This is a genomic window from Mesorhizobium sp. WSM4850, from assembly GCF_055811735.1.
The window spans coordinates 132,907-183,050 of record NZ_JBVVPV010000006.1; the positions used below are offsets into that span (position 1 = coordinate 132,907).

General features: G+C 63.2%; 52 protein-coding genes. 14 read left to right on the top strand and 38 right to left on the bottom strand.

What is annotated here, in order from left to right; translation table 11 throughout:
- Positions 1-404: 404 nt before the first annotated feature.
- Entirely contained in the window at positions 405-1,220 is an 816-nt protein-coding gene (locus AC0L2Z_RS09675) for a CDP-alcohol phosphatidyltransferase family protein (RefSeq protein WP_128188130.1), read from the bottom strand.
- Positions 1,221-1,223: 3 nt separating this feature from the next.
- Positions 1,224-1,922, bottom strand: a complete 699-nt coding sequence (locus AC0L2Z_RS09680) for a phosphatidylserine decarboxylase (RefSeq protein ID WP_236371635.1) — start codon at positions 1,920-1,922, stop codon at positions 1,224-1,226.
- Between the two features lie 245 nt (positions 1,923-2,167).
- On the opposite strand from AC0L2Z_RS09680, the gene AC0L2Z_RS09685 reads away from it, so the two are divergent.
- The gene (locus AC0L2Z_RS09685) at positions 2,168-3,040 is read left to right on the top strand and encodes an SMP-30/gluconolactonase/LRE family protein (protein ID WP_473627702.1); all 873 of its coding nucleotides are present in this window, start codon (positions 2,168-2,170) and stop codon (positions 3,038-3,040) included.
- A gap of 3 nt (positions 3,041-3,043) precedes the next feature.
- Here the strand turns inward: AC0L2Z_RS09685 and AC0L2Z_RS09690 are convergent, their stop codons facing one another.
- The 3 genes from AC0L2Z_RS09690 to AC0L2Z_RS09700 form a co-directional block, all read right to left on the bottom strand.
- Complete coding sequence (locus tag AC0L2Z_RS09690) at positions 3,044-4,930, bottom strand: ABCB family ABC transporter ATP-binding protein/permease (RefSeq protein WP_473627703.1); 1,887 nt, start codon at positions 4,928-4,930, stop codon at positions 3,044-3,046.
- 102 nt (positions 4,931-5,032) lie between these two features.
- On the bottom strand, positions 5,033-5,359 hold the full coding sequence (locus AC0L2Z_RS09695) for an ArsR/SmtB family transcription factor (RefSeq protein WP_473627704.1): 327 nt from the start codon (positions 5,357-5,359) through the stop codon (positions 5,033-5,035).
- 63 nt (positions 5,360-5,422) lie between these two features.
- Complete coding sequence (locus AC0L2Z_RS09700; protein ID WP_473627705.1) at positions 5,423-6,829, bottom strand: Ig-like domain-containing protein; 1,407 nt, start codon at positions 6,827-6,829, stop codon at positions 5,423-5,425.
- 164 nt (positions 6,830-6,993) lie between these two features.
- Here AC0L2Z_RS09700 and AC0L2Z_RS09705 point away from each other — a divergent pair, with 164 nt between their 5' ends.
- Complete coding sequence (locus tag AC0L2Z_RS09705; RefSeq protein WP_027152697.1) at positions 6,994-7,605, top strand: LOG family protein; 612 nt, start codon at positions 6,994-6,996, stop codon at positions 7,603-7,605.
- An 86-nt stretch (positions 7,606-7,691) separates the two neighbouring features.
- On the opposite strand, the gene AC0L2Z_RS09710 is transcribed toward AC0L2Z_RS09705, so the two are convergent.
- Complete coding sequence (locus AC0L2Z_RS09710; RefSeq protein ID WP_287316982.1) at positions 7,692-9,023, bottom strand: PQQ-dependent sugar dehydrogenase; 1,332 nt, start codon at positions 9,021-9,023, stop codon at positions 7,692-7,694.
- Between the two features lie 205 nt (positions 9,024-9,228).
- Between AC0L2Z_RS09710 and AC0L2Z_RS09715 the strand changes: the two genes are divergently transcribed.
- A complete protein-coding gene (locus AC0L2Z_RS09715) occupies positions 9,229-10,230 on the top strand; it encodes a transporter (protein ID WP_473627707.1) in 1,002 nt (333 codons plus the stop codon).
- Between the two features lie 9 nt (positions 10,231-10,239).
- Here AC0L2Z_RS09715 and AC0L2Z_RS09720 read toward each other — a convergent pair whose 3' ends face one another.
- The 9 genes from AC0L2Z_RS09720 to cysS form a co-directional block, all read right to left on the bottom strand.
- A complete protein-coding gene (locus tag AC0L2Z_RS09720) occupies positions 10,240-10,926 on the bottom strand; it encodes a glutathione S-transferase family protein (RefSeq protein WP_473627708.1) in 687 nt (228 codons plus the stop codon).
- 14 nt (positions 10,927-10,940) lie between these two features.
- Positions 10,941-11,861: an EamA family transporter RarD gene (gene rarD / locus AC0L2Z_RS09725; RefSeq protein ID WP_128170805.1), complete on the bottom strand. Its 921-nt coding sequence runs from the start codon at positions 11,859-11,861 to the stop codon at positions 10,941-10,943.
- Positions 11,862-11,944: 83 nt separating this feature from the next.
- Positions 11,945-13,561 carry a citramalate synthase gene (gene cimA, locus AC0L2Z_RS09730; RefSeq protein ID WP_473627709.1) on the bottom strand — a complete coding sequence of 539 codons (1,617 nt, stop codon included), beginning with the start codon at positions 13,559-13,561 and terminating at the stop codon, positions 11,945-11,947.
- Positions 13,562-13,563: 2 nt separating this feature from the next.
- Positions 13,564-14,520 (bottom strand): prolyl aminopeptidase, encoded by a 957-nt coding sequence (gene pip, locus AC0L2Z_RS09735; RefSeq protein ID WP_473627711.1) that lies wholly within the window; start codon positions 14,518-14,520, stop codon positions 13,564-13,566.
- A complete protein-coding gene (locus AC0L2Z_RS09740; protein WP_023800738.1) occupies positions 14,517-14,993 on the bottom strand; it encodes a GFA family protein in 477 nt (158 codons plus the stop codon). The genes pip and AC0L2Z_RS09740 overlap by 4 nt, the downstream gene beginning before the upstream one ends.
- A complete protein-coding gene (locus AC0L2Z_RS09745) occupies positions 14,990-15,481 on the bottom strand; it encodes a GFA family protein (RefSeq protein WP_128170808.1) in 492 nt (163 codons plus the stop codon). Before AC0L2Z_RS09745 ends, AC0L2Z_RS09740 begins: the two co-directional genes overlap by 4 nt.
- Positions 15,482-15,485: 4 nt before the next feature.
- The gene (locus AC0L2Z_RS09750; RefSeq protein WP_473627712.1) at positions 15,486-15,872 is read right to left on the bottom strand and encodes a VOC family protein; all 387 of its coding nucleotides are present in this window, start codon (positions 15,870-15,872) and stop codon (positions 15,486-15,488) included.
- Positions 15,869-16,276, bottom strand: a complete 408-nt coding sequence (locus AC0L2Z_RS09755) for an endonuclease domain-containing protein (RefSeq protein WP_419696593.1) — start codon at positions 16,274-16,276, stop codon at positions 15,869-15,871. The genes AC0L2Z_RS09750 and AC0L2Z_RS09755 overlap by 4 nt, the downstream gene beginning before the upstream one ends.
- 178 nt (positions 16,277-16,454) lie before the next feature.
- Positions 16,455-17,927, bottom strand: a complete 1,473-nt coding sequence (gene cysS, locus AC0L2Z_RS09760) for a cysteine--tRNA ligase (RefSeq protein ID WP_473627714.1) — start codon at positions 17,925-17,927, stop codon at positions 16,455-16,457.
- 389 nt (positions 17,928-18,316) lie between these two features.
- Here cysS and AC0L2Z_RS09765 point away from each other — a divergent pair, with 389 nt between their 5' ends.
- Positions 18,317-18,472: a hypothetical protein gene (locus tag AC0L2Z_RS09765; RefSeq protein WP_473627715.1), complete on the top strand. Its 156-nt coding sequence runs from the start codon at positions 18,317-18,319 to the stop codon at positions 18,470-18,472.
- Positions 18,473-18,551: 79 nt separating this feature from the next.
- Here the strand turns inward: AC0L2Z_RS09765 and AC0L2Z_RS09770 are convergent, their stop codons facing one another.
- Positions 18,552-19,325 carry an SOS response-associated peptidase gene (locus tag AC0L2Z_RS09770; protein WP_473627716.1) on the bottom strand — a complete coding sequence of 258 codons (774 nt, stop codon included), beginning with the start codon at positions 19,323-19,325 and terminating at the stop codon, positions 18,552-18,554.
- A gap of 125 nt (positions 19,326-19,450) precedes the next feature.
- On the opposite strand from AC0L2Z_RS09770, the gene AC0L2Z_RS09775 reads away from it, so the two are divergent.
- From AC0L2Z_RS09775 to AC0L2Z_RS09790, 4 genes are all read left to right on the top strand, one after another.
- Positions 19,451-19,870: an NUDIX hydrolase gene (locus tag AC0L2Z_RS09775; protein WP_473627718.1), complete on the top strand. Its 420-nt coding sequence runs from the start codon at positions 19,451-19,453 to the stop codon at positions 19,868-19,870.
- A gap of 48 nt (positions 19,871-19,918) precedes the next feature.
- On the top strand, positions 19,919-20,296 hold the full coding sequence (locus tag AC0L2Z_RS09780) for a TIGR02301 family protein (protein ID WP_027152710.1): 378 nt from the start codon (positions 19,919-19,921) through the stop codon (positions 20,294-20,296).
- A 330-nt stretch (positions 20,297-20,626) separates the two neighbouring features.
- Positions 20,627-20,884 carry a hypothetical protein gene (locus tag AC0L2Z_RS09785; RefSeq protein ID WP_023800747.1) on the top strand — a complete coding sequence of 86 codons (258 nt, stop codon included), beginning with the start codon at positions 20,627-20,629 and terminating at the stop codon, positions 20,882-20,884.
- Between the two features lie 118 nt (positions 20,885-21,002).
- Positions 21,003-21,806, top strand: a complete 804-nt coding sequence (locus AC0L2Z_RS09790) for a hypothetical protein (protein ID WP_473627741.1) — start codon at positions 21,003-21,005, stop codon at positions 21,804-21,806.
- A gap of 123 nt (positions 21,807-21,929) precedes the next feature.
- Here the strand turns inward: AC0L2Z_RS09790 and AC0L2Z_RS09795 are convergent, their stop codons facing one another.
- Entirely contained in the window at positions 21,930-23,261 is a 1,332-nt protein-coding gene (locus AC0L2Z_RS09795; protein ID WP_473627720.1) for a dihydroorotase, read from the bottom strand.
- Between the two features lie 82 nt (positions 23,262-23,343).
- Between AC0L2Z_RS09795 and ygfZ the strand changes: the two genes are divergently transcribed.
- Positions 23,344-24,246, top strand: coding sequence for a CAF17-like 4Fe-4S cluster assembly/insertion protein YgfZ (gene ygfZ, locus AC0L2Z_RS09800; protein WP_473627721.1), 903 nt, complete (start codon positions 23,344-23,346; stop codon positions 24,244-24,246).
- A complete protein-coding gene (locus AC0L2Z_RS09805) occupies positions 24,246-24,878 on the top strand; it encodes an HD domain-containing protein (RefSeq protein ID WP_128170814.1) in 633 nt (210 codons plus the stop codon). The genes ygfZ and AC0L2Z_RS09805 overlap by 1 nt, the downstream gene beginning before the upstream one ends.
- A gap of 102 nt (positions 24,879-24,980) precedes the next feature.
- Here AC0L2Z_RS09805 and AC0L2Z_RS09810 read toward each other — a convergent pair whose 3' ends face one another.
- From AC0L2Z_RS09810 to AC0L2Z_RS09875, 14 genes are all read right to left on the bottom strand, one after another.
- A complete protein-coding gene (locus AC0L2Z_RS09810; protein WP_128170815.1) occupies positions 24,981-26,444 on the bottom strand; it encodes a RimK family protein in 1,464 nt (487 codons plus the stop codon).
- Between the two features lie 5 nt (positions 26,445-26,449).
- Positions 26,450-27,547: a peptidase C39 family protein gene (locus AC0L2Z_RS09815; protein WP_128170816.1), complete on the bottom strand. Its 1,098-nt coding sequence runs from the start codon at positions 27,545-27,547 to the stop codon at positions 26,450-26,452.
- Positions 27,548-27,804: 257 nt separating this feature from the next.
- Positions 27,805-28,596: an anti-sigma factor family protein gene (locus AC0L2Z_RS09820; protein ID WP_128170817.1), complete on the bottom strand. Its 792-nt coding sequence runs from the start codon at positions 28,594-28,596 to the stop codon at positions 27,805-27,807.
- Entirely contained in the window at positions 28,593-29,111 is a 519-nt protein-coding gene (locus AC0L2Z_RS09825; RefSeq protein ID WP_023800756.1) for a sigma-70 family RNA polymerase sigma factor, read from the bottom strand. Before AC0L2Z_RS09825 ends, AC0L2Z_RS09820 begins: the two co-directional genes overlap by 4 nt.
- A gap of 295 nt (positions 29,112-29,406) precedes the next feature.
- Positions 29,407-29,649, bottom strand: a complete 243-nt coding sequence (locus AC0L2Z_RS09830; protein ID WP_473627722.1) for a type II toxin-antitoxin system VapB family antitoxin — start codon at positions 29,647-29,649, stop codon at positions 29,407-29,409.
- 65 nt (positions 29,650-29,714) lie between these two features.
- Positions 29,715-32,456, bottom strand: coding sequence for a DUF2339 domain-containing protein (locus AC0L2Z_RS09835; protein ID WP_473627724.1), 2,742 nt, complete (start codon positions 32,454-32,456; stop codon positions 29,715-29,717).
- A 253-nt stretch (positions 32,457-32,709) separates the two neighbouring features.
- Positions 32,710-33,486 carry a DNA repair protein RecO gene (gene recO, locus AC0L2Z_RS09840; RefSeq protein ID WP_473627726.1) on the bottom strand — a complete coding sequence of 259 codons (777 nt, stop codon included), beginning with the start codon at positions 33,484-33,486 and terminating at the stop codon, positions 32,710-32,712.
- A gap of 41 nt (positions 33,487-33,527) precedes the next feature.
- Positions 33,528-34,445 carry an aminoglycoside phosphotransferase family protein gene (locus AC0L2Z_RS09845; RefSeq protein ID WP_473627728.1) on the bottom strand — a complete coding sequence of 306 codons (918 nt, stop codon included), beginning with the start codon at positions 34,443-34,445 and terminating at the stop codon, positions 33,528-33,530.
- A 41-nt stretch (positions 34,446-34,486) separates the two neighbouring features.
- A complete protein-coding gene (era, locus tag AC0L2Z_RS09850) occupies positions 34,487-35,419 on the bottom strand; it encodes a GTPase Era (protein ID WP_473477340.1) in 933 nt (310 codons plus the stop codon).
- On the bottom strand, positions 35,416-36,141 hold the full coding sequence (gene rnc, locus AC0L2Z_RS09855) for a ribonuclease III (protein WP_473627729.1): 726 nt from the start codon (positions 36,139-36,141) through the stop codon (positions 35,416-35,418). The genes era and rnc overlap by 4 nt, the downstream gene beginning before the upstream one ends.
- A gap of 3 nt (positions 36,142-36,144) precedes the next feature.
- Positions 36,145-36,894 (bottom strand): signal peptidase I, encoded by a 750-nt coding sequence (gene lepB, locus AC0L2Z_RS09860; RefSeq protein ID WP_473627731.1) that lies wholly within the window; start codon positions 36,892-36,894, stop codon positions 36,145-36,147.
- A gap of 89 nt (positions 36,895-36,983) precedes the next feature.
- Positions 36,984-37,385: a holo-ACP synthase gene (gene acpS, locus AC0L2Z_RS09865; RefSeq protein ID WP_473477504.1), complete on the bottom strand. Its 402-nt coding sequence runs from the start codon at positions 37,383-37,385 to the stop codon at positions 36,984-36,986.
- A gap of 381 nt (positions 37,386-37,766) precedes the next feature.
- Positions 37,767-38,417, bottom strand: coding sequence for a putative glycolipid-binding domain-containing protein (locus AC0L2Z_RS09870; RefSeq protein WP_473627732.1), 651 nt, complete (start codon positions 38,415-38,417; stop codon positions 37,767-37,769).
- A complete protein-coding gene (locus AC0L2Z_RS09875; protein WP_473627733.1) occupies positions 38,395-38,940 on the bottom strand; it encodes a DUF417 family protein in 546 nt (181 codons plus the stop codon). The genes AC0L2Z_RS09870 and AC0L2Z_RS09875 overlap by 23 nt, the downstream gene beginning before the upstream one ends.
- A gap of 82 nt (positions 38,941-39,022) precedes the next feature.
- Here AC0L2Z_RS09875 and AC0L2Z_RS09880 point away from each other — a divergent pair, with 82 nt between their 5' ends.
- A complete protein-coding gene (locus AC0L2Z_RS09880) occupies positions 39,023-39,526 on the top strand; it encodes a MarR family winged helix-turn-helix transcriptional regulator (protein ID WP_473477502.1) in 504 nt (167 codons plus the stop codon).
- Between the two features lie 117 nt (positions 39,527-39,643).
- On the opposite strand, the gene AC0L2Z_RS09885 is transcribed toward AC0L2Z_RS09880, so the two are convergent.
- The 4 genes from AC0L2Z_RS09885 to rpoZ form a co-directional block, all read right to left on the bottom strand.
- On the bottom strand, positions 39,644-40,024 hold the full coding sequence (locus AC0L2Z_RS09885) for a VOC family protein (RefSeq protein WP_027152729.1): 381 nt from the start codon (positions 40,022-40,024) through the stop codon (positions 39,644-39,646).
- A 113-nt stretch (positions 40,025-40,137) separates the two neighbouring features.
- Positions 40,138-40,716 (bottom strand): orotate phosphoribosyltransferase, encoded by a 579-nt coding sequence (gene pyrE / locus AC0L2Z_RS09890; protein ID WP_023800770.1) that lies wholly within the window; start codon positions 40,714-40,716, stop codon positions 40,138-40,140.
- A 141-nt stretch (positions 40,717-40,857) separates the two neighbouring features.
- Entirely contained in the window at positions 40,858-43,086 is a 2,229-nt protein-coding gene (locus AC0L2Z_RS09895) for a RelA/SpoT family protein (RefSeq protein WP_023800771.1), read from the bottom strand.
- Between the two features lie 111 nt (positions 43,087-43,197).
- Positions 43,198-43,599, bottom strand: a complete 402-nt coding sequence (gene rpoZ, locus AC0L2Z_RS09900; protein WP_023800772.1) for a DNA-directed RNA polymerase subunit omega — start codon at positions 43,597-43,599, stop codon at positions 43,198-43,200.
- A gap of 319 nt (positions 43,600-43,918) precedes the next feature.
- Here rpoZ and AC0L2Z_RS09905 point away from each other — a divergent pair, with 319 nt between their 5' ends.
- Positions 43,919-44,500 (top strand): LabA-like NYN domain-containing protein, encoded by a 582-nt coding sequence (locus tag AC0L2Z_RS09905; RefSeq protein WP_023800773.1) that lies wholly within the window; start codon positions 43,919-43,921, stop codon positions 44,498-44,500.
- The gene (locus tag AC0L2Z_RS09910) at positions 44,497-45,174 is read left to right on the top strand and encodes a uracil-DNA glycosylase (RefSeq protein WP_373420431.1); all 678 of its coding nucleotides are present in this window, start codon (positions 44,497-44,499) and stop codon (positions 45,172-45,174) included. The genes AC0L2Z_RS09905 and AC0L2Z_RS09910 overlap by 4 nt, the downstream gene beginning before the upstream one ends.
- On the opposite strand, the gene AC0L2Z_RS09915 is transcribed toward AC0L2Z_RS09910, so the two are convergent.
- The 3 genes from AC0L2Z_RS09915 to dapA all read right to left on the bottom strand — a co-directional run bounded on the left by AC0L2Z_RS09915 (position 45,143) and on the right by dapA (position 47,522).
- Positions 45,143-45,886: a glycoside hydrolase family 25 protein gene (locus tag AC0L2Z_RS09915; RefSeq protein ID WP_473477326.1), complete on the bottom strand. Its 744-nt coding sequence runs from the start codon at positions 45,884-45,886 to the stop codon at positions 45,143-45,145. The two genes, AC0L2Z_RS09910 and AC0L2Z_RS09915, sit on opposite strands and share 32 nt — an antisense overlap.
- Positions 45,887-45,914: 28 nt before the next feature.
- Entirely contained in the window at positions 45,915-46,394 is a 480-nt protein-coding gene (smpB, locus tag AC0L2Z_RS09920) for an SsrA-binding protein SmpB (protein WP_023800776.1), read from the bottom strand.
- A gap of 246 nt (positions 46,395-46,640) precedes the next feature.
- Entirely contained in the window at positions 46,641-47,522 is an 882-nt protein-coding gene (dapA, locus tag AC0L2Z_RS09925) for a 4-hydroxy-tetrahydrodipicolinate synthase (protein WP_023800777.1), read from the bottom strand.
- Positions 47,523-47,856: 334 nt separating this feature from the next.
- On the opposite strand from dapA, the gene AC0L2Z_RS09930 reads away from it, so the two are divergent.
- The gene (locus tag AC0L2Z_RS09930; protein WP_473627735.1) at positions 47,857-49,911 is read left to right on the top strand and encodes a lytic transglycosylase domain-containing protein; all 2,055 of its coding nucleotides are present in this window, start codon (positions 47,857-47,859) and stop codon (positions 49,909-49,911) included.
- Positions 49,912-50,144 lie beyond the last annotated feature (233 nt).

Sequence of the window (50,144 nt, forward strand, 5' to 3'; positions counted from 1 at the left end):
CCCCCCCCCCCCCCCGTCCCCCCCCCCCCCCCCAACCCCCCCCCCCCCCCCCCCCCCCCCCCGGGGCGGCCGGGGGTTTCAAACATTTGGCGCCGCCCCACCCGCCGCCGCGCCCCCCGGCGCGGTACCGCTGAGCCGCCCACGCCAAAGGGCTGCGCCGGCCATATACACAACGCCAGCGACAATGAGCAACGCGCCAATGAGGACGACAGCCAATTTCTCCTCACTCTTCTTTAAGCTCCTGCGCCTGGGACAGCAGCTTTAAGGGCTGATAGCGAGGCGTTCGCGACGTCGCTCGCCTCGCCCGCTGAGACAGAACGGTCAAGACGCCGGCAGGTTCCCGCTAGAGCGGGATGCGTGCGACTTGAACTAATTGAACCATCAGCGAATTGGCGACAGATCTGTCAGCCGAAGTCCGAAGGCGGCACCTTCTCGCCTTCGCGCTTGGCGCGCCTGGAATAGGCGCGGATGCTGAGCGGCAGGAAGAGCAGATAGCCGGCAACCGACGCGGTCAGCGTGTACCAGGGATAGGTCATCAACAGCAGGATGTAGAGGACGACTCCGAGGATGATCGGCAGCACCTTGTCGCCCGGGACTTTCAGGCTTTTTCCGGAATAGACCGGCAGCCGGCTGACCAGCAGGAAGGCTATCAGAACGGTGAAACCGGCGGCGATGAAGGCGGCAGGGCGTGACGGCTCCACACCAAGCCGCAGGAAGTACAGGTAAAGCGGCAGCATCACCAGCACGGCGCCTGCCGGCGCCGGCACGCCGACGAAATACTCGGTCTGCCACTGCGGGCGATCAGTATCTTCGTCGAGCACGTTGTAGCGAGCGAGTCTCAGGCCGCAGGCGATGGTGAACAGGAGCGCGGCAATCCAGCCCGGCGAGCCGGCCTGGTCGAGCAGGAAGGCATAGAGCACCAGCGCGGGCGCTACGCCGAAATTGACGATGTCGGCCAGCGAATCCATCTGCGCGCCGAATTTGGACGTCGCCTTCAGCATGCGTGCCAGGCGGCCGTCGATGCCGTCGAGGAAGGCGGCCAGCAGCACCATCACCACTGCCGGCTCGAAACGGCCTTCGAAGCCGAAGCGGATGCCCGAGAGGCCGGCGCAGATGGCGAGCACTGTGACGAGATTGGGCAGCACCATGCGCATCGGAATTTCACGGATGCGCGGGCCGCCGCTGCCATGCGCCTCGAATTTTTTGAACGGCGCGCCCACGGTTCAGGACACCCGCACGAGCGGCGTTGCGGCAACGCCGCCGAATTCGGCCAGTATGGTTTCACCACCGACCGCGGTCTGGCCGACGGCGACACGCGGTGTTGCGGTCGACGGCAGGAACACATCGACGCGCGAGCCGAAGCGGATCAGCCCGAAGCGCTCGCCGATGCCGATCGTGCCGCCGGTCTCGGCCCAGCAGACGATGCGCCGCGCCACCAGACCGGCGATCTGCACCGCGGCCACCGTGCCGTTGGGGCTGTCGATGACCAGGCCGTTGCGCTCGTTGTCGGCACTCGCCTTGTCAAGTGCGGCGTTGAGGAACTGGCCGGGCCGATGCTCTATCCTTGTGATGCGGCCGCGCACCGGAGCCCGGTTCACGTGGCAGGAAAAGACGTCCATGAACACCGAGATGCGGGTCATCTCGCCGCCCCCGAGGCCAAGTTCGCGCGGTGGCACGGCCGGACCGACCGCCGTGATGATGCCGTCGGCCGGGCTCACCACCAGCCGGTCGTCGACCGGCGTGACGCGCTCGGGATCGCGGAAGAAATAGACGCACCATGCCGTCGCGATGAGGCAGACCCAGAACAGGATCGAAGAGAAATAGCCGAGGAAAAGCGTCACCGCTGCGAAGGCGGCGATAAACGGATAGCCTTCGCGATGGATCGGAACCAAGGTTTTCTTGATCGTGTCGACGAGGTCCATGGAATGGAAACAGCCTAGTTTCAGGTCCGGCCTCAATAGCGGAAACACCCTGTGGCCGCAACGCGACAATGAGGGAACGCCGGATCCGGCGTTCTCGTCCGCATTAGCCGATCGCGGGCGTTGCAAGGGGTCCAATGCGCCTGTCCAAAAAAGGCATGACTGGTGTCGGGGCGAACCGGCCTCATGCGTCCTTGGAGATACGGGCCCTGTCAAAGCGCCCGCCGAACGAAAGCTGGAGGCAACAAATGCTGTCACGGAAATCAGCAGCAAAGGAAGCGCGGGTCGTGATGAACGGTCTGGCGTTCGGCGAATCGCCGCGCTGGCATGATGGCAGGCTTTGGTTCTGCAACTGGGGAACCGGCCAGATCATCGCCGTCGATGCCGACGGCAACAGTGAGGTCATGCTCACCGTGCCGGCCACCCTGCCCTATTCGATCGACTGGCTGCCGGACGGTCGCCTGGTCGTCGTCTGCGGGCGTGAGGGGTTGGTGCTGCGGCAGGAAGCAGACGGGACGCTGGTCACCCACGCCGATCTGCGACACCTCTCAGGGAACGCTTGGAACGAGATCGTCGTCGACGGGCGCGGCAACATCTACGTCAATGGCGGTGGGCCAGCGCCGGTTCCGGGCCAGCATTTCGGCCCCGGCACCATCGTGCTGATTGCACCGGACGGGTCGGTGCGGCAGGTGGCGGACAGGATCGCCTTCGCCAATGGGATGGCGGTGTCGCCTGACAACAAGACGTTGATCGTCGCCGAGTCCCACGCCAACAGGCTGACTGCCTTCGACATCGCCGCCGATGGCAGCCTCGACAACCGGCGGCGATGGGCCGACCTCGGCAACGGCTTTCCCGACGGCATCTGCCTCGATGCCGAAGGCGCCATCTGGTATGCCGACGTCCCCAACCGGCACTGCGTGCGGGTGCGCGAGGGCGGGGCGTTGCTCGACAGCGTCGATGCCGATCGCGGCTGCTTTGCCTGCATGCTCGGCGGCGCCAACGGCAAGACGCTGTTCATCGTCGCCGCCGAATGGCGCGGCTTCGAGCACATGATCAGTGATGCGCGCACCGGCCAGGTGCTCAGCATCGAGGCTTCCGCGCCGGGCGCTGGCTGGCCGTAAGGGCTACGACACCTCGGAGGGGCGGCGGCGGACGACAACGCCGAACTCGTCGCGCTCGCGAGCAATGCGCAACCGCTCCTCGGCCTCGGTTGCCTCACGCTGGCGGTCCCACATCGACGCGTACAGGCCGGCCTTGCGCATCAAGGCGGCATGCCTGCCGCGCTCGGCGATCTGGCCGTCCTGCAGCACGATGATCTCGTCGGCCGAAATCACCGTCGACAGCCGGTGGGCGATGACGATAGTGGTGCGACCCTTGCTGACGAGGTCGAGCGCCGCCTGGATCTCCTGTTCGGTATGGCTGTCGAGAGCCGAGGTCGCCTCGTCGAGCATCAGGATCGGCGGCGCCTTCAAAATGGTGCGGGCGATTGCCACGCGCTGCTTCTCACCGCCGGACAGTTTCAGTCCGCGCTCTCCGACCATCGAACGGTAGCCGTCGGGCAGCCGCTCGATGAACGGCCCGATCTGGGCGAGTTCTGCCGCCTTGCGCACATCCTCCTCGCTGGCATCGACGCGGCCGTAGCGGATGTTGTAGGCGATGGTGTCGTTGAACAGCACGGTGTCCTGCGGCACCATACCGATCGCCGCGCGCAAGCTCTGCTGAGTCACGTCGCGAATGTCCTGGCCGTCGATCAGAATCTTGCCGCCCTGGATGTCGTAAAAGCGGAACAGCAGCCGCGAAATGGTCGACTTGCCGGCGCCCGATGGCCCGACAATGGCAACCGTCTTGCCGGCCGGCACTTCGAAGCTGATGCCTTTCAGGATCTTGCGGTTGGGATCGTAGGAAAACTGCACGTCGCGGAACTCGACCTTGCCGGAGCCGACGACCAGCGGCTTGGCCCCCGGCTTGTCGACGATCTCCTGCGGCACATCGAGCAGATCGAACATCTGCTCGATGTCGGTCAGGCCCTGGCGGATTTCGCGATAGATGAAGCCGATGAAGTTTAGTGGCACCGAGAGCTGGATCAGCATGGCGTTGATGAAGACGAAGTCGCCAACCGTCTGCGTGCCGGCCTGCACCTCCAGCGCCGAAAGGCACATGACGATAATCGTGCCGAGACCGAAGATGACGCCCTGGCCGAAGTTCAGCCAGCCGAGCGAGGTCCATATCCGGGTGGCGGCGGTTTCGTAGCGCGCCATCGAACGGTCGAAGCGCTCGGCTTCCATGCCCTCGTTGTTGAAATACTTGACCGTTTCGAAATTGAGCAGCGAGTCGATCGCCTTGGTGCTGGCATCGGTGTCGCTGTCGTTCATGTCGCGGCGAATGACGATGCGCCAGTCGCTCGCCCTGATGGTGAACCAGATATAGAGGCAGACCGTCACCGCCACCACAGCCACGTACTTCCAGCCGTAGGTGACCGCGAAGATGCCGGCTGTCAGCGCGAATTCGAGGATGGTCGGCAAGGTGTTGAGCACGGTGAAGCGGACGATCGTCTCGATGCCCTTGGTGCCGCGCTCGATGATGCGCGACAGGCCGCCGGTGCGGCGCTCGAGATGGAAGCGCAGCGACAATTGATGCATGTGGATGAAAGTGCGGAAGGCGAGCTGGCGCACCGCATATTGTCCGACGCGGGCAAACAGCGCGTCGCGCAGCTGGTTGAAACCGAGCTGCACCAGCCGCACGACATTGTAGGCGATGACCAGCATGACTGGCGCCAGCAGGAAGGCCGGCAGCGGCGGCGCCGACTTGGCGTCACCAGCCAGCGCATCGGTCGCCCATTTGAAGAAGTAGGGACCGGCAACCAGTGTCAGCTTGGCGACGACCAGAAGCACGGTCGCCCACACCACCCGCGCCCGCAGGTCGGCACGGTCGGCCGGCCACATATAGGGCCAAAGATTGCGCAATGTCTTGAAAGTCGAGCCAGAATCGGCGGAGACGGTTTTTTCGGCCATTTTATCGCCTTTTCGTATTTCTTATTAGCTTGACCATGATCTCTTTTCCGAGAACCGGCTTCCGCTTTTCGCTGACGCGGTTCTTCGGTTCGGGATGATGGTCTAGCGGCCGGAGCAGCACGAACTGACCAGCGCGGCCAGCGATGCGCAAACATCTTCGAGCGCATCGCTGTCGACTTCATAGCGCGAGCGTTGCCGATCCGGCTGGTAGCGGACGAGCCCGGCATCGACCAATATCTTCAGGTGCTGCGAAACGGTGGACTGCGCCAGGTCGAGATGGTCGACGACCTCGCGGCAGCAGCAGGAGTGGCTGGCCGAAAGGTGCCGGAGAATTTCGATCCGGGCCGGATGCGAAAGCGCGGCGAGCTTTGCGGCGACGGCCTGGCTGTCGGCGAAGCCGCAGGTCTTCTCGGTCAAGGAAGCGTTCATCGTCTATCGGCGATAGACGATGAATGAACTTTCCGCAAGAGCCCGCTAGAGAAGAAAGGATTTCTAGTTGGCCTTTGTCGGGGCTGTCGTCATCTGGTCGCCCATCGCCTTGAGGTTGGCGGCTTCGCCTTCCTGCGATTTTCCGGGGACCTTGAACACCTGCCCCGGCCAGATACGGTCGGGATTCCTGATCTGATCCTGATTGGCGAGGTAGATGGTCGAGTAGCGAACGCCTTGGCCGTAGACGCGCCGCGAAATCCGCCACAGCGTATCGCGGCGGCGGATGATAACGGCGCTGTCGGCGTGTTCGAGTTTCGGCGCCGCGGTCTCGGGCACTCCAGCCGGAGGCGTCGCAGCCGCCACATCGGCTGGCGCCTCGGTCGCGGGCGCCGCAGGCGTGGTTGCCGGCGCGGCCGGCCTTGCCTCGGCAGGCGCCACGGCGGCGATCGACTCGCCCGGCTCGCGCTCGAACGGCACGGCGGCACGGGCCACCACCTTGACCCCGTCGGCATCGAGCGCATCGACGTGGATCGTATAGGTGCCGACCGGAATGTTGCGCGTCGCCTCGACCAGGAAATGACCGTCGGGCGAAGTCTTCGCGTCGCCGAGCAAGATATCGTTGGCATAGGCGCGCACCTTGCGGCCGGGGTCGGCGAGCCCGGCGACGAAGATCTTGTTGCCGTCGATCTCGATCGCTTCGACGACGACCTTTGGCCCTGCAGCTAGTGTCGCCGGTGCGGCCGGCCCGCCCGGAGCGGGCGCGGGGACGGCGTCGACGGTGGCCGGCGCCGTGGCAGCCGGTGCGGCTGGTGCTGCGGCAGCGGGGTCCCCGGCAGCGGAGTCCTCGGAAGCCGGGGCGGCCGCCTTGTCGCCGGCAGGCAGCGATTCAGGCTTTGTCTCGGGTGAAGGAACGGTGAGCAATTCGGAGGCCTTGCCCGGCTCCTCGATCATCGCCAGCACCTGGCCAGCAGGACTCTTGGGAATCGAGACGATAGCCGTCTGCGCCGAGGGGGTCACGACATTGCCGGTCATCGAGCGCAGCGCGATCGTGTAATCGCCGGGTTTCAGCGCATCGTCGAGAACGATGGCAAAAGCGCCATCGGCACCGGCGACCGTCGAGCCGAGAACCGTCGAACCGTTGAGAATCTCGACCTTGGCGTTGGGTGCGGCTTTGCCGGCGACGACAATAGAGCCCTTGATCTCGACCCGAACGATGTCGAAAGTCGGCGCAATCGCATCGGCCGCCGCCGGCGCTGCCGGTGCCATCGCACCAGCGGCAGGCGCTGGCGGCGGCGGTGCATCGGTCACTGGTTCGGCCGGCGTCTCCACCGGCGGCGTCAGCGATGCCACTTCCGCCGGCGGCGTGCGAGTGAGATACGGATCGAGCGCGCCCGACACATAGGCGGTTCCCGCCGCGGCGACGGAGCCGCCGACGACGAACAAAAACGCCTTCAAAGGATTAATTGCCATATTTCCCTGCCCTTAGCCACCTAATGCGGTCTAGCCTGTTTTGCCCAAGGCGACAAGAACAAGGGGGACCGACAAGAAAAAGGGCCGACACGAATAAACCGGGCCGACAAGAAAAAACCCGCCCGGGCTTGACCGCGAATAAAGACCCAATCACCAATCATCTCATGAACACGATTCGATCCATCTGCGTCTATTGCGGCTCGTCTCCGGGCCGCGATGTAACCTATGCCAAGGCCGGACACCTGCTTGGGCGTTCGATCGCCAAGTCCGGCCTGCGTCTGATCTATGGCGGCGGCACCAGGGGCATCATGGGAGCCGTCGCCGAGGGCGCAATGCGGGCCGGCGGCAAGGTGACGGGGATCATTCCGCGCTTCCTGATCAACAGGGAGGCCACCGAAACCGCGCTTGACCGACTTGACGAGCTCGTCATCACCGAAAACATGCACGAGCGCAAACATACGATGTTCGAGAAATCCGACGCGTTTGTGGCGCTTCCGGGCGGCATCGGCACGGTCGAGGAAATCATCGAGATCATGACCTGGGGCCAGCTCGGCCATCATCGCAAGCCGATCGTCTTCGGCAACGTTGGAGGATTCTGGGACCCGATGCTGGCGCTGCTCGACCATATGATGGCCGAAGGCTTCATCCACACCGCGCAGCGGGTCAGGCCGCTGGTGGTCGACGATCCGGAAGCGATCGTCGCTGCCATCATGGTCGCGGGATCGTCGGTCGACGCACCGACCGAAGGCGTGCAGTCGGTGATCGACAAGCTTTAGGGTATAGGGGAGTATGTAGTGCATGCCGCGCTCATGAGGCGCTGCCCTACTGCCCTACTGCCCTACTGCCCTACTGCCCTACTGCCCTACTGCCCTACTGCCCTACTGACCCGCCAGATGACATTGCCGACATCGTCGGCGACGAGCAGTGCGCCGCTCTGATCGATAGCAACGCCGACCGGACGGCCCATCGCCCTGCCGTCACGCCCGACGAAGCCAGCGAGCACATCTTTCGGGGGACCGCTCGGTTTACCACCGCGGAACGGCACGAAGATCACCTTGTAACCGCTGAGCACACTTCTGTTCCACGAGCCGTGCTGACCAACGAACGCGCCGTTGCCGTAGGCTGGGCCGAGCGACGCCCCTTTGGAGAAGGTCAGTCCCAGCGAGGCGGTATGGGAACCCAGCGCGTAGTCGGGCTTGACCGCCCTAGCCACGAGACCGGGGCGCTGCGGCTTGACGCGTTCGTCGACGTTCTGTCCGAAATAGCTGTAGGGCCAGCCGTAAAAAGCGCCGTCACGAACCGAGGTCATATAGTCCGGCACAAGATCATCGCCGATCTCGTCACGCTCGTTCACGGCGACCCAAAGCTTGCCGGTTTCAGGGTTCCAGGAGAGCCCGTTCGGGTTGCGCAGCCCTGACGCGAAGACCCGGGTACGGCGGGTCGACCGGTCCACTTCAAGGACGGCGGCGCGGTTCTTCTCCGCGGCCATGCCGTTTTCTCCAACGTTACTGTTGGAGCCGACGGTGACATAGAGCTTGCGTCCATCCGGACTTGCGATCACATCCTTGGTCCAATGATGGTTGAGATCTCCGGCCGGTAAGTCGACGATCTTTTCCGGCGGCGTTGTGGCTCGGGTCTGGCCATTGGAGTAGGGGAAAGCGACAAGCGCGTCGGTGTTCGCTACATAGAGAATGCCTTTGGACAGCGTCATACCAAAGGGAGAATTGAGGCCTTCTGCGAACGTCCTGCGCACATCCGCAATGCCGTCGCCATTGGTGTCGCGCAGGAGCGTGATGCGGTTGGCGCTTTTGGTCGCGGCCCCGGCGCGCTTCATAGCCAGGTCCATAAAGACCTTTCTAAGGCTGAAGCCTTCGTCATGCTTGGCAGGGGCATTGGTTTCGGCAACCAGCACGTCCCCGTTCGGAAGCACGTGCAGCCAGCGCGGATGGTCGAGGCCGGTGGCGTAGGGGTTCACCGTCAGCCCGTTCGCCGGGGTCGGCATATCACCTTTCTGCCAGCCTTTCGCCTCGGCGATGTTGACGGTCGGGATCAGCGTCGGTCTTGGTTTCGGTAAGGTTGGGTTGGGGCCATAGCCGGTTATTGCCCCCGTTTTCTGCGCCGAAAAGCCAGCGCAGCCCGCAATGACGGCTCCCAATACCGCTATGAGTAGGCTTCGTGGGAAGCCGGCATGCATCGGACGTCCTCCGCATGGATTGCGTCGTGCCCTTTACGCAAACGCGAGTCAACGACGTATTATTCCAAACTGGCTCCAAACAACGGCGTTGGTACGCCGCCTCGGATGACCGTCAAAACAGTCACACGAAAACGGTTCGCCCGTGCTAATAATCACAGTCTAGGTCGCCACCACGCGGCGTATTCGAGAGACTGGCGACGCGATCATGAACATCCCTCTCAATCCAGACGGCAGCGATCTGTCGCCTTACCTGCCGGACGAGCACGGGCTGTTCTTCGTCTATCACTTCACCGCCGAAGGCACGAGAACCAAAGACGCGACCACCACACACTGGATATGGCGCAGCTACCAGGTTTCCGACATGCGCGCCCGCCACGAGATCGCCACCGAGCCGGCTTTGCCGCCGCCGGTGCGCGATGCCTTCCTGTCGGCCGGCCATGGCTGCCATATCGACCTCGAGGGCGACTGGCTCTACGGCGATTTGCCGGACCTGCGCCACGACTATTCGGCGGAGGCGCGCGGGCTTGGCCATTTCCGCTTCGCCTTCAACGACACGATGCTGATCGGCGGCCGCAAGCAACCGCTGCAATCGGTCGACAAGATCCGCAAGGCGATCGACAACGGATCGCGAAAGTTCCGCTCTCCGGCCGAACTGATCGAGGCTGTCATGGGCCAGTCGCTCGACGGCATGACGACGGAACTCGCTGGCCTTGGCGACACGCTCGATGGCATCGAGGACCGCATCGTCTGCGATGCATGGCACAATGAGCGGCAGGCGCTGGTCGATGCGCGCCGGCAACTGGTGGTGATCCATCGGCAGATGGCGACGCTGACCAGCCTGTTCCGCCATCTCGACCATTCGCATCGCAATGACCTGCCGGACGCGATCAACGACATGGCGGCACGGCTTTCGCATCGCGCCCATACCTTGCATCATGACGGCGAGCAATTGCAGGCCCGCGCCCGGCTCTTGCAGGACGAGCTGATGGCCAAGCTGACGACGCAGTCGAACCAGTTGCTTTACATGCTGTCGGTGATGACCGCGGTGCTGTTGCCGATGACGATCGTCTCAGGCCTGTTCGGCATGAATGTCGGCGGGCTGCCGCTGGTCGACACGCCGGTGGGCTTTTGGGTGGCGTCGGCGATATCGCTCGCCGTCGCGGTGGTCGTCTATCTGTTCGTCAGGCGGCTGGGGCGCGGGATGTAGCGGCAACCGTTACAAGGTCGCGCGAAAATCCTCGATGACAGTGCCGGCAGCGCGCGCCTCCGCTTCGTGGTTCGGCTCGCGCCACTCCTCTGCAAGGGCTGCCGTGTACCATTCGCGCATCGCCGGCAGAGCCAGCAATCGCGCCGGATAGGTGGCAGCTGCGCCCTCGAAGGACAGTCCGTAGGACTGAACCCTAAACGCCACCGGGGCAAAGAAGGCGTCAGCGGCAGTGAAGCGATCGCCAGCCAGGAACGGTCCGCCGAAGCGGCGAAGCCCATCGCCCCAGAGATCGCCGAGACGAAAGAGGTCGTGCTTCAGCGCATCCGACATCGGCACCGGCGCGACGCGGACACCGCAGTTCATCGGACAGGAGCCGCGCAAGGCGGTGAAGCTCGAATGCATTTCGGCCGCTGCCGACCGCGCCCAGGCTCGCGCCTTCGCGTCGGCGGGCCAGACGCCAGCGTGGCGCTCGGCCAGATATTCGGTGATGGCGAGCGAATCCCAAACTGCCCAGCCGTCGTCAATCAGGCACGGTACGAGGCCGCTGGGCGAGAACGGCCGGTAGAGGCTCCAGCTCGATCCGGTCGGAAACGGTGTCAGCCGCTCCTCAAAGGAGACGCCCAATGTCCGCATCAGCACCCATGGCCGCAGCGACCACGAGGAATAATTCTTGTTTGCTATGTGCAGCACGTACATCGAAAATCCTCGCTCTAACGCATTGCCGGCCGGATCTCGCGGCCGCGGAACATCGACCAGGAATAGATCGCCAGCGCCGCCCAGATCAGGCCGAAGGCGATGGCCTGGGTGCTGCCGAAGGGTTCGCCGAAAATCAGCACGGCGATCAGGAACACAATGGTCGGCGCGATATACTGCATGATGCCGATGGTGGAGAGACGCAGCAGCTTGGCCCCGAAGCCAAACAGCAGCAGCGGTATGGCGGTGACCGGGCCGCAGCCGATCAGCAGTGCGGTATCGTTCAGGGAACTGGAGACGAAATGGTCCTGCCCGGTGACGATGAGGAAGATGATGTAGCCGAGCGCCGGCACCGACAGCAAAAGCACTTCAAGCAAGAAACCCTGGCTGGGACCGATCGGCAGCGTCTTGCGGAAGAAGGCGTAGGCGGCGAAGGAAAACGCCAGCACCAGCGACACCCAGGGCAGCTTGCCGGCGTCGATCGTCAGCACCGCGACCGCGATGGCCGCCAGCACCACCGCCGCGATTTGCAGCCGGTCGAGCCGCTCGCTGAGCAGCAGCGCGCCGACGACGACGCTGACAAGCGGGTTGATGTAGTAGCCAAGCGCGGTCTCGATGGTACGGTCGACCGCGATGGCCCAGACATAGATGCCCCAGTTGACCGAAATCAGCGCCGCCGTCAGCGCCGCCATGGAAATGATGCGCGGCGAACGCAACGCCGCTTTGAAATCCGCCGTGCGGCCCGCCCAGATCAAAACGGCCGCCGCGATCGGCACCGACCAGACGATGCGGTGCGCGATGACTTCGGCCAGCGGCAGATGTGCGACCGCCTTCATATAGAAGGGCAGCAACCCCCACAGGAGATAGGCGCCCAGCGCCAGCAGGAATCCACGCCGGGCCTTTGAGTCTGCTTCGAGCTGAATTGCGTCCGTGGCCATGGCCCAACGCTATGCGCCAGCCGCCGGGCCAAGACCATCGCAAAGTTCTGATGGATCAATGGACTTTCGCTGATGGTTCAATCCTACTCCGCCGCGACCAGCCCGGCCATCTCGCGGTTCTTCATCAGCTTGTAGACGATCGAATCCATCAGCGCCTGGAATGAAGCGTCGATGATGTTTTCTGAGACGCCGACCGTCCACCAGCGGGCGCCGGTTGCATCGTGCGATTCGATCAGCACGCGAGTGATCGCCTCGGTACCGCCATTGAGGATACGCACCTTGAAGTCGGCGAGCTCGAGGTCGGCGATCTCGTTCTGAAATTTTCCAAGATCCTTGCGCAGCGCGATGTCGAGCGCGTTGACCGGGCCGTGCCCTTCCGCCACCGACATCTTCTCCTCGCCATCGACCAGCACCTTGACGATCGCCTCTGAGACCGTCTTCAGCTGGCCATTGGCGTCGAAGCGGCGCTCGACCATGCAGCGGAACGAGGTGACGCTGAAGAATTCCGGCAGGCCATGCAGCATCTTGCGCGCCAGCAGCTCGAAGCTGGCATCGGCGCCTTCATAGGCATAGCCCTCGGCCTCGCGCTCCTTGACCACTGATATCAGCGCGTCCAGCCGGTGGTCGTCTTTCGGCATTTCGATGCCGCGCCGTTTCAACTCGGCGAGGAAATTGGCCTTGCCGCCTTGGTCCGAGACCATGACCCGGCGGCGGTTGCCGACCGCTTCCGGCGGCACATGCTCGTAAGTGGCCGGCTCCTTGGCCAGCGCCGAGGCATGGATGCCGGCCTTGGTGGCGAAGGCGGAAGCGCCGACATAGGGCGCCTGCGCTTCCGGCGCGCGGTTCAGCAATTCGTCGAAGGCGCGGGACAGGCGCGATATGCCGGCCAACGCTTCGGCCGAGATGCCTGTCTCGAAGCGGCTGGAAAAGGCCGGCTTCAGCGCCAGCGTCGGCACGATCGAGATCAGATTGGCGTTGCCGCAGCGCTCGCCGATGCCGTTCAGCGTGCCCTGGACCTGGCGCGCGCCGGCCTCGACGGCGGCCAGCGAATTTGCCACCGCCTGGCCGGTGTCGTCATGGGCATGGATGCCGAGATGGTCCCCCGGTATGCCTGCCTCGATGATCTTTTCGACGATGGCGCGCACTTCCGACGGCTGCGTGCCGCCATTGGTGTCGCACAGCACCACCCAGCGCGCGCCGGCGTCGTAAGCGGTCCTGGCGCAAGCCAGCGCATAATCGGGATTGGCCTTGAAGCCGTCGAAGAAATGCTCGCAGTCGACCAATGCTTCCTTGGCCGAGCCAATCGCCGCTTCGACTGACGCCTTGATCGCCTCGAGGTTTTCCTCGTGGGTGCAGCCCAGCGCAACGCGGACCTGGTAGTCCCAGCTCTTGGCGACAAAGCAGATGGCGTCCGACTTCGACTGGACCAATGCGGCAAGGCCTGGATCGTTCGAAGCCGACACCCCTGCCCGCTTGGTCATGCCGAAGGCGACGAATTTGGCGGTTGCCGTGCGGTGCTTGGCAAAGAAGGCGGTGTCGGTCGGGTTGGCACCGGGATAGCCGCCTTCGATATAGTCGACGCCGAACGCGTCAAGCAGCCCGGCGATGGCGATCTTGTCCTCGACCGAAAAGTCGATGCCCGGCGTCTGCTGGCCATCGCGCAGTGTGGTGTCGAAGAGATAGAGGCGCTTGCGGCCCATGATCATTTCCCCGCAAACTTATCCGTCGCCCGGATCAGCCGGTCGAGGATGCCCGGCTCCGAATAGGCATGGCCGGCGCCCTCGACCAGATGGAAGTCCGCCTTCGGCCACGCCTTGTACAGCGCCCAGGCATAGCGCGCCGGGCACGGCATGTCGTAGCGGCCATGGACGATGGTGCCGGGGATGTCCTTCAACTTGAAGGCATCACGCAGCAGCTGCCCTTCCTCAAGCCAGCCAGCATGGACGAAATAATGGTTCTCGATGCGGGCGAAGGCCACGGCGTAATCGTCTTCGCCAAACCGGCTGCTGGTTTCCGGATCGGGCAACAGCGTGATCGTCTCGCCTTCCCACAGGCTCCAGGCGCGGGCGGCCTCGACCTGCGCCTTGCGGTCGCTGCCGACCAGCCGCTTGCGATAGGCGGCCATCATGTCGCCGCGCTCGCCCTCGGGGATCGGCGCCAGGAAGCGCTCCCATTTGTCGGGGAACATTTCCGAGACGCCGAACTGGTAATACCAGTCGAGCTCCGCGCGCGTCAGCGTGTAGATGCCGCGCACGACCAGTTCGCTGACCCGCTCGGGGTGCGTCTCGGCATAGGCCAGCGCCAGCGTCGACCCCCACGAGCCGCCGAACACCAGCCATTTGTCGAAGCCGCACATGTCGCGCAGGCGCTCGATGTCGGCGATCAGATGCCAGGTGGTGTTGGCCTCGAGCGAGGCGTTGGGCGTCGACTTCCCGCAGCCGCGCTGGTCGAACAGGATGACATCGTAAAGCTTCGGATCGAACAGCCGTCGGTGCTTTGGCGAAATGGTGCCGCCCGGTCCGCCATGCAGGAACACGGCCGGCTTGGCGCCCCTGGTGCCGGAACGCTCCCAATAGACCTGATGGCCATCGCCGACATCGAGCATGCCTGAGTCGAAGGCCTCGATCTCCGGATAGAGGGTGTGCAGGTCATTGCTCATAATTTCAGGCCCTGTTGCGGCCAATTGGCCGTCTCGTGATCCGGATGCTGGAAGGAGATGATCGATTCCTGCCTTGTGTAGTAGTCAGGATCGTCATGGACCGGCGCGTCGAAGATCTTCTCCACCCAAGGCAGCCGGGCGGCATAGTTGATCTGGATCTGCGGTGCGAGGTCGGAGCGATCGTCAAAGGCGCCGATGGCGATCTCAAGCCCGCCAGGCTGCCTGTAGGTCAACGGCGTGCCGCAGCGGCTGCAAAAGCCGCGATCGATGTTGACCGACGACTGGAAATAGCTCGGCTCCTCGCGCACCCATTCGACACCGTCCTTCGGCACAGTCACCAGCGCGCCGAAGAAGGAACCGAACTGTTTCTGGCACATGCGGCAATGGCAGATGGAAGGGCGTCCAAGCGCCCCACGAATGCGGAAACGCACGGCGCCGCACTGGCAGCCGCCGGTTCGAACGGTTTCGGTCATGATCTTTCCTCCGGCGGCCATTGTTCGGTGTCGTGGTCGGGGTGCTGGTAAGAAACGAGATCGGCGAGATAGGAGGACGACGAAACATCGGCCATCGTCTCCTCGCCAGGCAATTCGTGGATGTGATCGACATAGGGGAGTTTTGCTTCGGTGCCCCACTGGATGGTCGGCGCGATCTCCTCCGCATGGTCGAAGGCCGCGATGGCGAGTGCGATGCCGTCGGGCGCCTCGAAAGTCAGCGGCGTGCCGCAATCGGCGCAAAAACCGCGCCATGCGGCGTTGGAGGAACGAAAGCGCTTGGGCGCGCCGCGCGTCCAGTCGAGTTTTGCGCCACGCACCGACACCAGCGGCAGGTAGAAATTGCCGCTTGCTTTCTGGCACATGCGACAATGACAGACGGAGGCGTCGCCCAGCGCGCCTTCGACACGGAAACGCACGGCGCCGCACTGGCAGCCGCCTGTGTAGACCGGTCTGTTATCCAGGCTCATCACTTCACTCCGGGGCATGGCAGACGGCTTCGACATTGTTGCCGTCGGGGTCGAAGACAAAGGCGCCATAGTAGTTCGCGTGATAGTGCGGACGAAGCCCCGGCCCACCATTATCCTTGCCGCCGGCGGCGATGGCGGCGGCGTGGAAGGCATCGACTTCAGCGCGGCTGCGCGCGGTGAAGGCGACATGCTGGCGGTCCTTCGGCTTGTCCTTGCCTTGATGCAGCCAGAACACCGGCCGGTCGCGGCCATAGCCGCCGACCATGGCGCCACCGGTGTATTCCTGCGGCACCATGTAGAGCAGCGAGGCACCGACCGGCGCCATCGCCCTGTCGTAGAAAGCTTTCGACACGTCGAAATCGGAAACGGTGATGCCAAGATGGTCGATCATGGAACTACCTCCCTCGCTGCTTCGCCGGCCGGCATTTCGGCAGCGGCCAGGCCGGCTTCGATGACAATGTGCTGGCAGACGTTGTCGATGTCGCGAATGACGTCGTCGTTCCAGAAACGCAGGATGGTCCAGCCCAGCGCCTCTAGCTTCGCGCTTCTTGCCAGATCGGATGCCGAAGGTTCAGACCGGGCATGCTGGGAGCCGTCCAGTTCGACAATCAGCTTTTTGGCGGGGCAGGCGAAATCGACGATATAGTGGGCGATAGGCATCTGCCGCCTGAAGGCTAGTCCCATCAGCCTGTGCGCTCTAATCTCATTCCAAAGCTTCAGCTCGGGTTCGGTCATAGCGCTGCGCATCTTGCGCGCATTGCTGCGGTTGTTGGCGGGTACTGGGAAATGCGTCATCGCGGTTCGCCCCCCTCTGTCCTGCCGGACATCTCCCCCTCAAGGGGGGAGATTGGACGGCACTTCGGCTTTCGCCAATCGCCGTCGTTGGTGATTGGGCGCTTCCGGCGAAGCTGCCAATCTCCCCCCTTGAGGGGGAGATGTCCGGCAGGACAGAGGGGGGTGCCTCGCGCCACCTTCACCGCTTTACCTCCCAGTTGGTGATGCGGGTGCCGGTGGCGGGGTCCTTGCCGTCCTTCAGTTGCACGCCTTGCGCCAGAAGCTCGTCGCGAATGCGGTCGGCCTGGGCCCAGTTCTTGGCGGCGATCAGTTCCAGGCGCCTGGCGATGGCCCTGGCGATGGCATCTTCATCAACCTTGGCCGGCGCAACGTCGAAGCCGAGGAACGACAGTGCCGCCTTCAGCGAAGCGGCAGCATGGTTGCCCGCGGCGGCAGCGTTGCCGCCGCCAGCAGCATTGGAATCCACAGCCTCGCCGGCCAGTTGCGTCAGCACCTGGAACGCAGGATAGGTTGCGAGATCGTCCGACAAGGCTTCCACCACTTCGACCGGCAATTGATTGGCCGCCGCCGGTGCCAGGTCCGCCGCCCGCTTCCATTTGCGCAGCGTATTTTCCGACTCTTCCAGCTTGCGCACGGAAAAATCGATCGGCTCGCGATAATGCGTCATCAGCATCGCCAGCCTGAGCACCTCGCCTGGCCACTTGCGGCCACCAAAGGTCTCCGTCTCCAGCAACTCGTTGATCGAGTGGAAGTTGCCCAGGCTCTTGGACATTTTCTGCCCCTCGACCTGCAGAAAGCCGTTGTGCATCCACACCTTGGCCATCACCTCGGTGCCATGGGCGCAGCGCGACTGTGCAATTTCATTCTCGTGGTGCGGGAAGATCAGGTCGAGCCCGCCGCCATGAATGTCGAAGACCTCGCCGAGATAGGCGGCCGACATCGCCGAGCACTCGATGTGCCAGCCCGGCCGGCCCCTGCCCCACGGGCTGTCCCAGCCCGGCTCTTCCGGCGAGGACAGCTTCCACAGAACGAAATCGCCAGGGTTCTTCTTATGCGGATCAACGGCGACGCGAGCGCCGGCCTGCTGCTCGTCGAGATTGCGTTTCGACAATTGGCCGTAGTCCGGCATCGAAGCCGTGTCGAACAGAACTTCGCCTGCCGCAACATAGGCATGGCCGCATTCGATCAAGCGTTGGATCAAGGAGATCATGTCGACTTTGCCATCTGCGCGCGGCTCGACGAATTCAGTGGCCCGCGGCTCGACCGTAGGTTGCAGGCAGCCCAGCGTCGCCACGTCCTTGTGGAACTGGTCGGCGGTCTTTTCGGTGACCCGCCGGATCGCCTCGTTCAGCGACAGCACTCCCGAGGCAATCTCGGCGCCGAAATCGCGCAGTGCGCGGTCGTTGATCTTGTCGTCGACATCCGTGATGTTGCGCACATAGGTGACGTGCGCTTGCCCGTAGAGATGGCGCAGCAGACGAAACAGCACGTCGAAGACGATCACCGGCCGCGCGTTGCCGATATGGGCAAAGTCGTAGACCGTCGGGCCGCAGACATACATGCGCACATTGCGCGGATCGATCGGGAAGAAATCCTCCTTGGTCCGCGTCAGCGTGTTGTAGAGGCGCAGGCCCTTCGATGTGTCAGACATTCGTGCCTTCCCGGTGCGTTACTTTTTGGTTGGGGCCACTTGCGCCGAGACGCAAATCAGCCACCAGCCTGCTGGCCGGGGCGTTTGTCCACTCTAGAAGGAAGATAGGCGAAAACGTCCGGACCAGCGCGAAGCTAGCCAATAATGCAGATGCCACAAATGGCGAAAGACGTTCTCATGAGCGGCTTTATCGCCTCAGCCAGTGTTGCCGTCAAGTCGCAACTTTCGGCAAAAGAGCCGCTGGATCACAGGTAATGACGCGGTGAAACATTTTATTAAACATCTCGGCACAGTCATGAAACATTCACCGGCTAGATCGGCAGATGTCACGATTTGGTCGGATTCGACCAGCAAACGCGGACACGAAGACGTTACCAGGGAAGAGAAAGATGCCTCGAGCCAAGCAGGACTCCAGCAGCGCCAAGCAACCGGCGCTCGCCAGCCAATACCGGGCGATCGGCCCGGCCGCGATTGTCGCCGCCCTTCTCCACACAGCGAAGAAGAAGAAGCCGGCGCAGAAGATCACCTCGCCGCGCGCTGCCTGATGTGACGTGCGGCCGGCGGGTTCGCCAGGAAATGGCAGCGCCGGCAATGAAGGCGCTGAGGCGCCCCAGAAAATAGCAGCTACTGCTGAAACAAGCTCATCTGACTGTCGTCGGCGCCCGGCTTCCGGCGCCTGGCCTTCTTGAGCTCCGGCCACCTTTCCTGAATCTCCGGTCCGGTGTTGGCGACCTTGTTGACGAGGTCGGAAACCGGGACGGCCTCGAAGAAATCGAGTTGTGCCGGTCTGAGCAGGTCGGCCACGTCGCGCGGCTCGCGCGTGCGGCAATCCAGCCAGCGGGCGAAATCCTGCGGATCTATCACCACCGGCATGCGGTCGTGGATATGGGCAATGTCGGCATTGGCGTTGACGGTCAGGAGGGCGCCGGTGTCCATCTCCGAGCCGCCCGGCTCGGCATAGGTCTCGATCAGTCCGGCGAAGGCGACAAGCCCGCCATGCTTCGGCCGCACCCAATAGGGCTGTCCCCGCTTGCCGCCTGATTGACGCCATTCGTAGAAGCCGGAAGCCGGCACCAAAGCGCGGCGATGGCGCATGGCGGCGCGAAACGAGGCCTTTTGCGCTGCTCCCTCCGCGCGCGCGTTGAACAGCAACGGAAACTCACGCGTGTCCTTCACCCACGCCGGGATCAGCCCCCAGCGCACCAGCATCGGCTGCCGGTCTTGCAGGTTCGAGTCTGGCAGGTTCGCGCCTGGCGCTCGCGGCAAGCCTGCAATCGCCATCAGCACCGGCTGCGTCGGTGCGATGTTGTAGCGGGGCGGGAAATCCTCCAGTTCTGGCAGACCGAGAAAAGCGGCGGCCCGGTCCGGCGTGGCGGTCAAGGCGAAGCGTCCGCACATAAGCTAAAAACTCGTTGGATTGGTCGGATGTGACGGTGGCGATGGAACCGGCGTTGCGCAACCGCTAATGCTTGTTCTCGCCGACCGGTCCACAACCGGCTGCGGCAAATGGCGATCGGAGATCCATGGACGAGATGCGCAAAATACTCCCGGCTGTATCGGTCGCCATTGTCCGCGGCGACACGGTGCTGCTGGTCAAGCGGGCGCGGCAGCCTTCGCAAGGATTCTACGCGTTTCCAGGCGGCAAGGTGGAGGCCGGCGAAACGCTGGAACAAGCCGCGCAGCGCGAATTGCTGGAGGAAACCGGGTTGCATGCGCGCAACTACCGCCGCCTTCGGGAAATCCACATCGACGGCGGCAGCGACGGGCACCCGGTCGACTATCTGCTGACGGTATTCGGCGCCACCTATGCCGGCGGCGAGCCCGTGGCCAGCGACGACGCCGAGACCGCCGCCTTCTATACACTCAGCGAAATGACGGCGCTGCCGATTGCCGCTTCGGTGTTTGCCGTTGCCGACGAATTGCTCAGGAATACAGGCGCGTAACCTCCAAAATCGCCTTGCAGGCGACAAATTGTTTGGCCACATAGATTTATGATCCGCGCATCGGTTTTCCTTGCAGCTTGCCTCGCCGCCAGTACGGCAATCGGGGCGCGGCCGGCCATGGCCGCCGAGTCGCCGTTCGAGCCGGGGCTGATGCGGCTGGCCGAGGTGCTTGGGTCGCTGCATTTCCTGCGTAATCTGTGCGGGGAGAAGGGCGACCAATGGCGGGTCGAGATGGAGAAGCTGATTGCTTCGGAAAACCCGAACCCGGAGCGGCGCGCCCGCTTCATCGCCAGCTTCAACCGCGGCTACCGCTCCTTTGGCGGCACCTATACACAGTGTACCGCCTCGGCGACCGAAGCCATCAGCCGCTACATGAAGGAAGGCGAGACGCTGTCGCGCGACATCGCCTCGCGCTACGGCAACTGAGCCTGGCTCCCCCTGCTTGTGTCCCGGCCCGCTTGTGTCTGGTGGCGTCTTGGTGCAATTGTTGTGTTGCACTTCTGCAACGGTGTTAACAAAACGTTACGGCGCGGATGTGGAATTAACTCAAACTGAAGGTTTTCATCCCGCTCGCCGGCCTAATCGGCTAAGTTTTGAATCGGATCGAACGCAGGTTTGCAAAACGTGACGAACCCTTGTCGAAACGACCCCAGAAATGTCGTATTTACAAGTACTTACTTAACCTGCGAGTAAAAGGGACAGCCCAAGCCTGATCCGCATCCGCCGGATCGCCGCTTGAAAAGGGTGGACATCGCAATGGAACATGGCGTCAACGACATCGACGCGCTGGTCAGGGAAGAAAAGCGCCTGACTGCAGTGGAAAGCCACAGCGAGGCCTGGGCGGAAGGGCTTTCGGCCGGAATCGAGACGGAAATCATCGCCGAGGCGGCCCTCGAAACCGCGTTCGGCGAGATGCTGCGTGCCAATGGCGAGACCTCAGCCCTTGCCTTGCTCGACCGCATGCGTGAAAAGGTGATAGCTGGGGCCTTCGAGCCGGGACGGCTGCGGCACTGATTGGCATCAGGCTCTTCGATGACGGCGTGCCGCTTGGGCGTCATGCCCCGGGCACCTGGGCGGGCCTGGGCACCTGTAAGGGCCCGGGCAGCTGGACGGAATCATGGAGAGGCAGGCGGTGAATTTTTCGACGTCAGGCCAGCCGCGTGGCTTGGCCCTCAGCATCCGGCTTGCCGCTTTTTGCGCCGCGTTTCCGCTGGCGCTTTGCCTCGCAATCAGCCCCGCCTATGCTTTGAGTGAAATCAAGCGCGAGGACCTGCCCTCGCCAGTCACGCCGCCCGCCGACGACGACATGTCGCCGCCCGGAACCACGGTGCCGACGCCCGGCCCGCTCGGCGCGACGCCGCCTGCGGCGAGCCAACCGACGCCACCCGACGAACGGGAACAGGTCGAACCGGGCGGGCCAACAGACGATGGTGGCATAGCCAATCCGCAAGTCGACCCGGATGAACCGTTGCCCGAGGTCGTCTACGATCTCGGCAAGCTGCCGGAGCCGGTCAGGCGCATGCACGATTTGATTATCGGGGCCTGCAAGAGCGGCGACATCGAAAAGCTCCGGCCGCTGATCGGCCAGGGCGATGCGATGACCCAATTGTCGCTGAGCGAAATCGAAGGCGACCCGATCACCTTCCTGAAAGGACTTTCGGGTGACACGGAAGGCCAGGAAATCCTCGCCATCCTGGAAGAGGTGCTCAGTGCCGGCTATGTCCATGTCGATGTCGGCACGCCGCAGGAGCTCTATGTCTGGCCATATTTCTTCGCGCTGCCGCTGGACAAGCTCAACGCCAGGCAGCGGGTCGAGCTGTTCAAGATCGTCACCGCCGGCGACTATGACAGCATGAAGCAGTTCGGCGCCTACATCTTCTACCGCGTCGGCATCACCCCGGATGGACAGTGGACGTTCTTCGTCGCCGGAGACTGAGCGGCATAGCCTCTCCTACCCTCAAGCCCGCGCAGAGCATCGGAGGGGATACCGGTTTTGGGAAAATCCGATGCTCAAACAGAAGATAAGCGGCGGGACGATGCGATTTGAAAGTCCGCCGCTCTATACCGCCAGCGCCTCGGAAAACTCCACCGCACTGCCCTGTCCGGGTGTGACGATCTCGCCTTCCCACATTACGCGCCGGCCGCGCACGATCGTGCCAACCGGCCAGCCGGTGACTTGCCGGCCGTCGTAGGGCGTCCAGCCGGCCTTCGAGCCTGCCTGCGCATTGGTGATGGTCTCGCGGCGCTTCAGATCGACGATCGTGAAATCGGCGTCGTAGCCGGCGGCGATGCGGCCTTTCCTGGCCATGCCGAAGATACGCTGCGGGCCGTGGCTGGACAGGTCGACGAAACGCTGCAACGTCAGCCGGCCGGCATTGACGTGATCGAGCATGATCGGCACCAGCGTCTGCACGCCGGTCATGCCCGACGGCGAGGCCGGGTAGGGTTTCGCCTTCTCGGCCAGCGTGTGCGGGGCGTGGTCGGAACCCAGCACATCAACAATGCCTTGCGCAATGCCGCGCCAGATGCCGTCGCGGTGGCGCGATGCGCGCACCGGCGGGTTCATCTGGATCAGCGTGCCAAGCTGCGCATAATCGTCCGCGCTCAGCGTCAGATGATGCGGCGTCGCCTCGCAGGTCGCGACGTCCTTGTGCTGTTCGAGGAAAACAATCTCCTCGGCGGTCGAGATGTGCAGCACGTGGATGCGGGCGCGAACCTGGCGCGCAATGCGCACCAGGCGCTCGGTGCAGCGTAAGGCGGCAATCTCGTCGCGCCACACAGGATGCGAGGCCGGGTCGCCCTCGATGCGTTCGCCGAGCCGCTCGCGCAGCCGGAATTCGTCCTCGGAATGGAAGGCCGCACGGCGGCGCGTATTCCTCAGGATCGAGGCAACGCTTTCATCGTCCTCGACCAAAAGGTCACCGGTCGACGAGCCCATGAACACTTTTATGCCGGCAGCACCGGGTAGCCGCTCAAGGTCGCTGGCGTCCTTTGCGTTCTCGCGGGTGCCACCGACCCAGAAGGCAAAGTCGCAATGCATGCGGCCGGTGGCACGCCGAACCTTGTCGGCAAGCGCTGCTTCGCTGGTGGTCAGCGGGTTGGTGTTGGGCATCTCGAAGACGGCGGTGACGCCGCCCAGCGCCGCTGCCCGCGAACCTGTCTCCAGATCTTCCTTGTGCTCCAGCCCCGGCTCGCGGAAATGCACCTGGCTGTCGACGACGCCCGGCAGGATGTGCAGGCCGCGACAGTCGACCGTTTCGCCAGCGGAAGCCTGGCCGAGATCGCCGATAGCGGCGATGCGCCCGCCGTTGATGCCGATGTCGCGCCGGCCTTCGCCGTCGTGGTTGACCACCGTGCCGCCTGTCAGGATGAGGTCGTAGGTCGTGGCCATGCTGATCCGGTCTCTTGCGGGGGGAGTGCCAGCGGCTTACGTAATGGCCGACCGTTTTGCAAGATCAGGTTCTTTTCCGCCCATGCCCTTTGCCCAGTTGAAAGACCGCGCGCTCGTTTCCGTGTCAGGACCGGATGCCGAGAGCTTTTTGCAGAACATTCTGACCACCGACCTCGACGCGCTGGCTGCCGGCGAGGCAAAGCCGGGCGCTTTGCTGACGCCGCAAGGCAAGATTCTGTTCGACTTCCTGATCTCCCGCGCTGGCGAGAATTTGTTCCGCCTCGAATGCCGATCCGATATATCAGACGATTTCATGCGCCGGCTGATGCTCTACAAATTGCGCGCCAAGGTCGAGATCGCCAAGGCAGATCAGGGACTTGTCGCTGTTGTTTGGGGGGATGATTCAACTGCTTCGCAGTTTGATTCAACGCCGGTTGCCGATGCACGGTTCCGCGACGCAGTCGTCAATCGCTTTTATGGCGCCGCTGCCGCCGGCCGCGATCCGGCCGCACGCTTTTATGGCGCCGCTGCCGCTGGCGGCGACCCGGCCGCATGGCAAGCTCTGCGCATCGCCCATGGGATTGCCGAAAGTGGCAGCGACTATCAGCTCGGCGACGCCTTCCCGCATGATGTGCTGCTCGACGAGACCGGCGGCGTCGGCTTCAGGAAGGGTTGCTATGTCGGCCAGGAGGTGGTTTCGCGGATGCAGCATCGCGGCACCGCCAGACGGCGGGTGCTGATCGTTTCGGCCGAACGGCCCCTGCCCGCTCCTGGCACAGAGTTGACAGTTGCAGGGCGACCGGTCGGCACGCTTGGCACGGCCGCCGGCACGGCGGGCCTCGCCATAGCCCGCATCGACCGCGTCAAGGCAGCGCTCGACTCCGGCCAGCCGATCATGGCGGATGACGTCCCGGTGTCGCTCACCATCCCGGCCTGGGCGAAATTCATCTTCCCGCAGGAACCCGTCGGCGCGGAGGAGGCCTGATGGCGGCCGATCGTCCCGGCGCGCCGCCGCGCGCCTGGCAGCGCATGCTGTCGGGCCGGCGGCTCGATCTGCTCGACCCCTCGCCGCTCGACATCGAGATTTCGGACATCGCCCATGGGCTTGCCCGCGTCGCCCGCTGGAATGGCCAGACCATCGGCGATCACGCCTTTTCCGTCGCCCAGCATTCGCTGCTGGTCGAGGCGCTTTTCGGCGAGCTGGTGCCGGACGCCCCAGCCGATGCGCGGCTGGCGGCTTTGCTGCACGACGCGCCGGAATATGTCATCGGCGACATGATCTCACCGTTCAAATCGGTGATGGGCGGCAGCTACAAGGAGTGCGAGCTGAGGCTGCAGCGTGCCATCCATCTGCGCTTTTTGCTGCCGGTCGAACCGGTTGCGGGCCTGCGCAAGGAGATCAAGCGCGCCGACCAGATCGCCGCCTATTTCGAGGCGACGCTGCTTGCCGGTTTTTCGACCGCCGAGGCGACCGAATTCTTCGGCCGGCCGCGCGGCTTCAATGCCGACCGCTTCGATTTCACCCCGCGTTCGGTGACCTGGGCGCAAAACGCGTTTCTCAAACGGTATGCGGCAATCGAGAAATCGCGGCGGCAAACAGTGCAGCCGGCCGACTGAAAAACGCTGAGGGGATACAGCGCCGTGTTCGGGCGGGGAGCCGAAGGTGTGAGCCTGCCGCGACGGATAGAAGGCTGGGGCGTCGATCGGATAGAACCCCTGCTACCGTCCCTGTCGGTCGAGCCGCTCCAGGAACCACTGCGTCAGCCGCACCCAGACCTCATCTTTTTCGCCAGAGTCCTCCCAGCCATGGTCGAGGTTGGGATTGTCGTTGACCTCTATGACGAAGACACCGTCCTTGGTCTCTTTGAGGTCGACGCCGTAGAGGCCATCGCCGATGCAGCGCGCCGCCCTCACCGCCGTCTCGACGACATGGGCCGGCGCCTCCTTCAAGGTGAAGGTCTTGATGCCGCCCTGGTCAGGCTTGCCGTTGGCCTTGTGGTTGACGATCTGCCAGTGCTTCTTGGCCATCAGGTAGTGCACGGCAAACAGAGGCTGGCCGCCGAGCACGCCGACGCGCCAGTCATATTGGGTCGGAATGAATTTCTGTGCGATCAGGAGATCGGAATCCTCCAGCCATTCGGTGGCAAGCGTCTTCAGCTCCTCCAAGGTAGCGCATTTCTTGACTCCGCGTGAAAACGACGAGTCCGGGATTTTCAGCACCAGCGGAAAGCCCAGCGTCTGCGCCGCCACTTCAAGGTCCGAGATGCCGGCGATCATCACCGTCGGCGGCACCGGCACCTTGTTGTAGGTCATCAGCTCGTTGAGATAGACCTTGTTGGTGCAGCGGATCATCGACAGCGGATCATCGATGACCGGCATGCCTTCCTGCTGGGCGCGGCGCGCGAAGCGGTAGGTGTGATTGGAGATCGAAGTCGTCTCGCGGATGAACAGCGCGTCGTAGTTGGCGAGCTTGGCCAGATCCTTTTTGGTGATCGGCTCGATTTCGACGCCCATCTTCTCGGCGATCTTGGCCCAATAGCGCAGCGACGAGATCTCCGATGGCGGCAACTCCTCATGCGGATCGACCAGCGTGGCGAAGGTGTAGCGCGCCGGCGTGCGGCCCTTGGTGTCACGCCACTCGCGGCTGGTGTAGGTCTCGAGGCACTGAAGAAAGCGCTTTTCTTCGTCCTCGGTCATCCTGGCCAGCGGATGGAAGCCGATCTTGCGGATCGACGCCCATTCGGCGCTGTCCGTGATATGGACTTCCAGCGCCGGCGCCCGGAACCAGTCGAACAAAAGCTTGGCAAAGCGATCCCAAATCCTCGACGAGCCGATGCCGAAAAAGATGCAGACTTTTTGCGGAAAGGCTCCGCCCAGATCCTTGCGGCATTTGTTGAGCGCGAGTTCCAGCTCCGGCAGCGCATGCTCGTAGAGCTTGCGCTCGGACAGGTCGATCATCGTCTCGACCGTCGGAATGACCTTGTGACCGCGCGAACCGGCGAGCAGCGAGGCATAGTAGCCGCGGCTTTGGTAGCCGTAATTGTTCGACAGGTTGATGACTTTCGGCCGCTGGCCGCGAAACAGCGCCGGATGCGCGAGATAGTCGCGATTGGTGATGATCTTGTGCGGTGTCGCCACCTGATCGAGATCGTTCTGCCGGCCGGTAAGGATGACCCAGGTCATTGTCTTCAGCGCTTTCCGAGGATTATGGCGGCACGCAATCCATCGCGGCCGAATTGCGCCATGTTCATGAAGATGCCGTAAGGCACCGGAATGTTGGCGGCATCAAGGATGGTCTCCTGTCTCTCGTCTTCGACCCAGGGATCGTGGATCAGGATATGGTCGCCATCGTCGCCGATGGCCAGCACCCAGTGCGGAACCTTCTTGCCGAACATAAGGAAGCCGCTGATCAGGACCAACACCAGTTTTCCTTCTGCGATTGCGGTGCGGATATCGTCGATGGCGAATGGACGGTAATTCACCGGGATGCCGTAACGTTCCGCGCGCCGGCGAAAGTCGACCTGCGCCAGTTCCATCACCCGGCGCTTGTCTTGGCTGCGCACCGACTGCAGGAACAGCGCACCATGGAAGGAGACATATATCTCGGCAGAGAGCCCGCTTTCGTGGCCGGCAACGGCGAGGCCGAACGGCTCGCAGCCGCCCGGCCCCGACATCATGAAAACGGTGGTCGACTCGCGCCACAAACGGATTTCCATCACCGGGTCGGGCACGAAGCCGGGATCGAAATTGGCCATCGCCATCATCAGGCAGCACGGGCCGCAGGTGAAATCGCAGGTCTGCTGGTAGAACGGCACCCTGGTGGCGACCGGAATGTCGCCGCGCAGGGTCTTTTCGTAGCGCAGCGCCGTGGTGCCGTCCTCGTAATAGCCCGGTTCGCGGCCGATCTTGCGGTAGCCGCTCTGCTCGTAAATGCGGATGGCTCGGCTGTTGTCCTCGCGCACCTCGAGACGCAGCATCATGCGGTTGTGCTCGAAGGCGGCTTCCTCGGCCCGTTTCAACAGCATGCGGCCAATTCCGAGCCCGCCGAAAAGCGGACCGGTGGCAATGGAATAGAGCCGCGCGACTCCGCTGCCCTTGCGAAACAGCACGACCGCATAGCCGGCGATGCGGCCGTCGTTTTCGGCAACCAGCATCTCGGCGGTCTCGCGTTCGATCAACTGACGAAAGGAGCGGCGGGAAATGCGGTCGCCAGAGAAAACAGCTTTTTCGATCGCCGCGAGGTCATCGACGTCGGACGCGCGGGCCGTGCGAATCTCGGCAGGCATGCGGGCTTGGAAAACCTCGATTCGATTCTTGGAAAGGCCTGGTCAGAAGTGTCGACAACACAGCCGAAGCGCCAGCATCCGTCAAGCGCTATCGCACCTCGATTCGGGCTGAATTGTGACAGTTTCGGCGGCGCATGACCCCCAAAAAAATCGAAATCGATTTTCGGGAAAGTATCATGCGCAAAAATTAAGTGCTGCAGCCTTTGCGTGTCCAAAGACGCGGCGCTGTAGACGCAAGCTTTGAAAAACAGCGCAGCTCAGCTGGCAAGCCCGGCGACAAGCTGGCTGTAGGCGCTCTTCGCCACTGCAGTCAGCTGCGCGCGCGGCAGCGAGCCGACGACGGCGCAGCCATAGCCCTTGTCCAACCAGTAGATCGCCTCGGGGCCGTCTTCTTCCGATCCATAAGTGCCCTTGGTCTTCTCGGCCGATTCCGCTGTGACGAACAGCGAGATGCGCTCGCCCTTGGCGTCCTCATAAAGCAACATCGCGGCCTTGCTCTCGCCAGCGGGCAGCAGCCGACCGCCGACGAGCTGGAATCCTTGCGCCGCCAGATCCGGTGCGACCAGCTTCAGGCCGACCCTGTTGGACAGCCAGGTCTGCAGATGATCCTTGTCGCTGGCCGGCACTTCCACCGCATGCCGTTGCTCGGCGGCATAGAGGACATGGGCTGCGATCGCCTGCTCGACGAGTTGGTCCTCGGCCGGATCTTCCACACCGAGATGGTCGATGCCGGCGACATAACCGCCAACACCGCCGATGGCCAGCATCGCCGCTGCGGCAGCCGCCCGCCACCAGCGCGAGCTCGATGCCGCCGTCTTGACCGGCGCCTCGCCGAACACGATATTTTGCAGCCGCGCCGGCACCGGCTCGTCGAGCACGCCGGCGAAGGCGGCGCGCAGTGCTGCGCGGTCGGCGACATAGCGGACGCTCCTCGCCTTCATTTCAGGATTGGCCTCGAGCCAGGCATCATAAGCCACGCGCTCGTCAACCGGCAGCTCGTCATCGAGGGCCATATGGATGTCGCGTTCGGAAAAGTCGCGCCGGGTCATTTCTCGACGATCCTTATCGCCCGGCGACGCGCGGCATCATCCAGCAACCCGCGCAACTCGTCACGCCCGCGCGCGATGCGCGACATCAGCGTGCCGGCCGGGACGCCGAGGATGTTGGCGGCCTCGGCATAGGAAAAGCCTTCGATGGCGACCATGACCAGTGCTGCGCGCCGATCGGGGCTGATCGCCTGCAACGCGTCGATGATCTCGCGCGAGGCGATGCTCTCCACCTGCTCAGCGGGTGCTGCCTGCGCCTCCCGCGCTTCCAGCGGCAGGATCGCTGCTTCGCCGCGCCGGTTCACCTTGCGCATCTGGTCGATGAACAAATGATGCATGATCGTAAACAGCCACCTCCTGGGGCTTTCTCCAGTCTGCCAATTGTCGAGCCGCACAAGCGCCCGTTCGAGACAGTCCTGAACGAGATCGTCGGCGGAATCGCGATCGCGCAGCAGCGAGCGCGCATAACGGCGCAGGCGTGGTATCTCGCCCAGGATTGCTGCCTTCTTTTCGTCCATGACCGCTGGTTCTGAGGTCGCCCTTGTTCATCCGATTGAACGCGCCTTCACGGCGCGGCGCAAGCGGCCAGCGCGAAGCGGTCCGCCGCCCGGCCACCCAAGCAACATGATAACGCTGGCGCGGACTGGTTTATTCCCGGTGGGATTGAGAGGGAAGGCAGAGTCGTGGCATGTGCCGGAAAGCGCAGCGATCTACAATCGAGCCGTCGAGTTCCTTCGCATCCCCCAGCGCTGCGGAATATCCCGCGCCGGATTGGCACTCACAGTTGAACCGCCCGGATCGGGCTCGCCAACGTCAGTCTTCCCATGCCTCGTCGGTGAATGCCTTCATGTCGAAGTTGGGATCGGATGGCCCCAACGCGGCACACTTCTCCTGCCACACCGCAATCCTGTCACGCAAAGGCTTGCGGGCGTGGTTACGCTCAAGTTCATGCAAAAGTGCAATCCGCACTGCTTCCGTTTTACTGGCAGCGTTGATCTCACACTGCAATTTTGCGGCCAGCGCTTCCACTTCTTTGTCGCGAATATAGAGAGGCACTTTTGAATATCTCCTGCTGAACCTTCAACTATTCCATTTTATTGGACATTCAAACAGACGATCCCTTAGGTTCCTCTCGCCGCTCTTGTCAGCAGTCGCTGATAAAACAGGCCGATGCCGATCAGCACTGCGCCGAGGCCGATGAAGGACAGCGCCCTCAGAACGCCTTCCAGTTCCGACATGTCGAAGAGAAACACCTTCAAGACAGCGACCGAGATCAGCGCGGCCGACGCAACGCGCAGCACCTGCGACTTCAGCCAAACGCCGGCGGTTAGCAGCGCCACGCCGATGATCAGCCACAGCGCGGAATAGGTGTAGGTCTCGAGCTGGCCGAGGCCGCTCCACAGGCCGATGAACTCGCCCTTGAACAGCCGCCGCACCGACAGCGTCGCATAGACGAAGGCGAGCAGCGCCGCCACCAGCGCCAGCATCGCGGCATACCATTTCGGCCGCTTGTCACGGGCGTAGAGCGCGAGCCCGCCGGCAGCGAGGGCTGACAAGAGATAGGCGAGGAACAGCAGGTTGAACACCGGGATCCGGCCGGTTGATTCGTCGGTAAACAGCGGGTTCAGCGCCACAAAATGCTGGATGACGATGAAGGCGACCGAGACGACGCCCGCGGCAAGCGAACCATAGCGCAGCATCAAGCTTGGCGAGCGCATGTCGACGGCGACCAGGATGGCGCCGGCGCCGATGGCGATCAGCGTGTAGATCGCCTGCTCGGCGAGCGTCGCAGCACCCATGTCGATGACGCCGCCATGCATGGCATGGCGCACCAATATGGCAACCGTGAGCACTGCAAACAGCGCTGCGCCCGCTTCCATGGCGAGGCGTGGCCGGCCATTTGTGGTGCGGGCGAGTTGCCAGGCGGCGAAGCCGAAGGCAAGCGCCGGCACGCCGTAGCCCGGCAGCAGCCAGTTGAACACCGGCGTCCTCGACAGGAATTCAGCGCCGACGATTGTCGGATCGAAGGCGATGCGACCGAGCACCGCGATGACCGCAGCGACCGAAATCCAGCCGAGCACCGGGTAGGCGCGCCAGCGGGTGGCCAGCGCCGGCACGATGGCCGCGGCACCCAGAAGCATGGTCGTCCAGCCGGACCCAAAGGCCATGTAGAGCATCAGCAAGGCAGCGACTGCTGCCCCGCCAAGCGCGAACGAGACGGCCGCACCGCCCCGCAGCGGCGGCTGTTCACCGCGCGCAATCCACTCGCCGCCGGTGGCGAAGACCACCACCAAAAGGGCTGCAACCGCCGCGTAGACAAGATCGCGGTCGAGATTGCCGAAGGTGAACCAGAGCGCCAACAGAATGACCAGCGGCGCGACAACGCCCCATGCCGCCCATGAGGCGGCGCGGATGTGAGCCGATGCAGCAAATTTGCGCGCTGCCCAGAAGCCGGCTGCGATGAGCACAAGTCCGAGAACGATGCCGATCCTGAGTATCAGCGTATCGGCAACTGCCGCCGGCAGGCCATCGACGCCGAGAGCGCCACCCGAAAAGTCTGAAACGACAGAGGTTGGCGGAATGATGCCGAGGTAGACCAGAACCGTCGCCAGCCCTGCGGCGTGCAGAAGCGCCAGCGCCAGCGGTCGGTAGAGCGCTACCGCGACCAAGGCTGCGATAAGGGCTGCACCCGGCAGAGCATCGCCGGCAGCGTATGCGGGGTCGACGAACAGCGCCATCGCCGAAAGGCCGACGAAGAAGCCAGGCGCGACCGATGGCCAGTCGAAGCCCCTGGCGGGTTCTGCTTCGCCACCGCGACGGCCGAGCCAGACGAGGGCGAGCACCGCCAGGGTCACCGCATTGATAAAGAGGACGACAGGCAGGTTGGTGCCCGGCGCATCGGTCATGTAAAGAATGGTCCAGAGGCCGGTGCCGACGAACGCTGCCGCCATCAGCAATTTCCAGTCGCGCAGGCGGGCGATCACGCCGGTAGCGGCGAGCACAATCGCCAAATAGCCGAACAGCGCCCAAGGATTCGGCGCCTGCGAGGCGACCAGCATGGGCGTCACCACCGCGCCGAGCAGGCCGACACCGGCCAGCGCCTTGCCATGGACGAGGGCTGCTGCGATCGTCGCCACACCGATGGCGCCGAGCAGCGTGAAGGCGAGCGCCGGCCCGATGAAGCCGTAGACGCCATGCGCGGCATAAACCGTGCCGAACAGGATGAAAGCACCGGCCGCCGTCAGGATCGCCGGAATATAGGCGCCGGCGACTCCCTGCACCGGCACCTTGAAGCCGGTACGGCGGATGAACTCGCCGACGGCGACCAGCACCAGCCCGAGCATTGCTGCCATGCTCAGCCGCACGCCGGGACCGAAAATGCCGGCCTCGATGGTGTAGCGGATCAGAAACAGCCCGCCCAGCGCCAGCGCGATGCCGCCGACCCAGACCGCCCAGCGGGTGCCGAGCGCCGTTTCAATATCGGGTTTTTGGGCCGGTTTCGCCGTCGCGGCCACCGGTTGCGCAGGTGCAGGCCCAGCCGGCGCCGCTTCACCCGCAGCCCACGGTCCGGATGCAGCCTCCGTGGCTTCAACCTGCGTGGGCGGCTTTTCCTCAGCAGCAGCTTCGCCCGCCGGTGGCGGGGCAATGTCGGTGACGGCCGCAATTGCCGCGTCTGCCGGCATGCTGTCGTTTGCGGCCTGTTCTACCGGCTTGGCCTGCGGCGGGGCCACATGGACGCCCGAAAGCACGAGGCTGCGCAGCGCACCAAGTTCGCGCTCGATCAGGCCGATGCGGCTCTGCTGGCGCGAGATAATGACGAACAGCGCGATGATCGCGACGAGGCCGATCAGGCTTTCGAACATGGCGGTTCCCCCAAACCAAGCCAGTAGTGACCGACAAATACGGCGGCCAGACGGCCAGCCGAGTCAGCGCCGCCAGACTGGCGAGCGGAAAGATCGAGCACGTTTCGGTGCCGAAAGCCAGCGGCGGCGCCTTGTATTTGCTGTCGATAATGCGCTGGAGCAATTCCAGGCCGGTATATTCAGCCGATGTCGGCGTGTGGAATGGTGCCGAGGCCGGGCGGCGAAACCCGGCCTGGATAGAGTTCCACGTCGCTCATGTAATGATTTCTCCGGCGGCGGTCTCGGCGCCAATCTCCTTGCCCGCCGCGTGGTGCTTGCGAAGGGCGGCGAGGAAGCCGGTGCGGGCGCCGGGCGCCTCGATACCGCGCGGCTCGTAGACATGGCGGGTAAAAAAGAAGCTGGTCAGCCGGAAGGCGTCCTCGATCGCCGCCGGATCGGCGCGCAGCCCGGAGCCGCGCTGCAGGAATGCGGGGAGCACCAGCATCTTGTCGCGCCATGGCGCGCCGGCCTGGCGCGACACGGCGCGCCCGGACTTCGGCGAGACATAGGCAAGGTCCTGCCTGGCGCCGGTCGCGGCACACTGGCTGAGATCGAGGCCAAAGCCGAGTTCGTCGAGAATCAGCAATTCGAAGCGCGCCACCAGCTCGCCGGCGGCGTCCGCATCGTCGAGATGGGCGATCATCACGGCCAGCGTCTCGTAGAGGCCGTCATGCGCGTCGCGCTCGGGCAGCAGGCGCAGATGCGCCGCCATGGTCTGCAGCCCATAGATGGCGACGGCGCTGTCCATCAGCCGGGCGGCGTTCATCTCGATCGCCTCGGCCTGGAAGATGCCAAGATGTTCGTCGAGCCGCGCCCGCCACAACAGGTCGACGCGGTTGCCGGGCTGCAGAACCGGCTGCTGCTTGCGCGAGCGGCCGCCGCGCACAAGGCCGAGGTGGCGGCCATGCGCACGCGTCATGACCTCAAGAATGGCGCTGGTTTCGCCATGCTTGCGGGTGCCGAGAATAATTCCCTCGTCGCGCCATTCCATGAACGCAGCTTGTCACCGCTTCGGTGGCGAAATCAAGTTTTTCAGGCGCTGTGTCGGTGCCCTCCGCGGCGGTCCGCGCGGAGGTGATCGGCAAGCACTTCATCGCGTCGCGACTTTTCAACCTCGACTGGATTGATGTCTATATGGCCGGCGACCGTAATCAGCGCTTTCCATAGCGTCCAGCCACGGCCTCGCGCCCAGGTTGCCTCATCGGCCTGAAGGCCGCCGCGAAACACCTCTCGGCTTTTCCCTTCCAAGAGCGTCCACGCAATTGCCAAGTCGCACGAAGGATCGCCCACGCCCGAAGTTCCGAAGTCGATCACCGCGCTCAAAGCACCTTGCCTGACCAACAGGTTGCCCCAACTGACGTCGCCGTGGAACCAGACGGGCGCGCCGTGCCATGTCGCGGCAAGCGCTACTTCCCACACCGCGCTCGCGGCGCCTGTGTCGATCTTGCCGTCGAGGTCTGCAATTGCTTGCCGGGTTTCACCATCATAGACGCTCAGTGGTCCGCCGCGAAAAAAATTGTGCTGCCCTGGCGCCGGTCCACGGGCGGGATCGATCCGTTGCAGGGCGACCAGGAACTGGGCCAGGCCGGCTGCGAATTGCGGCAGGCTGGCAATACGCTCCAGCGTCGCCGTCTCGCCTTCGATCCAGCGATAGACGGACCAATGCCAGGGATAGTCATCGACCGGGGCTCCCATCGCCAGCGGGACAGGGACAGGCAGCGGCAGCAGAGGCGCAAGCCTTGGCAGCCAGCGATGTTCCTTTTCGACCTGCGAGGCATAGGCCGCCGCACTCGGCAGCCTCACCAACATATGGTCTCCGAGATGAAAGGTCCTGTTGTCGCATCCGCCTGATGCAACCGGCCGGACTGCAAGATCCTTCCATCGAGGAAATTGCGTGGCGACCAACCGGCTCACGAGGGCTGTGTCGATAGTGACTTCTGGTTCGAGCATGATCTTTTCCGAAAACCGGCTCCCATTTTCGGGAACATGCTCTAATGCGGAAACTCCAGCCCCATCTCGCGATAGCGCTCGGGGTCGTCGCCCCAGTTCTCGCGCACCTTGACGAACAGGAAAAGATGCACCTTCTGTTCGAGGATACCGGATATCTCCATGCGCGCCGCCTGGCCGATGGCACGGATCGTCTCGCCCTTGTGGCCGAGCACGATCTTCTTCTGGCTGTCACGCTCGACATAGATGGTCTGGTCGATGCGCACCGAGCCGTCCTTCTTCTCTTCCCATTTCTCGGTCTCGATATGGGAGGAATAGGGCAGTTCCTGATGCAGCCTGAGATAGAGCTTTTCGCGAGTGATCTCGGCCGCCAGCTGACGCATCGGCAGGTCGGAGATCTGGTCTTCCGGGTAATACCAGGGGCCGGCAGGCAGGGTTTCCGAGAGATAGTCGAGCAGGTCCTTGCAGCCCGACCCGGTCAGCGCCGAGACCATGAAGGTGCGCTTGAAGGGCACTCTTTCATTCGCTGCCGCGGACAGGGCCAGCAGCGCCTCGGGCTTGACCCGGTCGACCTTGTTGAGGATCAGCACCATCGGCTGGCGGACATCCTTCAGCCGTTCGAGGATCGCGTCGGCGTCGCCCCTGATGCCGCGCTCGGCGTCGATCAGCAGCAGCACGATGTCGGCGTCCTTGGCGCCACCCCAGGCGGTCGTCACCATCGCCGTGTCCAACCGCCGTTTCGGCTTGAAGATGCCCGGCGTGTCGACGAAGACGATCTGTGCGTTGTTGTGGATGGCGATGCCGCGCACGATGGCGCGCGTCGTCTGCACCTTGTGGGTGACGATCGACACCTTGGCGCCGACCAGTTGGTTGACCAGCGTCGATTTCCCCGCATTGGGCGCGCCGATCAGCGCGACGAAGCCGGAATGCGTGGTGGCGGCTTCTGTTGCCGGCGGGACGTCTTCGGTGGCGGTCATGCCGCGCTCCCCTTATTCAGCCAGACGCCTTCGCGCAACAGCAGTGCAGTCGCGGCGGTTTGCTCGGCCTCGCGCTTGGAGCGCCCGCTGCCGGTCGCCGGCGGATAGGCGCCGACCTTGACGCTGACAGTGAACAGCGGATCGTGGTCCGGTCCCTCGCGGCTGTCAATTATGTAGACCGGCACGGCGCCTGCCGCCTGATGCGCCCATTCCTGCAGTTCGGTCTTGGCATCGCGGCGGGCGGCACCGATGGCCTGCGAGCGCGGCCGCCAGTATTTGTGGATGAAGGCGCGGGCCGCCTCCAGCCCGCCGTCGAGATAGAGCACGGCGATCAGCGATTCCAGCGCATCAGCCCGCAGATTGACGCGTTTGCGCCCGTCCAGGCCGCGTACGTCCGAGCCGGCACGGATCAGCTCCGGCAGGCCGATCTCCTCGGCGATCTCCGCCAGCACCTCGGCATTGACCAGCGCGTTGAGCCGGAGCGACAGCTCACCTTCGGCAGCATCAGGATACGCCGCGAGCAGCATGTCGGCGACGACCAGGCCGAGGACGCGGTCGCCCAGGAATTCGAAACGCTCATAGTCGATGCCGGCATGGCTGCTGCGGGCACTGGCATGGGTCAGCGCGCGCTGCAAGCGCTGTCGATCGGCAAAGGCGTGGCCGGTGCGCTGCATGAGCGCTTCGGCGAGCGCGTCGACGGTCAGCCGTTTTGTCGCCACCATGACCTATTTGACGAAATGGAGCAGGCGCGACGCGCGCATCTGCGACGGCCATTTCCAGATTTCGAGCGGGCTGGCGCTGCCACCGATCGAGAAGAAGATGAGGTTGGCGCGACCGACCAGGTTCTCGTCGGGCACGAAACCGACGGTGAAGCGGCTGTCCGAGGAATTGTCTCTGTTGTCGCCCATCATGAAGTAGTGGCCGGGCGGCACGTCGACTTCCTGGGTGTTGTCACCGATCGAGTTGGGTATCAGGTCGAGCGTGTCATAGCTGACGCCATTCGGCAACGTCTCGCGATAGACGTCGACCGGCCCGCTCTCCTCGGTGATGTCGCGATTGTCGATCTGCCCGACCTTCTGGCGCTGCACGCCGGCGCCATTGATGAAGAGCTGGCCATCCTTGACCTGAATCTTGTCGCCCGGCAGGCCGACGACGCGCTTGATGTAGTCGACGGAGGGGTCCGGCGGGAACTTGAACACCGCCACGTCGCCGCGCTTCGGCTCGGCGCCCCAGATGCGGCCCGAAAACAGATCCGGCCCGAACGGCAGCGAATAGCGCGAGAAGCCATAGGACCATTTGGTGACGAAGAGATAGTCGCCTTCGAGCAAGGTCGGTCGCATCGACCCGGACGGTATAGAAAATGGCTGGAAAAGAAGCGTGCGGATGACCAGAGCGAGCAACAGCGCCTGGACGATGACGCTGACGGTTTCGCCAAGCCCGCCGGATTTCTTCTGGGATTTTTCAGCCACGCTCATGTCGTCCTCGATTATGCGTTGGTTGGTATAGAGTCTCGGCGCGCGCTGGGCAACGTCATGCCGGTGGTCAGATGCGATCAATATGGCGCTTATTCGACGGGCACCGCCTCGATTATCACAAAGGCTTGAGCAAGCGGAAAATCATCGGTGATGGTGAGGTGGATCGCGGCCCTGTGCCCTTCAGGCAGGATCTTGTCCAGTTGCGCCGCCGCCCCGCCAGTCAACGCCATGGTCGGCTTGCCGCTGGCCAGATTGACGACACCCATGTCGCGCCAGAACACCCCTTGCGCCATACCGGTGCCCAGCGCCTTGGCGCAGGCCTCCTTGGCTGCAAAACGCTTGGCATAAGAGGCAGTGCGAGCGCCGCGGTTTTCGGAGCGGGCCTGTTCGACCTCGGTGTAGATGCGCTGGATGAAGCGCTGGCCATGGCGCTGCAGCGATTTTTCGATGCGTCTGATATCGATCAGGTCACTGCCGATGCCAATGATCATTGGGCGGCAACTTCCCGTCCGGTTATTCCAGCTCTGTTCGTCAGGCGCATGGAGCGCGAGAAACAGCGGCGTGGCCACAGAGAGGTACGCACCCGGTCGAGAAGACCATCAGGCTTGCGGCGTCGAAAAAGCACTCTGTCCCTGTCCTGATCCACTACGCCGGCCCGGCCACCCGGTAGCCGCGTGACTTCACATCTTGCGCTGCAAGCACGCCGGAAGGCAATCAAGGCTTCGATATAGCGACACCCAGGCCCTAAGACAACGAATCGCTGCCGCGATGGTCTGCCACAGGAGGTAAGCAAATGCGACGGGTTCGCCTCGCCCCGAAGCAGCAAATTGCATGGATGCCAACTTGCGAGCAGCCAAGCTTCAGCCGCAATCCTACAGTGCACCGCCGGCGTTGCCGGTCTCGAAAACCCAGCCGTCGGGGTAATCTTGAGCAAAGCCAGCCTCGGAAATGAGCAGCGTAGCACGGTATGGCACTGTGGGAGCCTCGTAGGTGTACTCGGTCTCACTCACACGATGGTAGCTTTGCTGCAGAACAACCAAACTCGACGCGCCGGCAACCAGCCAGGCCACCGGAAAATCCGCCTTGTCGCCGACCTTCAGGTTCATTCTGCGAATTTGTTGCAGGTTCGTTGCCGGCGTAAAGCCGTAGTCCAGATCCACCATCGACTGAACCGCCGGCTGCGGCTGCCCATTAACAGTCCAGCCGGTATCATTGCGGATGCCGGTCTCGTTGCGGATGCAGGTCTCGTTGCGGATGCCGGTCTCATTGCGGATGATTGTGAGATCAACTGACTGGGAACCGATGAACCCGCGAACGCTGCCGGATTTGGTCGTCCAATCTTCGGCCAGTTGCACAGTGTAGTCCAAGCGTGCCGGGCCCGCATCCGACAGGTATACAGCGGCTCCATTCAAGTGCCAGCCGAGGTCTGTCTGCTTTAGCTGCACGACATCGTGCCCTGGTTCGTCCGTCCTGCGCCAGATAGCGAGTAGAGACATGCTCTCACCTCTCGATTCGTTGTTCATCACCATGATCAATTTTTCGGCCGAGGTCGGATACGAGTTGCTGAAGGCTGCTCCCCAATATGACCAGGCTCACTCCGAGCAAGGCGACATCCTTGATCAGAAAGGCACCTAACCCGTTGAGGAAAGGAAACCCTCCGGATCCCGTTTCCCAGATCGGCAGGGTGAGCATTGTCGAGGATGTCAGCGCAAAGATGACTGAACCGATGGCACCCCCCACGAGGCCAGTCCAGACGCTACGGACAGATGCTATCAGCAGAAGCGCTGTGACCATTTCGACCACGCCCAGGAAGTAGGAGGCTCCCGCAAATCCGAATGCGGGATAGAGCCATGCCAGCCAAGGCGTATTCTCGACGAATGGCCTAAGCGCCTCGATCTCGATTGCAGTAAATTTCAAAATGCCGATCAACAGCAGAGGAAGCACCACCCCCAAAAGGGTTACCGCGCGACCGACGGCAGCAAGGTGGTAGCCAGCTTGATTGATGCGCGCCACGAACGGAGCGTTGGCGGTTGCAGAGGTAAACATGGCCTTCTCCTTCGATTTGTATGCTCCAAGCATATAATAATTCGACCTTGATGTATATGCTCCGAGCATATATTTTTTGGCGATGACCGATTCCAGGATTGAAAATGTGATTGGCGCTCTAGCGCTCGCCTTTGCGGACACGTTGCAGCGGGACGCTCAGGCCAAAGCACCGGAGCCCGGCCCGGCGGCTTCCGCGATCACCCTCATTGGCCACGTACCGGGCCTGTCGATCGAGAGGCTGCGCCGCGCATTGTCACTGTCCCATTCGGGCACCGTCAGACTGGTCGATCGACTGGTCGCGGATGGATTGGCGGCTCGGTTCTCGGCGCCTGACGACCATCGCGCGGTAGCGCTAAGGCTCACTCCTCTGGGCGAGACGACCTGCAGTGCTATTCTTTCTGCTCGCCAGAAAGGGCTCGCGTCAGCGCTCGCTGTTCTAAGTCAGGAGGAGTTGCAGGAATTCGGTAATCTTGCCGCCAAGCTGTTGCGTGGGCTCGTCAGCACCGAGGACCATGCATACCGTATTTGCCGGCTCTGCAACTATACCGCTTGCCTCGACTGCCCTGTGGAAGCGGAACTGGCCTGAGCTGTGGCTTTGGCAAACTAAAGCGCGTCGCACCTGGACGATGGCTGCGGCAGGCGTGAACACAGTTGCCCGCAAGCCGACCTTGCCAATGCACTTCGTTCTCGCCGAAAATCCCGGTTACCTGTTGTACCAGCTGATCTCGACGAGATTGCCGTCCGGATCGCGGAAATAGACCGACATCATCGGGCCACGGGCTCCGATCCGCTCGACCGGCCCGACTTCGACCGCAACGCCGTTGGCAGCCAGGCTGGCGCATACCTCTGCGAGCGGGCGCGCGGCAACCAGGCAAAAATCCGCGGAGCCCGGCGTCGGCGCCTTGGCCTTCGGCTCGAAAGTGTGGCCTGCCTCATGCACATTGATCTTTTGCGTTCCAAACAGCAGCGCCGTCGGCCGGTCCGGCTCGTCGAGGCGATTGAAGCCGAGCACGCGCTGATAGAAGGCGCAGGTGTCCTCGACGGAGCTAACCGTCAGCACGAAATGATCGATACCGGCAATCAACGTAGCGCCTCAGTTAATGTTTGTTTTGGCAGGTCGTGTCCCCAAACCGCTGCGAACCCTCGATTCAAGCCCCGGTTCAAGCCCAAGGAGGGCATGCTTTTGGGCGACATACCTTATATGTTGCGGCTGCCCGGCTTGACAGGCGGTATGGCGGCAAGCTCGGGCGGCAGCCTGTCGGCCGGGTAGGCCGGAACCTCATATTCGGCGAGCGCGATCAGCGGCACGCCGACATCGGTCTTGCCGGCCGAGCGGTCTATGATGCAGGCAGCGGCAACCACCTCGGCGCCAAGCGCGCGCAGGCAGTCGATGGTCTCGCGGATCGACAGGCCGGTGGTGACGATGTCCTCGACGATGACGACGCGCGACCCGCTGGCGATCTCGAAGCGGCGGAGCCTGAACTCGCCCGCTTCCCGCTCGACCCAGATCGCCGGTGCGCCAAGATGGCGCGAGGTCTCGTAAGCCGGGATCAGCCCGCCGATCGCCGGGCCGACGACGTAATCGATCCTGCCGGACACGGCAGCGCGGATTTTTTGGGCCAGCGCCTTGCACAGGCGCTCGGTCTTGTCAGCATGCATGAAGACCCGCGCCTTCTGCAGGAAGACCGGGCTACGCAAGCCCGATGTCAGGATGAAATGCCCTTCGAGAACGGCACCGGCTTCACGGAAAACGCCCAGCACTTCGTCGGTGTTCATTGTTCGCTCCGTCCATGGTGAATAGTCAGTAGTCGGCAGTGAGAGCGCCCTTCTTTCACTATTCACTATTCACTATTCACTATTCACTATTCACTATTCACTATTCACTATTCACTATTCACTATTCACTATTCTCGCCATTCACCCATTCACCCGCCGTGCGTCGCTGACGCTCGAATTGTCCTTGAGCTGCGACAGCAGCCGGTTCAGGTGCTTCAGGTCCCAGACTTCGAGATCGATCAGCATTTCGGTGAAATCAGGCGCGGTGCGCACCATCGACAATGTATGGATGTTGGCGTCGTTGGATGCAACGACCTGCGCAATGTCGGCCAGCGAGCCCGGCGCGTTGATGGCGGTGACCGAGACTCGCGCCGGAAACCGCTCCTTGGTGCGCTCGTCAATGTCCCAGCGCACGTCGATCCAACGTTCTGGCTGGTCGTCGAAGGCCTGCAGCGCCGGCGACTGGATCGGATAGATGGTGATGCCGGTCCCCGGCTGCACGATGCCGACGATGCGGTCGCCGGGCACGGCACCTTCCGGCGCGAAGCGCACCGGCAGGTCGCCGCGCACGCCGCGGATCGGCACGGCGCCGTCCCTTGGCTGGTCCTTGTCCTTGCGTGCGGCGCGGCCCGGAATCTGGAAAAGCATGCCGGCGGCGTTGCGGATCTTCGACCAGCCCTCCTCGCGCTGCTTGGGCGCCGCCAGCGTGATGCGCTCGTCCTTGTAGTCGGGAAACACCGCCTTGATGACATCGGTAGAGGCAAGTTCGCCGCGACCGACAGAGGCCAGCACATCCTCGATGTCCTTGCGTGCCAGCCGATGCAGCACCGATTTCAAGCTTTCCTTGGTAAAAATTTTGCCTGACCGTTCGAAAGCACGTTCCAGTATGCGGATGCCGAGACCCGAATACTGCTTGCGGATGGCGTTCTTGGTGGCGCGGCGGATCGCCGAGCGCGCCTTGCCGGTGACGACGACCGATTCCCATGCCGCCGGCGGCACCTGCGCCTTGGAGCGGATGATCTCGACCTCGTCGCCATTCTTCAGTTCGGTCATCAGCGGCATGATGCGGCCGTTGACCTTGGCGCCGACGCAGGTGTCACCGACATCGGTGTGCACGGCGTAGGCGAAATCGATCGGCGTCGCGCCGCGCGGCAGCGCGATCAGCATGCCCTTGGGCGTGAAGCAGAAAACCTGGTCCTGGAACAACTCGAGCTTGGTGTTTTCGAGGAAGTCCTCGGGATTGTCGCCTTCGGCAAGCTGCTCGATGGTGCGCCGCAGCCAGGCATAGGCGTTGGTCTCCTTCGAGATCGCATGGGCAGTGCCGTTCACCTTGCCGCCGCTGTCCTTGTAGATCGAATGCGCGGCAACGCCATATTCGGCGATCTTGTTCATCTGATAGGTGCGGATCTGCAGCTCGACGCGCTGCCGCGACGGTCCGACGATGGTGGTGTGGATCGAACGGTAGTCGTTCTGCTTCGGCGTCGAGATGTAGTCCTTGAAGCGGCCGGGCACCATCGACCACGTGGTGTGGATGGCGCCGAGCGCCCGGTAGCAGTCCTCGACGGTATCGACGACGACGCGAAAGCCGAAAATGTCGGACAGCTGCTCGAAGGACAGCGCCTTGGCCTCCATCTTGCGGAACACCGACCACGGCTTCTTCTGGCGGCTCTTGACCTCGGCCTTGATCGCATATTTGTCGAACAGCGTGGACAGCGCCTTCTCGATCTCGGACAGCACATCCTTGTTGCGCTCGAAGATTTCGGCGAGCCGCGCGGTGACGGCGCGGTAGGCTTCGGGATTGATGAAGCGAAAGGCGATCTCCTCGAGCTCCTCGCGCATGCCTTGCATGCCCATGCGCCCGGCCAGCGGCGCATAGATATCCATCGTTTCCTCGGCGATGCGCAGGCGCTTGGCTTCGGGGACATGGTCGAGGGTGCGCATGTTATGCAAGCGGTCGGCAAGCTTGACCAGAAGCACGCGAACGTCTTCTGATATCGCCAGCAACAGCTTGCGCAGGTTTTCCGCCTGCTCGGCCTTCTTGGAGACGAGGTCGAGTTTCTTCAGCTTGGTCAGGCCTTCGACCAGTTTGCCCATTTCCGGACCGAACAGCTCGTCGATCTCGGCCCTGGTCGCCGTGGTGTCCTCGATGGTGTCGTGCAGCAAGGCAACCGCGATGGTCGCCTCATCCATGTGCATTTCGGTGAGGATGGCGGCGACTTCGAGTGGATGCGAGAAATAGGGATCGCCGGAGGCGCGCTTCTGGTGACCATGCTTCTGCATGGCGTAGACATAGGCCTTGTTGAGCAGCGCCTCGTTGACGTCAGGCTTGTAGCGCTGGACGCGCTCGACAAGCTCATACTGACGCATCATGGGCGGGATCTCGCAGTGCTGAAATGAATCATGCGCCGCACTGGCGTACGGCGCATGTCATAGATAACCACGAAACCGCCGGCGCGAAAGTGTCGGCGGCCGGTGGGAAGATCAATAATCGTCGCTTTTTTCCGGCGGCACCAGACCTTCGATGCCGGCCAGGAGGTCTTCCTCGGTCATACGGTCGAAGGTGATGTTGTCCTCGGTGTCGTCGGCGTCAGTTGCCGCAGCGGCGGTACCGGTCTGGTCGGCGATCGCCTCGCCGTCGGCTTCCGGCTCATCGACCTCGACATGCTTCTGCAGCGAGTGGATCAGGTCTTCCTTGAGGTCGTCGGGCGACAATGTCTCCTCCGCGATCTCGCGCAGCGCGATGACCGGATTCTTGTCGTTGTCACGAGGAACGGTGATCTGCGCGCCCTGGCTGATCTGACGGGCGCGGTGGCCGGCCAGAAGCACGAGTTCGAAGCGGTTGTTGACCTTGTCGATGCAATCTTCAACGGTTACGCGGGCCATGAGCTGCCCCTTTCATGCCTGGATTTGATGGAAAACAGGCGCGGTCCATAACCCGAACGCCGCCAAAATACAAGCTTTTTGGCAGTGCCGGACAATGCCGGGCCTGGGGCCTGGGCCCGGGGTCTGGCCAAGGCCAGTCTGGGCGCGCGCCGCCTGCGACATGCGGCACCGATCACAATTGCTTGCTATGCAGCATCATACCCTTGGATTGCCGTAAAACCGGCGTTATCTCGAATGACGAAGGTCAGCCGGTTATTTCAAGCTGACCGATAGTCACGCGCATTTAGACGACCGCATATTTTCGAAAAGGAATATTTCCATGTTCGACCCTCGTGAAAAAATCGCCCTTTTCATCGACGGTGCCAATCTTTACGCCACGTCGCGCGCGCTCGGCTTCGACATCGACTACCGCAGGCTTTTGTCGAACTTCCAGAAGCGCGGCTACCTGCTGCGTGCCTACTACTACACCGCGCTGGTCGAGGACCAGGAATATTCCTCGATCCGGCCGCTGATCGATTGGCTCGACTATAACGGCTTCAAGGTGGTGACCAAGCCGGCCAAGGAGTTCACCGACTCGACCGGCCGCCGCAAGATCAAGGGCAATATGGACATCGAGCTGACCGTCGATGCGCTGGAACTCGCCGATGTCGTCGACCACTATGTCATCTTTTCCGGCGACGGCGATTTCCGCACGCTGGTCGAGGCGCTGCAGCGGCGCGGGCGCAAGGTCTCGATCGTCTCGACCATGGCTTCGCAGCCGCCGATGATTTCCGACGATCTGCGCCGCCAGGCCGATCATTTCATCGACCTGATTACCTTGAAGAGCGATGTCGGCCGCGATCCGTCAGAGCGGCCGGTGCGCCGGCCCGAACCGGCCGAAGTCGACGAGGACGAGTATTGACGGCGGCGGTCTTGACCGCTCCCCTGGTCGCGTCCTCCGAGCCCGACCGCGATTGCCCGCTCTGCCCGCGGCTGCATGATTTTATCGCGCAATGGCGGCAGCGCGAGCCGTCCTGGTTCAATGCACCAGTGCCGACCTTTCTGCCACCCGAGGGCGAGGATGCGGTGCGGCTGCTGATCGTCGGACTGGCGCCGGGCCTGCGCGGCGCAAACCGCACCGGACGCCCCTTCACCGGCGATTTTGCCGGCGACCTGCTCTACAACACGCTGATCGCACACGGCTTTGCCCGTGGCCAATTCAAGGCGCGGCCCGATGACGGGCTGGAGCTTGTCGGCACGGCGATTACCAATGCGGTGCGCTGCGTGCCGCCGGACAACAAGCCGGCCGGCGCCGAGATTGCCACCTGCCGGACGTTCCTGGTGCCGACGATCGCGCGGTTCAAAAACCTGCGCGCCGTGCTGGCGCTGGGCTCGATCGCGCACCAATCGACCGTGCGGGCGCTCGGCCAGCGTGTCGCCGCTTACCCGTTCAAGCATGGCGGGCAGCAGCAAACCAATGGCGTGACGCTGTTTTCCAGCTATCATTGCTCGCGCTACAACACCAACACCGGCGTGCTGACGGAAGCAATGTTCGTCAACGTCTTCAGGGAGATAGCGGCGTTTCTGGAGAGATAGATTCGGGCGGTGGCGCAAACAGCTCGGCCAATTTCTCCGGCCCGCCCTGAAGCACATTCAGATCGACGTCGCCGGTGATGCCGTCGACGCGACCGCTGTCGTGGTACTGCCAATAGATCCAGTCGTCATGATCTGGCTGCAGCGCCAGCGAACGAACCCAGCGCCGGCGGCCGACAATCTGGCCGGCATAGGCCCGTGCCGCGTCGTCGGTCACATAGAGGATCGCCGTCTTGCCGAAGGCTGCCTCGACAGGGCCGAGGAAAGCCGAGAGTTCAACGCTCAATTCTTCGGGCGATGGCCGCCGCGGGCAATTGCCGACGAATTCGATATCCACCACCGGCGGCAGCAGCGTCTGATCGCGCGGCACGACGGAGATGAAATTCTTCGCCTGATCGGCGCCAGGCCTGCAGAAGGTGAAGAAATGATAGGCGCCGACCGCCAGACCAGCCGCACGCGCCTCGCGCAGATTGGCGGCGAAGGCATCGTCGACATGGTCGCCGCCTTCAGTTGCCTTGATGATGGCGAAGGCGACATCGTCGGCGGCAACACGCCGCCAGTCGATCTGTCGCTGATGATGCGAAACGTCGATGCCCCTGACCGGATATTTGCCGCGGTCCGGAGAAAACGGTCGGGAGTAAAAATAGCCGGCGGCCGTGACAAGGCACGCCAGGATCAGGCTGGCCGCACCCCAAAAGACAATCCGGTTCCTCATCCGGTTCTTCAAAAGAGTGGCTCCGGGCCTACCCACGCTCCTTCAGCAGCCGGCCCTTTTCGCGCGACCAGTCGCGCTGCTTTTCGGTCTCGCGCTTGTCGTGCAGTTTCTTGCCACGGCCGACGGCGAGCACAAGCTTCGCCCGGCCCTTTTCATTGAAATAGATTTTTAGCGGCACCAGGGTCATGCCTTCGCGATCGACACTCTGCGACAGCTTGGCCATCTCGCGCTTGTTGAGCAGGAGTTTGCGGCGCCGGCGCGGCTCATGGTTGAAGCGGTTGGCCTGCAGATATTCCGGCAGATAGGAGTTGATCAGCCAGATCTCGCCGCCCTCGACCGAGGCGTAGCTGTCCTGGATGTTGGCCTGGCCCTGGCGTAGCGACTTCACCTCGGTGCCGGTCAGCACCAAGCCGGCCTCGATCGTGTCGAGCACCTCGTAGGAAAACCGCGCCTTGCGGTTTTCCGCAACGGTCTTGTTGTTGGGATCGGCTTTTCTGACCTGGTTCATGACGTCTATAGTCCGTTTCGAAACTCGCTCCTGCGAGTCAGATGATGGTGCCACTAGAGCGCCGCGCGTTTTTTAAACGCGCAAAGGACGCTCTAGAAGTCTGAGTTTGCGCATGGTCCTTTCCGAAAGCGAACGCTTTCGGGGCCATGCGCGAACCGGAGCGGAGCGTACATATAGTACGTGAGCACCGGAAGCGCAGGTGACGCCTTCAGTTGGCCGCAGGAGTAGAGTTTCCAAACGGGCTCGCTAGTTAATCAAGCCGGCGTGCTTCATGGCCGCATCGATCTTCTCGGCGGTCGACTGCTCGACGGTGACCAGCGGCGAACGCAACACATTCTCGACCTTGCCGAGCTTCGACAGCGCATATTTTGCGCCGGACACGCCGGGTTCCAGGAAAATCGCCTTGTGCAGCGGCAGCAGGCGGTCCTGCAAGTCCAGCGCCTTGGCGTTGTCGCCGGAAAGCGTCGCCTCCTGGAATTCGGCGCACAGCCGCGGCGCGACATTCGCCGTCACCGAGATGCAGCCGACGCCGCCATGGGCGTTGAAACCGAGTGCCGAGGCGTCCTCGCCGGAAAGCTGGATGAAATCTTTGCCACAGGTGGCACGCTGCTCGGAAACCCGCTCGACCTTGCCGGTGGCGTCCTTGACGCCGACGATGTTCTTGAAGTCATGCACCAGCTGGCCCATCGTCTCGGGCATCATGTCGATCACCGAGCGCGGCGGAATGTTGTAGATGATGATCGGCAGGCTGGTCGCTTTGGCGACGGCAGCGAAATGCGCATAGAGGCCGCGCTGCGTCGGCCGGTTGTAGTAGGGCGTGACGACGAGTGCCGCGTCGGCGCCCGCCTTCTCGGCATATTGCACCAGGCCAACCGCCTCCTCGGTGTTGTTGGAGCCGGCGCCGGCGACGACCGGAACGCGGCCCTTTGCCACCTCGACGCACACTTTGACGACGTGGCGGTGCTCGTCATGCGACAGCGTCGGCGACTCGCCGGTGGTGCCGACCGGAACCACGCCGGTCGTGCCTTCAGCGATCTGCCAGGCGATGAAGGCGCGAAACGCTTTCTCGTCGAAACGGCCGCTCTTTTCGAACGGTGTTACGAGCGCGGTTAGCGAGCCTCTCAGCATGTCGTCCAACTCCTTGGGACTGGCGCACGAGCCCGAAAATCGGAGCCGATTCCACGGAAAGATCATGCGCCAAATTTAAAGTGCCACAGCGTCCTTTGCGCATCCGAGATGACGCGCGGTGCTGCAGGTGTTTTGTCGTGCGCGCCTTCTAGCCGAAAGCGAAGCGGCGCACCATAGTCTCGACATTGTTGCGCGGCAAGCATGACAAGAATGCCAGCAAGCGCAATTTGAACGACTTCGATAGCCCCGTTTACAGGCTCTTCACCACAGCCAACTAGGCTTCAGTTGATCTGTGCCTGTTGGTGATTGTGCAAGACAGGAAATGATGAAGACGATGCCGACCCGGCAGCCTCATTTTTTCGCGCTGCTTGGCGCAATTCTCCTGTTGACGCCGACCCTTGTGGCCGCCGGCAAGGTCGATGCACAGGTCACGTCGACCATTCCGAAGCCAAACCTGCTGGATACCGGCCTGCAGGGTCCGGAATCCCCTCCCGCCAGCGTCGCCAGGTTGAAGAGCGGCCTCGATGCGCTGGCGGCAAACGACATTGCCGGTGCGCGCCAGGTGCGCGACGCCCTGCCGGTCGATTCGCTCGACCAGCACATCCTTGCCTGGGCCATCGCGTTCTATGGCGGCGACAAGGTGCCAAGCGGCGACATCGCCGATGCTGCGAAAATGCTGCCGAACTGGCCGGGCATGATCGCCTTGCGCAAGAACAGCGAGCGCGCGCTCTACCGCGAGAACCCCGCGCCTGAGATCGTGGTGCAGGCTTTCGGCGGCAGCCAGCCGCAAACAGCCGAGGGCGTGGTGATTCTCGCCCGCTCCTATGTCTCGCAGGGCAACGTCGAGGCGGCGCGCTCGGTGCTGTCGCCTTTCTGGCGCACCGAAAAACTGCAAGCCAGGGACGAGGCGGCGATCATCCAGGAATTCCGCACGCTGATTCCCGCATCAGACCACCGTTTCCGCATGGAGCGCATGTTTTATACCGACCGGGTCAGTTCGGCGCTGCGCGTCGCCGGCCTTGCGGGCGCCCGGCAACTGGCCGACGCCTGGGCCGCGGCGGACAAGGGCGACAAGAATGGGGGCGACAAGAACGCGGCCAGGCTGCTGATGGCGGTGCCCGCCGCGCAGCGTTCGGCCGGCTATCTCTTCGCCCAAGCCCAATATCTGCGCAAGCAGCAGAAGTTTTCCGACGCCGCCGCAATGGTGATGAAGGCGCCGAGCGACCGCAGCGCTCTGATCGACCCGGATGCCTGGTGGGCCGAGCGCCGGGTGCTTTCGCGCGAACTGGTCGACCAGGGCGACATGAAGACCGCCTACAGGATAGTCGCCGCACACGCCGGCGAAACTGCTGCCAACGCGGCCGATGCGGAGTTTCATGCCGGCTGGTACGCGCTGCGCGGCCTCAACGATCCCACCACCGCTGCCAAGCATTTTGAGCGGATCGCCGGTCTCGCCCAGGGGCCGATATCGCTGTCGCGCGCCTACTATTGGCTCGGCCGTACGGCCGAAGCCGGCGGCCCCGGCAGCGCCAGGGATTATTTTAGCCGTGCCGCCGCCTACGGCACGACGTTCTACGGCCAGCTCGCCGGTGAGCGCGTCGGCCGGCAGATCCTCAACATCGCCCATCCGCAGCCGAGCGCCAGCGATCACCGGAATTTTTCCAGCCGCGAGGCGGTCTGCGCCATCAGGCGACTGCAGCAGGCGGGCTATCAGCGCTACGCCGACACGCTTTACCGCGACCTCGCCGGACAGTTGAGCAGTCCCGGAGAGCTGGCGCTGCTGGCCGCGATGGCGGAAAAGCAGGGCAATCACTTCCTGGCGCTGAAGGTCGGCAAGATCGCCGGCGCGCGCGGCATCGATGTCGGGGCGCTGTCGCATCCGCTCGGCGCCATTCCCGAGACCGCCAACATTTCCGGCTCCGGCAAGGCGCTGGCCTATGCGATCGCCCGCCAGGAAAGCGAGTTCAACATCGGCGCCGTCTCCAGCGCCGGCGCACGTGGCCTGCTGCAGCTGATGCCGGCGACCGCCAGGCAATTGGCTGACAAGGCCGGAATGACCTTCTCGCAGGCGCGGCTGACCACCGACGCCGGCTACAACGCGACCTTGGGCGCCGCCTTCCTCGGCGAGCAGCTCGGCCGCTTCGACGGCTCCTATGTGCTGACCTTCGCCGGCTACAATGCCGGCCCCGGCCGCGCCGCCCAGTGGGTGGCCAGATACGGCGACCCGCGCGGCAAGGACATCGACGCCGTCGTCGACTGGATCGAGCGGATTCCCTATACCGAAACAAGAAGTTACGTCCAGCGCGTGATGGAGAATTACGAAGTCTACAAGATGCGTATTTCCGGCAAGTACGACATTGTCGGGGACCTGGTGAATGGGCGGAGTTGATCCGTTCGGGCGAAGGCTGGCTTGGCGAAGCACCCCCCTCTGCCCTGCCGGGCATCTCCCCCTCAAGGGGGGAGATTGGCAGTTACACTGGCGGCGCCTTCCTTATCAGCGTTGGCGATTGGCGAAAGCAAAGGGACAGCCAATCTCCCCCTTGAGGGCATATGCGCTAAGATAGTTTTGGCATGGACTGAAATTTGCGCTTTCGTGGTGGCTCACGCCATCGATGTCGCAAG

Coding starts and splice junctions, on each gene's coding strand:
- AC0L2Z_RS09795 (WP_473627720.1), bottom strand. CDS start 23,261: ATGGCCACGACCTACGACCTCATCCTGACAGGCGGCACGGTGGTCAAC.
- pip (WP_473627711.1), bottom strand. CDS start 14,520: ATGAGCAATGACCTGCACACCCTCTATCCGGAGATCGAGGCCTTCGAC.
- AC0L2Z_RS09705 (WP_027152697.1), top strand. CDS start 6,994: ATGAACACGATTCGATCCATCTGCGTCTATTGCGGCTCGTCTCCGGGC.
- AC0L2Z_RS09775 (WP_473627718.1), top strand. CDS start 19,451: ATGGACGAGATGCGCAAAATACTCCCGGCTGTATCGGTCGCCATTGTC.
- AC0L2Z_RS09895 (WP_023800771.1), bottom strand. CDS start 43,086: ATGATGCGTCAGTATGAGCTTGTCGAGCGCGTCCAGCGCTACAAGCCT.
- AC0L2Z_RS09805 (WP_128170814.1), top strand. CDS start 24,246: ATGGCGGCCGATCGTCCCGGCGCGCCGCCGCGCGCCTGGCAGCGCATG.
- ygfZ (WP_473627721.1), top strand. CDS start 23,344: ATGCCCTTTGCCCAGTTGAAAGACCGCGCGCTCGTTTCCGTGTCAGGA.
- AC0L2Z_RS09770 (WP_473627716.1), bottom strand. CDS start 19,325: ATGTGCGGACGCTTCGCCTTGACCGCCACGCCGGACCGGGCCGCCGCT.
- AC0L2Z_RS09930 (WP_473627735.1), top strand. CDS start 47,857: ATGCCGACCCGGCAGCCTCATTTTTTCGCGCTGCTTGGCGCAATTCTC.
- AC0L2Z_RS09685 (WP_473627702.1), top strand. CDS start 2,168: ATGCTGTCACGGAAATCAGCAGCAAAGGAAGCGCGGGTCGTGATGAAC.
- AC0L2Z_RS09740 (WP_023800738.1), bottom strand. CDS start 14,993: ATGACCGAAACCGTTCGAACCGGCGGCTGCCAGTGCGGCGCCGTGCGT.
- AC0L2Z_RS09700 (WP_473627705.1), bottom strand. CDS start 6,829: ATGGCAATTAATCCTTTGAAGGCGTTTTTGTTCGTCGTCGGCGGCTCC.
- acpS (WP_473477504.1), bottom strand. CDS start 37,385: ATGATCATTGGCATCGGCAGTGACCTGATCGATATCAGACGCATCGAA.
- AC0L2Z_RS09905 (WP_023800773.1), top strand. CDS start 43,919: ATGTTCGACCCTCGTGAAAAAATCGCCCTTTTCATCGACGGTGCCAAT.
- dapA (WP_023800777.1), bottom strand. CDS start 47,522: ATGCTGAGAGGCTCGCTAACCGCGCTCGTAACACCGTTCGAAAAGAGC.
- AC0L2Z_RS09745 (WP_128170808.1), bottom strand. CDS start 15,481: ATGAGCCTGGATAACAGACCGGTCTACACAGGCGGCTGCCAGTGCGGC.
- AC0L2Z_RS09690 (WP_473627703.1), bottom strand. CDS start 4,930: ATGGCCGAAAAAACCGTCTCCGCCGATTCTGGCTCGACTTTCAAGACA.
- smpB (WP_023800776.1), bottom strand. CDS start 46,394: ATGAACCAGGTCAGAAAAGCCGATCCCAACAACAAGACCGTTGCGGAA.
- AC0L2Z_RS09785 (WP_023800747.1), top strand. CDS start 20,627: ATGGAACATGGCGTCAACGACATCGACGCGCTGGTCAGGGAAGAAAAG.
- AC0L2Z_RS09765 (WP_473627715.1), top strand. CDS start 18,317: ATGCCTCGAGCCAAGCAGGACTCCAGCAGCGCCAAGCAACCGGCGCTC.
- AC0L2Z_RS09750 (WP_473627712.1), bottom strand. CDS start 15,872: ATGATCGACCATCTTGGCATCACCGTTTCCGATTTCGACGTGTCGAAA.
- AC0L2Z_RS09820 (WP_128170817.1), bottom strand. CDS start 28,596: ATGACCCGGCGCGACTTTTCCGAACGCGACATCCATATGGCCCTCGAT.
- AC0L2Z_RS09810 (WP_128170815.1), bottom strand. CDS start 26,444: ATGACCTGGGTCATCCTTACCGGCCGGCAGAACGATCTCGATCAGGTG.
- AC0L2Z_RS09755 (WP_419696593.1), bottom strand. CDS start 16,276: ATGACGCATTTCCCAGTACCCGCCAACAACCGCAGCAATGCGCGCAAG.
- AC0L2Z_RS09680 (WP_236371635.1), bottom strand. CDS start 1,922: ATGGACCTCGTCGACACGATCAAGAAAACCTTGGTTCCGATCCATCGC.
- AC0L2Z_RS09695 (WP_473627704.1), bottom strand. CDS start 5,359: ATGAACGCTTCCTTGACCGAGAAGACCTGCGGCTTCGCCGACAGCCAG.
- AC0L2Z_RS09915 (WP_473477326.1), bottom strand. CDS start 45,886: ATGAGGAACCGGATTGTCTTTTGGGGTGCGGCCAGCCTGATCCTGGCG.
- AC0L2Z_RS09875 (WP_473627733.1), bottom strand. CDS start 38,940: ATGTTTACCTCTGCAACCGCCAACGCTCCGTTCGTGGCGCGCATCAAT.
- lepB (WP_473627731.1), bottom strand. CDS start 36,894: ATGAGCGTGGCTGAAAAATCCCAGAAGAAATCCGGCGGGCTTGGCGAA.
- AC0L2Z_RS09880 (WP_473477502.1), top strand. CDS start 39,023: ATGACCGATTCCAGGATTGAAAATGTGATTGGCGCTCTAGCGCTCGCC.
- rarD (WP_128170805.1), bottom strand. CDS start 11,861: ATGGCCACGGACGCAATTCAGCTCGAAGCAGACTCAAAGGCCCGGCGT.
- AC0L2Z_RS09825 (WP_023800756.1), bottom strand. CDS start 29,111: ATGGACGAAAAGAAGGCAGCAATCCTGGGCGAGATACCACGCCTGCGC.
- cysS (WP_473627714.1), bottom strand. CDS start 17,927: ATGTCTGACACATCGAAGGGCCTGCGCCTCTACAACACGCTGACGCGG.
- AC0L2Z_RS09835 (WP_473627724.1), bottom strand. CDS start 32,456: ATGTTCGAAAGCCTGATCGGCCTCGTCGCGATCATCGCGCTGTTCGTC.
- AC0L2Z_RS09815 (WP_128170816.1), bottom strand. CDS start 27,547: ATGCCTGCCGAGATTCGCACGGCCCGCGCGTCCGACGTCGATGACCTC.
- recO (WP_473627726.1), bottom strand. CDS start 33,486: ATGGAATGGCGCGACGAGGGAATTATTCTCGGCACCCGCAAGCATGGC.
- era (WP_473477340.1), bottom strand. CDS start 35,419: ATGACCGCCACCGAAGACGTCCCGCCGGCAACAGAAGCCGCCACCACG.
- AC0L2Z_RS09715 (WP_473627707.1), top strand. CDS start 9,229: ATGAACATCCCTCTCAATCCAGACGGCAGCGATCTGTCGCCTTACCTG.
- AC0L2Z_RS09780 (WP_027152710.1), top strand. CDS start 19,919: ATGATCCGCGCATCGGTTTTCCTTGCAGCTTGCCTCGCCGCCAGTACG.
- cimA (WP_473627709.1), bottom strand. CDS start 13,561: ATGGGCCGCAAGCGCCTCTATCTCTTCGACACCACACTGCGCGATGGC.
- AC0L2Z_RS09720 (WP_473627708.1), bottom strand. CDS start 10,926: ATGTACGTGCTGCACATAGCAAACAAGAATTATTCCTCGTGGTCGCTG.
- rnc (WP_473627729.1), bottom strand. CDS start 36,141: ATGGTGGCGACAAAACGGCTGACCGTCGACGCGCTCGCCGAAGCGCTC.
- rpoZ (WP_023800772.1), bottom strand. CDS start 43,599: ATGGCCCGCGTAACCGTTGAAGATTGCATCGACAAGGTCAACAACCGC.
- AC0L2Z_RS09870 (WP_473627732.1), bottom strand. CDS start 38,417: ATGAACAACGAATCGAGAGGTGAGAGCATGTCTCTACTCGCTATCTGG.
- AC0L2Z_RS09845 (WP_473627728.1), bottom strand. CDS start 34,445: ATGCTCGAACCAGAAGTCACTATCGACACAGCCCTCGTGAGCCGGTTG.
- pyrE (WP_023800770.1), bottom strand. CDS start 40,716: ATGAACACCGACGAAGTGCTGGGCGTTTTCCGTGAAGCCGGTGCCGTT.
- AC0L2Z_RS09710 (WP_287316982.1), bottom strand. CDS start 9,023: ATGCATGCCGGCTTCCCACGAAGCCTACTCATAGCGGTATTGGGAGCC.